At 65.5% G+C, this 56,348-nt stretch carries 56 protein-coding genes, 3 tRNA genes and 2 pseudogenes (2 of these 61 cut by a window edge); 24 read left to right on the top strand and 37 right to left on the bottom strand.

Translation table 11 applies throughout. From position 1 onward, the window contains the following. From G6N35_RS24240 to G6N35_RS24185, 12 genes are all read right to left on the bottom strand, one after another. Positions 1 to 105 carry the 5' portion of an arsenate reductase/protein-tyrosine-phosphatase family protein gene (locus G6N35_RS24240; RefSeq protein ID WP_163806842.1) on the bottom strand. The gene continues 417 nt to the left of window position 1, outside the view, so only the first 105 of its 522 coding nucleotides appear in the window; the start codon lies at positions 103 to 105; its stop codon lies off the left edge, out of view. A gap of 69 nt (positions 106 to 174) precedes the next feature. Then, positions 175 to 885 (bottom strand): 50S ribosomal protein L1, encoded by a 711-nt coding sequence (rplA, locus tag G6N35_RS24235; protein WP_163806840.1) that lies wholly within the window; start codon positions 883 to 885, stop codon positions 175 to 177. 111 nt (positions 886 to 996) lie between these two features. Beyond that, a complete protein-coding gene (rplK, locus tag G6N35_RS24230) occupies positions 997 to 1,425 on the bottom strand; it encodes a 50S ribosomal protein L11 (RefSeq protein ID WP_163806838.1) in 429 nt (142 codons plus the stop codon). Positions 1,426 to 1,479: 54 nt separating this feature from the next. Further along, positions 1,480 to 2,262, bottom strand: a complete 783-nt coding sequence (nusG, locus tag G6N35_RS24225; RefSeq protein ID WP_163806836.1) for a transcription termination/antitermination protein NusG — start codon at positions 2,260 to 2,262, stop codon at positions 1,480 to 1,482. Positions 2,263 to 2,292: 30 nt separating this feature from the next. Then, positions 2,293 to 2,709, bottom strand: a complete 417-nt coding sequence (gene secE / locus G6N35_RS24220) for a preprotein translocase subunit SecE (protein WP_163806834.1) — start codon at positions 2,707 to 2,709, stop codon at positions 2,293 to 2,295. Between the two features lie 90 nt (positions 2,710 to 2,799). Beyond that, positions 2,800 to 2,872: transfer RNA gene (locus G6N35_RS24215), tRNA-Trp, on the bottom strand. 119 nt (positions 2,873 to 2,991) lie between these two features. Next, positions 2,992 to 3,519, bottom strand: coding sequence for a (3R)-hydroxyacyl-ACP dehydratase subunit HadC (gene hadC / locus G6N35_RS24210; RefSeq protein ID WP_163806831.1), 528 nt, complete (start codon positions 3,517 to 3,519; stop codon positions 2,992 to 2,994). 3 nt (positions 3,520 to 3,522) lie between these two features. Beyond that, entirely contained in the window at positions 3,523 to 3,951 is a 429-nt protein-coding gene (gene hadB / locus G6N35_RS24205; protein ID WP_163806829.1) for a (3R)-hydroxyacyl-ACP dehydratase subunit HadB, read from the bottom strand. Further along, positions 3,938 to 4,417, bottom strand: a complete 480-nt coding sequence (hadA, locus tag G6N35_RS24200) for a (3R)-hydroxyacyl-ACP dehydratase subunit HadA (protein ID WP_163806827.1) — start codon at positions 4,415 to 4,417, stop codon at positions 3,938 to 3,940. Before hadA ends, hadB begins: the two co-directional genes overlap by 14 nt. A gap of 53 nt (positions 4,418 to 4,470) precedes the next feature. After that, positions 4,471 to 4,638, bottom strand: coding sequence for a 50S ribosomal protein L33 (rpmG, locus tag G6N35_RS24195; RefSeq protein ID WP_090360058.1), 168 nt, complete (start codon positions 4,636 to 4,638; stop codon positions 4,471 to 4,473). A 39-nt stretch (positions 4,639 to 4,677) separates the two neighbouring features. Beyond that, positions 4,678 to 4,751 (bottom strand) — tRNA-Met (locus tag G6N35_RS24190). A 38-nt stretch (positions 4,752 to 4,789) separates the two neighbouring features. Continuing rightward, positions 4,790 to 4,862, bottom strand: a tRNA-Thr gene (locus G6N35_RS24185). Positions 4,863 to 4,992: 130 nt separating this feature from the next. Between G6N35_RS24185 and G6N35_RS24180 the strand changes: the two genes are divergently transcribed. Then, positions 4,993 to 5,709, top strand: coding sequence for an MBL fold metallo-hydrolase (locus G6N35_RS24180; RefSeq protein ID WP_163806825.1), 717 nt, complete (start codon positions 4,993 to 4,995; stop codon positions 5,707 to 5,709). Positions 5,710 to 5,725: 16 nt separating this feature from the next. On the opposite strand, the gene G6N35_RS24175 is transcribed toward G6N35_RS24180, so the two are convergent. Then, the gene (locus tag G6N35_RS24175; protein WP_163806823.1) at positions 5,726 to 7,057 is read right to left on the bottom strand and encodes a PE-PPE domain-containing protein; all 1,332 of its coding nucleotides are present in this window, start codon (positions 7,055 to 7,057) and stop codon (positions 5,726 to 5,728) included. A gap of 167 nt (positions 7,058 to 7,224) precedes the next feature. Between G6N35_RS24175 and G6N35_RS24170 the strand changes: the two genes are divergently transcribed. Together G6N35_RS24170 and G6N35_RS24165 are read left to right on the top strand one after the other, a co-directional pair. Continuing rightward, positions 7,225 to 7,923, top strand: coding sequence for a crotonase/enoyl-CoA hydratase family protein (locus G6N35_RS24170; RefSeq protein ID WP_163806821.1), 699 nt, complete (start codon positions 7,225 to 7,227; stop codon positions 7,921 to 7,923). A gap of 3 nt (positions 7,924 to 7,926) precedes the next feature. Continuing rightward, entirely contained in the window at positions 7,927 to 8,517 is a 591-nt protein-coding gene (locus G6N35_RS24165) for a TetR/AcrR family transcriptional regulator (RefSeq protein WP_163806820.1), read from the top strand. On the opposite strand, the gene G6N35_RS24160 is transcribed toward G6N35_RS24165, so the two are convergent. Further along, complete coding sequence (locus tag G6N35_RS24160; RefSeq protein ID WP_163806818.1) at positions 8,514 to 8,744, bottom strand: deoxyribodipyrimidine photolyase; 231 nt, start codon at positions 8,742 to 8,744, stop codon at positions 8,514 to 8,516. The genes G6N35_RS24165 and G6N35_RS24160 overlap by 4 nt on opposite strands. A 107-nt stretch (positions 8,745 to 8,851) precedes the next feature. On the opposite strand from G6N35_RS24160, the pseudogene G6N35_RS24155 reads away from it, so the two are divergent. Beyond that, positions 8,852 to 9,589: pseudogene (locus G6N35_RS24155) on the top strand (glucose 1-dehydrogenase). 99 nt (positions 9,590 to 9,688) lie between these two features. Here G6N35_RS24155 and G6N35_RS27450 read toward each other — a convergent pair. Continuing rightward, positions 9,689 to 10,786, bottom strand: a complete 1,098-nt coding sequence (locus G6N35_RS27450; RefSeq protein ID WP_163806815.1) for a hypothetical protein — start codon at positions 10,784 to 10,786, stop codon at positions 9,689 to 9,691. A gap of 1,854 nt (positions 10,787 to 12,640) precedes the next feature. Continuing rightward, positions 12,641 to 12,730 (bottom strand): annotated as a pseudogene (locus G6N35_RS27785) (IniB N-terminal domain-containing protein); the annotation flags it as partial. A gap of 575 nt (positions 12,731 to 13,305) precedes the next feature. Here G6N35_RS27785 and G6N35_RS24140 point away from each other — a divergent pair. Continuing rightward, complete coding sequence (locus G6N35_RS24140; protein ID WP_163806810.1) at positions 13,306 to 14,265, top strand: hypothetical protein; 960 nt, start codon at positions 13,306 to 13,308, stop codon at positions 14,263 to 14,265. A 186-nt stretch (positions 14,266 to 14,451) separates the two neighbouring features. On the opposite strand, the gene G6N35_RS24135 is transcribed toward G6N35_RS24140, so the two are convergent. Then, on the bottom strand, positions 14,452 to 15,726 hold the full coding sequence (locus tag G6N35_RS24135) for a L,D-transpeptidase (RefSeq protein ID WP_163807901.1): 1,275 nt from the start codon (positions 15,724 to 15,726) through the stop codon (positions 14,452 to 14,454). Positions 15,727 to 15,877: 151 nt separating this feature from the next. Further along, positions 15,878 to 17,137 (bottom strand): L,D-transpeptidase, encoded by a 1,260-nt coding sequence (locus G6N35_RS24130; RefSeq protein ID WP_407664580.1) that lies wholly within the window; start codon positions 17,135 to 17,137, stop codon positions 15,878 to 15,880. Between the two features lie 138 nt (positions 17,138 to 17,275). Between G6N35_RS24130 and G6N35_RS24125 the strand changes: the two genes are divergently transcribed. After that, entirely contained in the window at positions 17,276 to 18,124 is an 849-nt protein-coding gene (locus G6N35_RS24125) for an NYN domain-containing protein (RefSeq protein WP_163806807.1), read from the top strand. Here the strand turns inward: G6N35_RS24125 and G6N35_RS24120 are convergent. After that, complete coding sequence (locus G6N35_RS24120; protein ID WP_163806805.1) at positions 18,121 to 18,534, bottom strand: hypothetical protein; 414 nt, start codon at positions 18,532 to 18,534, stop codon at positions 18,121 to 18,123. The two genes, G6N35_RS24125 and G6N35_RS24120, sit on opposite strands and share 4 nt — an antisense overlap. Positions 18,535 to 18,638: 104 nt before the next feature. After that, positions 18,639 to 19,175 (bottom strand): SAM-dependent methyltransferase, encoded by a 537-nt coding sequence (locus G6N35_RS24115; RefSeq protein ID WP_163806803.1) that lies wholly within the window; start codon positions 19,173 to 19,175, stop codon positions 18,639 to 18,641. A gap of 58 nt (positions 19,176 to 19,233) precedes the next feature. Here G6N35_RS24115 and G6N35_RS24110 point away from each other — a divergent pair, with 58 nt between their 5' ends. After that, positions 19,234 to 20,181 (top strand): cyclopropane mycolic acid synthase family methyltransferase, encoded by a 948-nt coding sequence (locus tag G6N35_RS24110; protein WP_163806802.1) that lies wholly within the window; start codon positions 19,234 to 19,236, stop codon positions 20,179 to 20,181. 15 nt (positions 20,182 to 20,196) lie between these two features. Then, positions 20,197 to 21,081, top strand: coding sequence for a cyclopropane mycolic acid synthase family methyltransferase (locus G6N35_RS24105; protein ID WP_163806800.1), 885 nt, complete (start codon positions 20,197 to 20,199; stop codon positions 21,079 to 21,081). Here G6N35_RS24105 and G6N35_RS24100 read toward each other — a convergent pair whose 3' ends face one another. Beyond that, the gene (locus G6N35_RS24100) at positions 21,082 to 22,332 is read right to left on the bottom strand and encodes a KasA/KasB family beta-ketoacyl-ACP synthase (RefSeq protein WP_163806798.1); all 1,251 of its coding nucleotides are present in this window, start codon (positions 22,330 to 22,332) and stop codon (positions 21,082 to 21,084) included. A 98-nt stretch (positions 22,333 to 22,430) separates the two neighbouring features. On the opposite strand from G6N35_RS24100, the gene acuI reads away from it, so the two are divergent. From acuI to G6N35_RS24085, 3 genes are all read left to right on the top strand, one after another. After that, on the top strand, positions 22,431 to 23,444 hold the full coding sequence (gene acuI, locus G6N35_RS24095; RefSeq protein ID WP_220098525.1) for an acrylyl-CoA reductase (NADPH): 1,014 nt from the start codon (positions 22,431 to 22,433) through the stop codon (positions 23,442 to 23,444). A gap of 205 nt (positions 23,445 to 23,649) precedes the next feature. Continuing rightward, the gene (locus G6N35_RS24090; RefSeq protein WP_163806796.1) at positions 23,650 to 24,963 is read left to right on the top strand and encodes a DEAD/DEAH box helicase; all 1,314 of its coding nucleotides are present in this window, start codon (positions 23,650 to 23,652) and stop codon (positions 24,961 to 24,963) included. A 78-nt stretch (positions 24,964 to 25,041) separates the two neighbouring features. Next, positions 25,042 to 25,245: a cold-shock protein gene (locus tag G6N35_RS24085; protein WP_163806794.1), complete on the top strand. Its 204-nt coding sequence runs from the start codon at positions 25,042 to 25,044 to the stop codon at positions 25,243 to 25,245. A gap of 61 nt (positions 25,246 to 25,306) precedes the next feature. Here the strand turns inward: G6N35_RS24085 and G6N35_RS24080 are convergent, their stop codons facing one another. From G6N35_RS24080 to G6N35_RS24075, 3 genes are all read right to left on the bottom strand, one after another. Beyond that, positions 25,307 to 25,816, bottom strand: coding sequence for a DUF5994 family protein (locus G6N35_RS24080; protein WP_163806792.1), 510 nt, complete (start codon positions 25,814 to 25,816; stop codon positions 25,307 to 25,309). Beyond that, complete coding sequence (locus G6N35_RS26990; RefSeq protein ID WP_170313148.1) at positions 25,813 to 25,959, bottom strand: hypothetical protein; 147 nt, start codon at positions 25,957 to 25,959, stop codon at positions 25,813 to 25,815. The genes G6N35_RS24080 and G6N35_RS26990 overlap by 4 nt, the downstream gene beginning before the upstream one ends. 190 nt (positions 25,960 to 26,149) lie before the next feature. Then, a complete protein-coding gene (locus G6N35_RS24075; RefSeq protein ID WP_163806790.1) occupies positions 26,150 to 26,656 on the bottom strand; it encodes a DUF5994 family protein in 507 nt (168 codons plus the stop codon). Positions 26,657 to 27,001: 345 nt separating this feature from the next. Between G6N35_RS24075 and G6N35_RS24070 the strand changes: the two genes are divergently transcribed. Next, a complete protein-coding gene (locus tag G6N35_RS24070) occupies positions 27,002 to 28,132 on the top strand; it encodes a N(5)-(carboxyethyl)ornithine synthase (protein ID WP_163807899.1) in 1,131 nt (376 codons plus the stop codon). A gap of 61 nt (positions 28,133 to 28,193) precedes the next feature. On the opposite strand, the gene G6N35_RS24065 is transcribed toward G6N35_RS24070, so the two are convergent. From G6N35_RS24065 to G6N35_RS27110, 6 genes are all read right to left on the bottom strand, one after another. Beyond that, on the bottom strand, positions 28,194 to 28,997 hold the full coding sequence (locus G6N35_RS24065; protein ID WP_163806787.1) for a transglutaminase-like domain-containing protein: 804 nt from the start codon (positions 28,995 to 28,997) through the stop codon (positions 28,194 to 28,196). Positions 28,998 to 29,024: 27 nt separating this feature from the next. After that, positions 29,025 to 29,147 carry a hypothetical protein gene (locus G6N35_RS27675; protein ID WP_281357044.1) on the bottom strand — a complete coding sequence of 41 codons (123 nt, stop codon included), beginning with the start codon at positions 29,145 to 29,147 and terminating at the stop codon, positions 29,025 to 29,027. A gap of 94 nt (positions 29,148 to 29,241) precedes the next feature. Beyond that, positions 29,242 to 30,717 (bottom strand): glycoside hydrolase family 130 protein, encoded by a 1,476-nt coding sequence (locus G6N35_RS24060; RefSeq protein WP_163806785.1) that lies wholly within the window; start codon positions 30,715 to 30,717, stop codon positions 29,242 to 29,244. Beyond that, complete coding sequence (locus G6N35_RS24055; RefSeq protein WP_163806783.1) at positions 30,714 to 31,736, bottom strand: glycosyltransferase; 1,023 nt, start codon at positions 31,734 to 31,736, stop codon at positions 30,714 to 30,716. Before G6N35_RS24055 ends, G6N35_RS24060 begins: the two co-directional genes overlap by 4 nt. Then, complete coding sequence (locus G6N35_RS24050) at positions 31,733 to 32,857, bottom strand: glycosyltransferase (protein ID WP_163807898.1); 1,125 nt, start codon at positions 32,855 to 32,857, stop codon at positions 31,733 to 31,735. Before G6N35_RS24050 ends, G6N35_RS24055 begins: the two co-directional genes overlap by 4 nt. Positions 32,858 to 33,073: 216 nt before the next feature. Then, positions 33,074 to 33,214 (bottom strand): ANTAR domain-containing protein, encoded by a 141-nt coding sequence (locus G6N35_RS27110; RefSeq protein ID WP_220098524.1) that lies wholly within the window; start codon positions 33,212 to 33,214, stop codon positions 33,074 to 33,076. Between the two features lie 539 nt (positions 33,215 to 33,753). On the opposite strand from G6N35_RS27110, the gene G6N35_RS24040 reads away from it, so the two are divergent. Next, positions 33,754 to 34,206, top strand: coding sequence for a DUF5994 family protein (locus tag G6N35_RS24040; RefSeq protein ID WP_163806781.1), 453 nt, complete (start codon positions 33,754 to 33,756; stop codon positions 34,204 to 34,206). A gap of 34 nt (positions 34,207 to 34,240) precedes the next feature. Here G6N35_RS24040 and G6N35_RS24035 read toward each other — a convergent pair whose 3' ends face one another. The 3 genes from G6N35_RS24035 to G6N35_RS24025 are packed head-to-tail and all read right to left on the bottom strand — an operon-like array spanning position 34,241 to position 36,412. Beyond that, positions 34,241 to 35,404, bottom strand: coding sequence for an NADH-ubiquinone oxidoreductase-F iron-sulfur binding region domain-containing protein (locus tag G6N35_RS24035; RefSeq protein WP_163806779.1), 1,164 nt, complete (start codon positions 35,402 to 35,404; stop codon positions 34,241 to 34,243). Further along, the gene (locus G6N35_RS24030; RefSeq protein ID WP_163806777.1) at positions 35,397 to 35,939 is read right to left on the bottom strand and encodes a ferric reductase-like transmembrane domain-containing protein; all 543 of its coding nucleotides are present in this window, start codon (positions 35,937 to 35,939) and stop codon (positions 35,397 to 35,399) included. Before G6N35_RS24030 ends, G6N35_RS24035 begins: the two co-directional genes overlap by 8 nt. Continuing rightward, complete coding sequence (locus tag G6N35_RS24025) at positions 35,936 to 36,412, bottom strand: hypothetical protein (protein WP_163806775.1); 477 nt, start codon at positions 36,410 to 36,412, stop codon at positions 35,936 to 35,938. The genes G6N35_RS24030 and G6N35_RS24025 overlap by 4 nt, the downstream gene beginning before the upstream one ends. 130 nt (positions 36,413 to 36,542) lie before the next feature. Between G6N35_RS24025 and G6N35_RS24020 the strand changes: the two genes are divergently transcribed. The 3 genes from G6N35_RS24020 to G6N35_RS24010 all read left to right on the top strand — a co-directional run bounded on the left by G6N35_RS24020 (position 36,543) and on the right by G6N35_RS24010 (position 39,725). After that, positions 36,543 to 37,001, top strand: coding sequence for a DUF5709 domain-containing protein (locus tag G6N35_RS24020; protein ID WP_163806773.1), 459 nt, complete (start codon positions 36,543 to 36,545; stop codon positions 36,999 to 37,001). Positions 37,002 to 37,230: 229 nt separating this feature from the next. Beyond that, positions 37,231 to 38,877 carry a fatty acyl-AMP ligase gene (locus G6N35_RS24015; protein WP_163806771.1) on the top strand — a complete coding sequence of 549 codons (1,647 nt, stop codon included), beginning with the start codon at positions 37,231 to 37,233 and terminating at the stop codon, positions 38,875 to 38,877. 29 nt (positions 38,878 to 38,906) lie between these two features. Then, positions 38,907 to 39,725, top strand: a complete 819-nt coding sequence (locus G6N35_RS24010; RefSeq protein ID WP_163806769.1) for a GAF and ANTAR domain-containing protein — start codon at positions 38,907 to 38,909, stop codon at positions 39,723 to 39,725. A gap of 7 nt (positions 39,726 to 39,732) precedes the next feature. Here G6N35_RS24010 and G6N35_RS24005 read toward each other — a convergent pair whose 3' ends face one another. Together G6N35_RS24005 and G6N35_RS24000 are read right to left on the bottom strand one after the other, a co-directional pair. Next, positions 39,733 to 40,488 carry a GAF and ANTAR domain-containing protein gene (locus tag G6N35_RS24005; protein ID WP_163806767.1) on the bottom strand — a complete coding sequence of 252 codons (756 nt, stop codon included), beginning with the start codon at positions 40,486 to 40,488 and terminating at the stop codon, positions 39,733 to 39,735. 48 nt (positions 40,489 to 40,536) lie between these two features. Further along, positions 40,537 to 41,244, bottom strand: coding sequence for a GAF and ANTAR domain-containing protein (locus G6N35_RS24000; protein WP_163806766.1), 708 nt, complete (start codon positions 41,242 to 41,244; stop codon positions 40,537 to 40,539). A 271-nt stretch (positions 41,245 to 41,515) separates the two neighbouring features. Here G6N35_RS24000 and G6N35_RS23995 point away from each other — a divergent pair, with 271 nt between their 5' ends. Continuing rightward, positions 41,516 to 42,628, top strand: a complete 1,113-nt coding sequence (locus G6N35_RS23995) for a fatty acid desaturase family protein (protein ID WP_163807897.1) — start codon at positions 41,516 to 41,518, stop codon at positions 42,626 to 42,628. Positions 42,629 to 42,812: 184 nt separating this feature from the next. Here G6N35_RS23995 and G6N35_RS23990 read toward each other — a convergent pair whose 3' ends face one another. Beyond that, on the bottom strand, positions 42,813 to 43,616 hold the full coding sequence (locus G6N35_RS23990; RefSeq protein ID WP_163806764.1) for a glycoside hydrolase family 16 protein: 804 nt from the start codon (positions 43,614 to 43,616) through the stop codon (positions 42,813 to 42,815). A gap of 97 nt (positions 43,617 to 43,713) precedes the next feature. Between G6N35_RS23990 and G6N35_RS23985 the strand changes: the two genes are divergently transcribed. After that, entirely contained in the window at positions 43,714 to 44,193 is a 480-nt protein-coding gene (locus G6N35_RS23985) for a hypothetical protein (protein WP_163806762.1), read from the top strand. Here G6N35_RS23985 and G6N35_RS23980 read toward each other — a convergent pair. After that, entirely contained in the window at positions 44,190 to 44,837 is a 648-nt protein-coding gene (locus tag G6N35_RS23980; protein WP_163806761.1) for an NUDIX hydrolase, read from the bottom strand. The two genes, G6N35_RS23985 and G6N35_RS23980, sit on opposite strands and share 4 nt — an antisense overlap. Before the next feature lie 87 nt (positions 44,838 to 44,924). Between G6N35_RS23980 and G6N35_RS23975 the strand changes: the two genes are divergently transcribed. The 6 genes from G6N35_RS23975 to G6N35_RS23950 form a co-directional block, all read left to right on the top strand. Beyond that, positions 44,925 to 45,938, top strand: coding sequence for a hypothetical protein (locus G6N35_RS23975; RefSeq protein ID WP_163806759.1), 1,014 nt, complete (start codon positions 44,925 to 44,927; stop codon positions 45,936 to 45,938). Then, positions 45,920 to 46,585 (top strand): nicotinamide riboside transporter PnuC, encoded by a 666-nt coding sequence (pnuC, locus tag G6N35_RS23970; protein WP_246224491.1) that lies wholly within the window; start codon positions 45,920 to 45,922, stop codon positions 46,583 to 46,585. Before G6N35_RS23975 ends, pnuC begins: the two co-directional genes overlap by 19 nt. Continuing rightward, positions 46,582 to 47,670: an AAA family ATPase gene (locus G6N35_RS23965; RefSeq protein ID WP_163806757.1), complete on the top strand. Its 1,089-nt coding sequence runs from the start codon at positions 46,582 to 46,584 to the stop codon at positions 47,668 to 47,670. Before pnuC ends, G6N35_RS23965 begins: the two co-directional genes overlap by 4 nt. 565 nt (positions 47,671 to 48,235) lie before the next feature. After that, positions 48,236 to 53,374, top strand: a complete 5,139-nt coding sequence (locus tag G6N35_RS23960; RefSeq protein ID WP_163806755.1) for a DEAD/DEAH box helicase — start codon at positions 48,236 to 48,238, stop codon at positions 53,372 to 53,374. Beyond that, entirely contained in the window at positions 53,371 to 56,244 is a 2,874-nt protein-coding gene (locus G6N35_RS23955) for a DUF8741 domain-containing protein (protein WP_163806753.1), read from the top strand. Before G6N35_RS23960 ends, G6N35_RS23955 begins: the two co-directional genes overlap by 4 nt. Further along, positions 56,241 to 56,348: the 5' end (the start) of an Eco57I restriction-modification methylase domain-containing protein gene (locus G6N35_RS23950; RefSeq protein ID WP_163806751.1), read on the top strand. The gene runs 3,996 nt beyond the window's last position; 108 of the gene's 4,104 nt are visible here — the first part of the coding sequence; its start codon is at positions 56,241 to 56,243; the stop codon falls past the right edge of the window. Before G6N35_RS23955 ends, G6N35_RS23950 begins: the two co-directional genes overlap by 4 nt.

The following is a 56,348-nucleotide window of genomic DNA, read 5'->3' as shown; positions in this document are numbered from 1 at the left end:
TGCCGTCACGTTCGGCACCCCCATCTGCTGTGCGAACAACACCGCGAGCCGCTCCCCGATCGGTGACCGGCAGATGTTCCCCGTGCAGACGAACAGAATGTGCATAGCGTCGACCTCCTCCCCAAACGACGAATGGCCACCTACCGCAGTAGATGGCCACTCGATCGAAGAGCTCTAGCCCTCTTCGGTGAAGTTACGCGTAACGGCGGGATCCACCGGGATACCCGGGCCCGTGGTCGTCGACACGGTGACCTTCTTCAGGTAGCGCCCCTTCGAGGAGGACGGCTTGGCACGCAGCACCTCGTCGAGCGCGGCACCGTAGTTCTCCACCAGCTTCTTCTCGTCGAACGAGGCCTTGCCGATGATGAAGTGCAGGTTGGCCTGCTTGTCGACGCGGAAGTTGATCTTGCCGCCCTTGATGTCCTGCACAGCCTTGGCCACATCCGGGGTGACGGTGCCGGTCTTGGGGTTCGGCATCAGACCGCGCGGGCCCAGCACGCGGGCGATGCGACCCACCTTGGCCATCTGGTCAGGCGTGGCGATCGCGGCGTCGAAGTCCAGGAAACCGCCCTGGATCTTCTCGATCAGGTCGTCGCTGCCGACCACGTCGGCGCCGGCGGCCAGTGCGGCTTCAGCCTTCTCGCCCACCGCGAACACGGCGACCCGAGCGGTCTTACCGGTGCCGTGCGGCAGGTTGACGGTGCCGCGCACCATCTGGTCGGCCTTGCGGGGGTCGACGCCCAGGCGGATCGCCACCTCGACGGTCGCATCCTGCTTCTTCGACGAGGTCTCCTTGGCGAGCTTGGTCGCCTCGAGCGGGCTGTAGAGCCGGGTCTTGTCGACCTTCTCGGCGGCTTCCTTGTATGCCTTGCTTGTCTTGCTCATTGTTCTTCTCCTAGTTGAGAGTTGTGGTCTTCGATGATTGCTCTTCGCGCGAGCGCTCATCGCCGGGCCGAAGCGGGCCCTCCCACGTTCGGCGCTTCGCGCGCCGAAGTCTTATTCGACCGTGATGCCCATCGAGCGGGCGGTGCCGGCGATGATCTTGGCGGCAGCGTCGATGTCGTTGGCGTTGAGGTCGGCCTTCTTGGTCTCGGCGATCTCGCGCACCTGGTCCCAGGTCACCTTGGCGACCTTGGTCTTGTGCGGCTCGGCCGAACCCTTCGGCACACCGGCGGCCTTCAGCAGCAGCCGAGCGGCGGGCGGGGTCTTCAGTTCGAAGGTGAAGCTGCGATCCTCGTAGACGGTGATCTCAACGGGGATGATGTTCCCGCGCTGGTTCTCCGTCGCAGCGTTGTACGCCTTGCAGAACTCCATGATGTTGACGCCGTGCTGGCCGAGCGCAGGGCCGACCGGCGGGGCGGGGTTGGCCTGCCCGGCCTGGATCTGCAGCTTGATCAGCCCGGCGACCTTCTTCTTGGGGGCCATGGGTGTTCGATTTCCTTACTGTGCTTTTTCTTGGTGGGCGCAACCGCCCGATTACTAGATCTTGGCGACCTGGTTGAAGGTCAGTTCGACGGGCGTCTCGCGGCCGAAGATGGACACCAGCACCTTGAGCTTCTGCTGCTCGGCGTTGACCTCGCTGATCGAGGCCGGCAGTGTGGCGAACGGGCCGTCCATGACGGTGACCGACTCGCCGACCTCGAAGTCGACCAGGATCTCCGGACGTTCCAGCGTGGCTTCCGAGGAGGCCGCCGCCGCGGTCGAGGCCGCCTTGCCCGGCTTCTTGGCCGCGCCCTGGGGCAGCAGGAACTTCACCACGTCGTTGAGCGACAGCGCCGTCGGACGCGAAGTGGCGCCGACGAAGCCGGTGACACCCGGGGTGTTGCGCACCGCGGCCCAGGAATCGTCGGTCAACTCCATGCGAACCAGGATGTAGCCCGGCAGCACCTTGCGGTTGACCTGCTTGCGCTGGCCGTTCTTGATCTCGGTGACCTCTTCGGTGGGCACTTCCACCTGGAAGATGTAGTCGCCGACGTCGAGGTTCTGCACGCGGGTCTCGAGGTTGGCCTTCACCTTGTTCTCGTAACCGGCGTACGAGTGGATGACGTACCAGTCGCCCGGCTTGCTGCGCAGCTCGGCCTTGAGCGCGGCGGCCGGGTCGAGCTCCTCTTCGGCCTCGACCGTCTCACCGGCGGCTGGCGTCGCCTCAACGTCAGGCTCGGCCTCCAGCTCAGGCGTCGCCTCCAACTCAGGTGCCGTCTCCTCGTCGATCACATCAACGAGGGCGTCACCCGTGGGCGTATCGCCTTCGGGGGTTGTCACGGTAGTCAGTCCTCTCTCACAACATCCAGGTCAGCCGAATACCAGCAGCACCAGCTTGGCCAGACCCAGGTCCACGCCGCCGATCAAGGCCACCATGAACGCCAGGAACAGCAGCACCACGGTGGTGTAGCTGACCATCTGCTTGCGGTTCGGCCAGATGACCTTGCGCAGCTCGGCAACCACCTGCTTGAGGTAGTTCCACACGAAGAGGAACGGGTTGCGCGACGGTCCGGTCTTGGCCTTCTTCGACTTCTTGGCCTTCTTGGCCTTCGTGTCCTCGACACCGAGTTCCTCGGCGGTCGATTCGGCTTCTTCCGGCTCGGCCAACGCGGTGGCACCGGCGCGCTGCCGGGTCCGCTTGCCGGTGGGACGCTGGGGGCGAACTACGACCTCGCCACCCAGTCCGTCGGCGCCTGCGGCGTCAGCACTGTCGCGCTCGTCGCTCACCGCATGCTCCTTCGTGTCGAGTTCGTCTGGGCTGAGTACCCCCAGCCCGGTGTGCACCCTCCAGTGTCCACCATTACCTATTCAGTTGAGCAGGGGCGACAGGACTTGAACCTGCAACCTGCGGTTTTGGAGACCGCTGCTCTGCCAGTTGAGCTACGCCCCTCTGCTTGGACCCCCACATGATTCGCGCGCTCCCCGTTCGGTCAAACCCGAACCGACGGACAGCGCGCTTACATGGGAAAACCCCGAGGTCCGAGTGTACAACGGCACAACGAGCAGGTGTTAATCCGCGTCGTTGTCGTGACGGACAGGCTTGCGCATGACCTGCCCCGTCTCGGGGTCCCAGCCCGCCGAGATCGAGTTGTCGCCCTCGTGCCCCATCAGTGTGGTGAACGATTCCATCACCACTTCACCGGTCTTCTCGTCGGTCAGCACGTTGCGGGAGGTGACGATGTCGGCGCCGAATCGCTCGACGACCGAGTCGATGTGCATGGTGCCGCGCAGCTCGTCGCCCTCCATGATCGGACGGTGGAACTTGAAGCGCTGGTCCACCTGCACGATCTGCATGGTCTCGAAGCCGATGTCGACGTTCTGGAAGAAGTGCCGCTGGATCATGACCGCCAGGATCGACATGAAGGTCAGCGGGGCCACGAGCCCGTCGTAGCCGAGTTCCTTGGCCGCCTCGGTGTCGATGCTGGCCGGGTCGCTGGCCTTGATCGACTTGGCGTACTGGCGGATCTGCTCGCGGCCGACGGTGAAGGTGTCCGGGTACTCCCAGACCATGCCGCGGATATCAGTCTTGAGTGCCATGCGTCACGCCAGCTTCGCGACGGCCACTGCCCGGCCGAAGATCTTCTTGCCATCGGTGGTGGCGGTCAGCGCGATCTGCACGGTCTTGGACTCGGCGTCGGCCGACTTCACCTTGCCGGTGAAGACGATGTCGGTGCCGGTGCCGTCGTTGGGGACCGGCACGATCGCGGTGAAGCGCACGTTGAACTCGCTGACCGCACCCGGGTCGCCGACCCAGGAGCTGATGTAGCCGCCACCGAGGCCCATGGTCAGCATGCCGTGGGCAATCGCGGTGTCCAGGCCGACCTGCTTGGCGATCTCGTCGTCCCAGTGGATCGGGTTGAGGTCGCCGGAGACGCCGGCGTAGTTGACCAGGTCCGCCCGGGTGAGGGTGATGACCCGCTCTGGCAGCTCTTCGCCGACCTTGACTGAACTGAACTCACGAAGTGCCATCGTTGAAGCCACTCTCTCCGTTTTCCTCGGTTCGCCCCGCCAGGGTGGTGTAGGCCTCCTGGACCACCGTGCCGTCCTGGTTGGTGACGATGTTCTTGGTAACGATGATGTCGGTACCGTGCGCCTGCCGGATCGAGTCGAGGTAGACGTCGCAGTACAGCTTGTCGCCCGCGGTGACGGGCGCGAAGAACTCCAGCTTCTGGTCGATCTGAACGATCTGCCGGTCAGAGATTCCGATGTTGGCGTGCTCGAAGAAGGCCGTCTGGGCGACGTAGCTGAACACGCTGATGAAGGTCAGCGGCGCCGGCAGGGCGTCATAGCCGAGTTCGGCCGCAGACTCCTCGGAGAAGAACGCCGCGTCGTCGTTCTTCACGGCGCGCGCGTACTCGCGGATCTTCTCGCGCTCCACCGCATAGTGATCGGGATAGCGGTAGTGCGTGCCGACCAGAGTCTGGGACAACGCCACGGGCTAGAACCTACCTAGTAACATCCGCCGGCCGCCTCAGCGGCCGGGCGCAATCAGCGCGACTCTTTGTGCGGCTGATGCGCGCCACAGTTCGGGCAGAACTTCTTCAGCTCCAGCCGATCAGGGTCGTTGCGGCGGTTCTTCTTGGTGATGTAGTTACGGTGCTTGCACACCTCGCAGGCCAAAGTGATCTTCGGCCGGACGTCAGTACTGGAGGCCACGGCTGTTGCCCTCTTTCACGCTCTCGTAGTTCGTTCCTGTAGCGGTGGGGAGGCTCGATCTCCCGACCTCACGATTATGAGTCGTGCGCTCTAACCAGCTGAGCTACACCGCCCCGGACGGGCGCGGGCGGAGCCCCGCTCGCGTCCACCGAGCCCCCTAACGGAATCGAACCGTTGACCTTTTCCTTACCATGGAAACGCTCTGCCGACTGAGCTAAGGGGGCCTGACCCTCGGCGTCGGACGAACCGCGCCGGCTGGGCCTTAAAGAGGGTACAGCCTGCAACTCGGCTCAGCCAAACCGCTCGTCGAGGGGCCAAAGCCGCAGCCCCGTCCCAACGCCATAGGCTGAGGTCATGCCATCGACGGACCGGCTGTACTTCCGCCAACTACTCTCCGGCCGAGACTTCGCGCCCGGGGACATGATCGCGCAGCAGATGCGCAACTTCGCCTATCTGATCGGTGACCGCGAGACCGGCGACACCGTCGTCGTCGACCCGGCGTACGCCGCCGGCGACCTGCTCGACGTTCTCGAGGCCGACGGCATGCATCTGTCGGGAGTGTTGGTCACCCACCACCACCCCGACCACGTCGGCGGCACGATGATGGGTTTCACCCTCAAGGGGCTGGCCGAACTGCTCGAGCGGGTCAGCGTCCCGATCCACGTCAACACCCACGAGGCGCTCTGGGTGTCGCGCACCACCGGCATCCCGCTGAGCGAGCTCACCGCTCACGAGCATCGCGACAAGGTGGCCGTCGGCGCCATCGAGATCGAGTTGCTGCACACCCCGGGCCACACCCCGGGCAGCCAGTGCTTCCTGCTCGACGGCCGACTGGTCGCCGGGGACACCTTGTTCCTGGACGGCTGCGGACGTACCGACTTCCCCGGCGGTGACGTCGACGAGATGTTCCGCAGCCTGCAGCAATTGGCAGACTTGCCCGGCGATCCCACAGTGTTCCCCGGCCATTGGTATTCGGCCGAACCCAGCGCCGCACTGTCCGAGGTCAAGCGATCCAATTACGTCTACCGGGTGTCCAGCCTGGAGCAGTGGCGTTCCTTCATGGGCGGCTGACCGAAGCCGAGTCCGCCTACGCGGCGTTGCGCGCGCTGTGGGCCACCGCCGCGTGGTGCCCGGACGAGGGCGCAGCGGTTTCCGCCGCGCCGCCCGAGCCGCTCTTGGTGATCGACGAGGCGCTGAGTGGCTTCTTCGGCGCCGAGGCAGGCCGGGGACCGGCGGCCGCTGAACCGGACCGGATCGAGGCGGCGACACTGGGCGCCGGTGTGACCGACGGCGTCGCGGCCGCACCGACGGGAACCGTTGCACCCGTTTTGATGTCTTCGATCGCCTGGTTGATGCCCTGCCCGACGGCATTGACGAAGTCACTGGCGACCTCGAACGGGTTGACCCGCGGGATCAACCGAAAAGGCACGTAAACACCAGGATTGGTGGTGCGGTCGTAACCGGTGTCGATGAGGACGCGCAGCGCCGGCGAGAGCAGATCGACAATCGGAGTGGTGATCCGGCCGGTGCCGGTCGCTGCGCCGAACAACACCAGTGGCTGCATGATCGGCAGGATCTTGGTCGGGATCGTCACGTACGTCGTGTCGTTGTAGTACTTGAAGTTCTCCGGATGCTGTAGCGGATCCAGTTGTGCCGCAAGCTCGGCGGCGGTGTAACCATCCGGCAGCGCAGTCGGACTGGTCTTGCCGTTGGGCGCGATATAGGTGGTGTGGATGAAGACCAGGCCCATCAGCGCGTTGATCGTCGCCAACGCGTTGAGCGGATATGCCGGGGCATCTCCGACCGGGTCGTACTCGAAGGCGATATCGGTGACCGGGAAGCCTGTTTGGGTCGGGGTCTGGTCGCCTGTTTCGACATCGAGAATCGGGATGTGGCTGACGGGTCCGAGTCGGGTCCAGATGCCACCGTTGGGCCGGTCCGGATTACCGGCGACGACCACCTCCAGTCGGCTCTTGATCGACGGGTCCAGCGTCAGCAGGTTGGTGATCTCGTTGGACACCACGGCCGCGCCCTGCGAGAAGCCGAAGATGACAACGGGGTCGGTGGTCGAACCCAAGGTGTTGATCAGCGCACTGTTGAGATGACCGACGCCAGTCGCCACCGACTTGTCCCATTTGGGGGCGCTAAGGCCGCCGACCAACGGCCACAACGAGGCCGGATAGGGAATACCGGTGAGAGTGCAGCTCGGGGCCGTGCACGTGGTGCCACCGAGGTAGTAGGTCTGAACGTTTGTCTTGAAGTTGGTGACGGCGTCGGCGTCGGGAGTGCCGGTACCGGGCACGATCAGGGCGGTCGTCGCGGCGAGTGTCACCGCCGACGTGAGCACCGAGATGGCGCCGAGAACGATAGCGCTGAACATCGCCGCGAGGACTGCGGCCACCCGCCGGAAATTTCGCATGCGTCAGATTCTCATACCCCCGCGGATTTCGTCCGGTCGGACAACCACATCGGCTACGACGCCGGTTATCCAACTTCACCGGCACGGCCGAGCTGGATTACACCTTGGCAATCGGAACTTTGTTACGTAACGTCGGCGCGAATTGACGCTGCGACGAAGGAGCACCCATGAGCGGGCCGGTGAGCTATCGCAAGGACGACGCGATCGCCGTGATCACACTCGACGACGGCAAAGTCAACGTGCTCAGCCCGAGCACGCTGCAGGAGATCAACACCGCACTGGACCGGGCCGAGGCCGACGGCGCCGGTGCGGTGGTCCTGGCCGGCAGTGAGCGGGTGTTCAGCGGTGGCTTCGACCTCAAGGTCTTCCGCTCCGGCGACGTCAACGCCTCGATCGCGATGCTGCAGGCCGGTTTCAACCTCTCTCATCGTCTGCTGTCGTTCCCCAAGCCGGTGGTGGCCGCGATCACCGGACATGCGATCGCGATGGGTGCCTTCCTCGCGTGCAGCGTCGACCATCGAATTGCCGCCCACAGCTACAACTTTCAGGCCAACGAGGTGGCGATCGGGATGGTGCTGCCCTACCCGGCTCTGGAGATCATGAAGCTGCGGCTCACGCCGTCGGCATACCAACAGGCTGTCGGGCTGGCCAAGGCGTTCTTCGGCGAGACCGCCCAGGCCGGTGGCTGGGTCGACGAGATCGTGCTGCCCGAACAGGTCCTCCCGCGGGCGCTGGAAGCCGCCACGGAGTTCACCACGCTCAACGCCGGCGCACACCTGGCCAGCAAGCTGCGGGCCCGCCAGGACACCTTGGACGCGATGCGGCACGGCATCGAGACCATCCACTCCGAGTTCGGGCTGTCCTAGTAGGTGCCGAGGGTCAAGCAGCGCACCCCAGAGCTGCGCGACCGGGTGCTCGACGTCGCGGTCCGCACGCTCTGCGACGACGGCATGTCGGGGTTCACCACACGCCGGGTCGCCGAGCGTGCCGGAACGTCGGTGCCCGCGGTGTACGAATTGTTCGGCGACAAGGCGGGTCTGCTGCGCGCCGTGTTCTTCGAGGGGTTCCAGAGACTCGGCCGGCAGTTGGTCGAGCTGCCGGACAGCGATGACCCGATGGCCGACCTGCAGGCGGTCATCCCCGTCTTCCGCCAGTTCTGTCTGGACTACCCGCCGCTGGCCCGGGTGATGTTCAGTCGGCCGTTCCAGAATCTCGACCCGAGGCCCGAGGAGGTCGGCACCGCACCGACGGTTCGGGAGATCTTCGTGGGCAAGGTGCAGCGCTGCCTGCACGCCCGCGTGCTGGTCGGCGATCCGGTGGATATCGCACACGTATTGCTCGCCCTGGCACAGGGTTTGGCGGTCCAAGAAGCCGGCCGGTGGCTGGGCACCACGGCCGACTCGGTCAACCGGCGGTGGGACATCGGGATGCGGGCCGTGCTGGCCGGCTTTGCGAGTTAGGACTTCTTGCTGGGAATGACGATGACGACGATCAGCGTCAGGATGCTGAAGAACAGGCCGAGAATTCCCCAGCCCAACGGATTACGCCCCTTGGTCCCTGCGATCACGGCGCAGACGATGGCCGCAATGACGCTGCCGATGGCGACGAAGATGCCTTTGATGCCGCGCAGGATGAACCCGGCTGCCTGGATATTGTCGCTGGCCGCGAGCACGACGGTGTGCAGCATGTGCGCCTCCTGATTGGTCCGGTGCTGGTCGGGGGTTCCCGCTGGCGGCAGGTTTTACACGGTCGATCCCCCGAATCTGCGCTCCCCCGCCCGGTAGCCTGCCGGGCATGGGACGGGTCTCCGGAAAGGTCGCACTCATCAGCGGGGCGGCCCGGGGCATGGGCGCCTCGCATGCCCGGCTGTTGGCCAGCGAGGGCGCGCAGGTGGTGCTCGGCGACGTCCTGGACGACGAGGGTCGAGCTGTCGCCGACGAACTCGGTGCCGCCTGCCGCTACGTCCACCTCGACGTCACCGACGCAGACCACTGGGCAGCGGCCGTCGACACCGCGCTGAGCGCCTTCGGACAGTTGAACGTGTTGGTCAACAACGCCGGGATCGTCTACCGCCGCACCCTGCGCAACCTCGAACCGTAGCGTTGGCAACGCGTGCTCGACGTCAACCTCACCGGCACCATGCTGGGCATCAAGTCGGTGATCACGCCGATGATCGCGGCCGGCGGCGGGTCGATCATCAACATGTCCTCCATCCAGGGTATGCGGGGCACGCCGGGCAATCACGGTTATGTGGCCAGCAAGTGGGCCATTCGGGGTCTGACCAAGTCGGCGGCATTGGAGTTGGCGGCCAACAACATTCGGGTCAACTCACTGCATCCGGGCATGGTCCGGACCCCGATGACCGCGCACATGCCCGAGGACCTCGTGGCAGCTCCGATGGGCCGGATCGCGGATCCGGTCGAGGTGTCGACGTTCGTGGTGTTCCTGGCCAGCGACGAGTCGTCGTTCGCCACCGGCGCGGAGTTCGTGATGGACGGCGGCTTGATCACCGACGTGCCGCATAGGGTGTGAACCGTTCGGCGCAGCGCCATTAGCCGCAACCATTTTCGGGCCTGAACGCACAAGTCGGTGGGGACCATACGGTCCCCACCGACAGTGTGCGGGTCTGACTCAGAACCCCATGTGATGGTCGAGCTGGTTGTGCGACGACAGATCGGTGGCTGCCTGAGCGTGCGAGGCCGACGGGTCGGTACCGGCATCGAACAGCGAGTGGCTCGAGTAGTCCGCCGCGGTGTGCGACGACTGGTCGAGCGCGGAGTGATCCATCGTCGGAGCCGCCACGTGGGTGGACGAGTCAACGGCGGCGTGCTGATCGACCGTGCTGGCCACGTGGCTGCCGCCCGACGATGCCGACCCGGTGGCCGCCGCGCCACCCTGGGCGCCGGTGATCACCGAGGCGCCATGCGAGCCGGCGGCAACCTCGCCACCGCCCGACGCAGAACCGCCGGTGTTGATGACCGTGCTCTGGCCCGTCGAGCCCAGCTGGGTCTGCGTGCCAGCGCTGGCCCCACCGGTGACGGTGCTGTGTCCTCCGAGGGCGGCGCTGTCCTGACCCAGGATGTCGGCACTGCCGCCGACACTGTTGTGCGCGTTGACGTTTCCACCCAGGCTGGACTGCGCCGACGAGCCGGCCGCTGCCGTCGCCGATCCACCGGCCTGCACCGCACTGTGGGCGCCGAGGGTGGTCGCCTCATGCGTCAGGAAGTCGGCGTTGCCACCGGCCGCCACGTTGGTGTGGCCACCCAGGCTCGCGCCAGCCAGCGGCGTGGACACCTCGGCGTTGGTGTGACCGCCCAGCGCGGCGCCGACATTGGTGTGGGCGCCGAGCGCTCCCCCGGCATTGGCCTGGGTACCGAATCCGGCACCCGTGGCCGCTTGGCCGCCGAATCCGGCACCGGCGTTGGCCTGTGAACCGAATCCGCCGCCGACATTGGCCTGCGAACCGAACCCGGCCCCGAAGTTGGTCTGGCCCGCGATGCTCGACTGTCCACCCAGGGCCGCACCTTCGTTGTGCAGGAAGCTTGCCGCTGCAGTGTTGGTGGCCGCGGCCTGCGTGCTCAGCGCCGCGCCACCCAGCGGGCTGACGATGCCTGCCGAGGTCGCGCTTGTCACTGCGGTGTTGCCCGCGGCGCTCAGACCAGCCGGGCCCAGACCGATCGCGCCGCCGCCGGCGGCTGCCGTTTGGTTGGCGAAGCCGGCACTGCCCAAGGGGCTACTGAAGCTGGCATTCGCGCTGCTGCTGAAGTTGTCCTGGGTGCCGATCCCGGTATTCACGGTCGGTGTTCCGGAATTGGCGTTCAGGGTCACGCGACGATCTGCGTCAACACCGCTGTTGGCCGAGAAACGGCTGCGGTCAACAGCTTCCGCGCCCGCGCCGGCTGCGAAACCCGAGCCGATGTTGGCCCCGGCATTGCCGCCGGCGTTGGCTGCAAGTTCGGCTCCGCCACCGATGTTGGCTCCACCACCGATGTTCGCTCCACCGCCGAGCTGGCCGCCGAGACCGGCGTTGATCCCGCCACCAAGTTCAGCGCCACCGCCGATGTTGCCACCCGCTCCAATGCCGGTGCCGATACCGGTGTTCACGCCTGCGCCCAGGCCAGCATTGAAACCGCCGTTGACTTCGGCACCGCCACCGACACCGAAGCCCGTGCCCAATCCGGTACCGAGCCCAACCTCAGACCCGATTCCGCCCTGGAAACCACCGCCAACCTCAGCGCCGCCACCGACACCCAAGCCCGTGCCAAATCCGCCAGCACCACCAGCGCCAGCACCAACCTCCGTGCCCAGGCCGGCATTGAAACCGCCGTTGACCTCAGCACCGCCACCGACACCGAAGCCCGTGCCCAATCCGGTACCGAGACCAACCTCAGACCCAATACCGCCCTGGAAACCACCACCAACCTCAGCGCCACCACCGACACCCAAGCCAGTACCAAATCCGCCAGCACCACCAGCGCCAGCACCAATCTCCGTGCCCAAGCCGGCATTGAAACCGCCATTAACTTCGGCGCCACCACCGACGCCGAAGCCCGTGCCCAATCCGGTACCGAGCCCAACCTCAGACCCAATGCCACCCTGGAAACCACCGCCAACCTCAGCGCCACCACCGACACCCAAGCCCGTGCCCAATCCGGTACCGAGCCCAACCTCAGACCCAATGCCACCCTGGAAACCACCGCCAACCTCAGCGCCACCACCGACACCCAAGCCCGTGCCAAATCCGCCAGCACCACCAGCGCCAGCACCAATCTCCGTGCCCAAGCCCGCGTTGAAACCGCCATTAACTTCAGCACCGCCACCGACACCCAAACCCGTGCCCAATCCGGTACCGAGCCCAACCTCAGACCCAATACCTCCCTGGAAACCACCACCAACCTCAGCACCGCCACCGACACCGAGACCGGTACCAAAGCCGGTACCGAGCCCAACCTCAGACCCAATGCCCGCCTGGAAACCAGCGCCGATTTCAGCACCGCCACCGACACCGAAACCCGTGCCCAGTCCGGTACCGAGACCAACCTCGCTACCCAGACCAGCCTGGAAACCACCGCCAACCTCAGCGCCACCACCAATACCGAAACCCGTGCCCAGTCCGGTACCGAGACCAACCTCGCTACCCAGACCAGCCTGGAAACCACCGCCAACCTCAGCGCCACCACCAATACCGAAACCCGTGCCCAGTCCGGTACCGAGCCCAACCTCAGACCCAATACCACCCTGGAAACCACCGCCAACCTCAGCGCCACCACCAATACCGACACCGGTGCCCAAGCCAAGCCCGGTCTCCAGGCCCGTCTGCAGGCCACCGCTGAGTGCGGTACCGAGTCCGGCTCCGATTCCCTCGCCGATACCGGCGGCCAAGTCGGTGCCGGCGTCGGCTCCGATCTGCAGGGCCTGATCACCGACCACTGCGGAGTCGGCGACCGGGGCGAACCCGTAGGTGTTCGACACCGCCTGCGCCAGACCGGCCACCGGGTCGGCTCCGGCAAGCTGCAGGCCCGGGATCGCCGATGCGGCGACGGACTGCAGTTGCTCCGGGCTGACGTCGGCCAAGCCCGCGCTGGCCAGGGCGGCGTTCGGGTCCGCGACAAACGTCTGCGCGGCGTTTTCATCTCCGAACAGATCGAGAATGAACTGAAGAAGCGTGTCCATGTCGGAATGCCTTTCATCTACGGGAAACCTGTATCGCCGGCCTCACCCGGTGACTGATAGCCACGCTATGGACAAGCCTGGACCCCCAACATGGGGCGCAGTCCCCTACCGCATAGGGCCCCTACCGGGATAACCCAGCAATGCCGATTAGGGGATTAGGGGATAGCCCGGGCGTCGCCACATGTGAGCAGGAGTTTTGCCGACGACGCCACGATCAGCGCAGCTCAAAGCCAGTTCACAGGTAGGGATGCACGGGGCAGCGACACCGAATCGTGACCCTCAAATTGACATGTAGGGCACTTCCAGCAAAACAGATCCGGCACTCGCAGCGCCGCGAGCGTGCGCCAACTGTCCACAATGACGGCGTGTCGGCGTACTGACACGCACCCTCGCGAAGGCCGACGGGTGGCCTCAGCCGCGGCGGTCCACCCCGTCTGACGGGCCGACCGGCGGCATACACGCCATAAATCACACAGCACTCGAACTGTTCGGGACCATTGGGCGTCAATATCGGCGTCGAGCCAGCACAATGCTGGAGTAGCCAGTGCCGCTCACTGGCTGATCGGGGGTGCCCTGTGACCGCACTCGTCGCGCGACTGTCCGCGGCAATGGCCGCGCTAGTCGTCCTGCTGGGGCTGGTCGCTACTCCCCCGAAAGCCCCTGAAGCGGCCGCCATCGCGACCATCAGCATTGCCGATGTCCAACTTGATGCGGCCGCTGCCGCCACGCCGACCATCAACGACATCATCGAGCTCGCCGCGCTCATCGCCGCAACACCGCTGTGGTATGCGGCACTTCCCATCACGCTGCCGGCCAGCATCGCTCTCGGTGTCGGATTCAGCCTCGTGCTCAATATCATTCGCGGCAACTACAGCGCAGACCTCGTGCTCAGCGCGGTCGTCGGAGCCGGTGTCTTTCTCGTCGGCCCCCCGTTGCTGATCTCGTCGAAACTGTCAGCATTCCTGCCGTCGGCGGCAGCACCTGCCCCAGCTCAGCCTCTGCAGACCGCCGCCGTGCCATCGCTCCAGGCATTGGCTGACGTCGTCAAAGCGGTCGCCGCGGCGGCTTTCTCGTATGCCACGCTTCCCATCACGCTGCCCGCTGCCGTCGTTACCGCCGCCTGGAAGGAGCTGTACACGAATGTGGTGGGCGGTAATCCACACTTCGACATCGGGGCCGCGGTCTTGCGAGCCGTTACCACCCTCATCAGCGCTCCGCTCGATGCGATCTATCAGAGTGTGTCGACGCTGTTCCAGCCCTCCACTCCAGTTGCAGCACAGGCGCAGTCGGCAACCACTGACCCGGTAGCACGTCAGTCAGCCACAGCTGCGCAACGCAGCGTCGCGAGCTCCGGCCGCGCCGCACTGGCCGCCATTCGCACCCATGCCACGCCGGCCGCCGACCTCAGCGGCACGGGTTCGGCGTCCGCCCACCGTGCGGTCCCGCGTTCAGATGCCGAGACGGCGGGCACCCCGGCCAGAAAGACGGCCACCGGAGGCTCGGGCCGCGGCGTCAGGAAGAGCCAAGCCGACTAGCGGCGACGGCAATCACGTCGCCGCCGGTCACCGGCATCACTGTTGCCTAGTCGGACTTCCCACAGCTGCAGTTGTCTCCGCACGTGCAGTTCTTGCACGTACAGTCCGGGTTGCTGCAGGTAGACGACGTTGTCGGTTCACTCATGCACCCGATTCTATACCTACCGGGGGTATCGGAACGACGAATCAGGGCTTGGGCGTCAGAGCGCTGCCCTTGAGCCAGTCGGCCCACGACAGCGACCAGTCACCGTTCTGCCAGATCTGCAGTCGCGGGCCACCGGTGTTGCGCACTTCGACCACATCGCCGGGCTGGGCGAAGTTGTAGAACCACTGGGCGTTGTCGCTATTGAGGTTCAGGCAGCCGTGCGAGGTATTGGTGTTGCCCTGCGCCCACACCGTCTCGTTGAGTTGGTGCAGATAGATGCCATCGGTGCTGATCCTGGTGGCGAACGGGATCTTGAGCTTGTACCCCATCGACGACGCGACGGGCAGGCCATAGGTCGAAGAGTCCATGGTCACCACGTCGGCTTTGTCGATCACGGTGTACACCCCGGGCGGTGTCCAGAACGAGAAAGTCTTGCCTGCAATCACTTCCGTGCCACCGCGGCCCATCGACGTCGGCATGCTGCGCACCAGCTTGCCGTTGTCGAAGACGTTGACCGTCTTGGTGGTGTCGTCAGCGATCGACACATGCGCGTCGCCGATCGTCAGCGTGGCCTTCTCGTTGTTCTGGCCGTAGAGGCCGTCACCGAGCGCCACCCCGAAGAGGTTCGCCGCGACGGTCACCGTGGTGCCGGGGCTGTAGTACTTCTCCGGGCGCCAGTGTGCGGTGGCATCGTCGACCCAGTACCAGGAACCCTTGATCGGCGGGTTGGTCGTCACCACGAGTTGACGTTCGGCCGCCGCCTTGTCGGTGATCGGCTCGTCGAACCGCGCGGAGATGATCGTGCCGATGCCGTAGCGCTGGTCTTCGTGGATGGGCAGACCACCGGGCGTTTCGAGGTAGACCGCGGCCAGGTTGTCCGGTGTCGCGGTGGCGAAGGTGGTGGTGCGCGCCAGTGGCACGCCGCTGGCGCCGAGGCTGGCGACCTGCATGGTGTAGTTGCGCCCGTACTTCAACGGTTCGGTGGGCTGCCATGACGAACCGTCCGCCGAGAGTGCGCCCGCAACGGTGTTGCCGTAGTCGTCGACGAGAGACACATTGGTGAGGCTGCCGGCGACCACTTGCGCCGAAACTCGGCTCAGCGGGCTCAGGTCAGCCGATCCGTTCGCCGGAGCAACGCCCAGCAGCGGCGGTTTCGGGGTCTCGGGCGGGGCCACGGCTGCCGCGGCGGCGGCGGGCGTCTTGCACCCGTCCGGGCATCCGGGCAGGCCCGCGACGTCGCTTCCGAGAACGGCAAGGAGCAATGCGCCCACTACCAGGATCGCCGTGCTTGCACGACCGGGACCGCTCACCGAAATTCACTCCACAGCTGGTCGACGATATGTTGCCGGCGTCACCATTGACGACTGCGATCATAGACGGAAACCCGCCTCGGTTTCGACGCGACGAGACAGGGATCGACGCTGACCTGCAGCAAATACCCATCCCTTAGCCGAGCCATACTCGTCACTAGCGCAGCGCACTGCCCTTGAGCCACTGCGCCCACGGCAGCGTCCAGTCACCGTTTTGCCACACCTGCAGCGGCGGGCCGCCCGTGTTGCGAACCTCCACCACGTCCCCCGGCTGGGAGAAGTCGTAGAACCACTGGGCGTTGTCGCTGTTGAGGTTCAGGCAACCGTGCGAGGTGTTGGTGTTGCCCTGCGCCCACACCGTCGCGTTGAGCTGGTGCAGATAGATGCCGTCAGTACTGATCCGGGTGGCGTACGGGATGGTCTCGCGATAGCCCAGCCGCGAGTTGATCGGCAAGCCGTAGGTGGACGAATCCATGATCACCGGGTTGGCCTTGTCCATCACGGTGTAGACCCCGGGCGGAGTCCAGAACGACAGCGTCTGGCCGTCGATGGTCTCGGTGCCGCCCATTCCCATCGATGTCGGCATGGTGCGCACCAGCTGGCCGTTGTCGTAGACGCTGACCTGCTTGGTGGTGTCGTCGGCGACCGAGACATGCGCCCGGCCGATGGTGAAGGTCGCTGTGCTGTCCTGCTGGCCGTAGAGGCCGTCACCCAGCGGCGCACCGTAGATACCGGCCTTGACTGTGACGGAAGTTCCTGGCGCGTAATACTTTTCGGGGCGCCAGTGCGCATTCTGATCGTCCACCCAGTACCACGAGCCGGTGACCGGCGGCGAGGTGGTGACGCTCAACCGCCGTTCGGCCGCAGCGCGATCACCGATCGGCTCGTCGAAGTGGGCGACCACGATGGCGCCGATGCCCAGCGTCGCACCGTCGAGCGGCCGGCCACCGGGGGCCGTCAGATACACCTGGGTCTGGTTACTGGGCACCAGCGTCTGGAATGTCGAGGTGACCGAGGACGGGACGCCACCGGGTCCCCGAGCGTCCACGGTCAGGGTGTAGCCGCGGCCGTAGCCCAGCGGGACGGTCGGCTTCCAGGTCTTGAAGTCGGGGGTCACCACCCCGGGCACCGACTTACCGGCGTCGTTGACCAGGCTGACGTGGGTGAGCATGCCGGACTGGGCGACGGCGGTGACCGAGGACAGCGGGTCGACGTCGGTGGCGCCGTCGGCCGGGGTGACGGTGACGGCGGCCGGATCCTTCGACGGCGGCGGCAGGGGTACCTGCGCGGCGGCCTCGGTACGGCAGCGCTCCGGGCAGTGCGGCGTCGTCGAGATCACCACGCCGCCCAGTACGGCTAGCACGGCAAAGACGGCGGCGAGCCAGGCACCGCGCGCACGACGACTCAAAGACACCAATCACTCCATTAAAGGGTCGGCCATTCTCGCCGAAGAGCCCCCCGATCGAAGGGCTCCCCAAGCATAGACGGGACAGCCGACAGAAACGTTCTGTGCAATAGCGCGCCGTTCGTCACAACATGGACAAGACTTCAGCACATGACCGAACCCGGTGCGGCCCGCGTCGCGGTGTACCTCGACTTCGACAACATCGTGATCTCGCGTTACGACCAAGTCAACGGCCGCAACTCTTTTCAGCGTGACAAGGCCAAGGGACTGGACCCGGCCAAGCTCGCCCTGGCCCGGGTGGACGTCGGGGCGGTGCTCGATTTCGCGTCGTCGTTCGGGACGGTGGTCCTGACCCGGGCCTACGCCGACTGGTCGGCCGAGGTCAACTCCGAGTACCGCGAGCAGTTGGTGGGCCGAGCCGTCGACCTGGTGCAGCTGTTCCCGGCGGCGGCCTACGGCAAGAACGCCGCCGACATCCGGCTGGCCGTCGACGCCGTGGAGGACATGTTCCGGCTGCCCGACCTGACCCACGTGGTGATCGTCGCCGGCGATTCGGACTACATTCCGCTGGCGCAGCGCTGCAAGAGGTTGGGCCGCTACGTGGTGGGCATCGGGGTGGCCGGGGCGTCGAGCCGCTCGCTGGCCGCGGCGTGCGACGAGTTCGTCATCTACGACGCCCTGCCCGGGGTGCCGGTCTACGAGCCACCGGCCGTCCCGGACAAACCGCGTACCAAACGCACCAGGTCGGCAGAGCCCGAACCCCCCGATCCGCAAGGGGCGGCCACCGCACTGCTCGAGCGGGCACTACAGATCGGCCTGGAGAAGGACGACGTGGAGTGGCTGCACAACTCGACGGTCAAGGCGCAGATGAAGCGAATGGATCCGTCGTTCTCGGAGAAGTCGCTGGGCTTCAAATCGTTCAGCGACTTCTTGCGCTCGCGCTCCGACATCGTCGAACTCGACGAGAGTTCGACGACGCGGATGGTCAAGCTGCGTTAGGCCGTTCGGGTCAGGGTGAACGGTGCGGCGATGCTGCCCGATTTTCCGTCACACACACCCGAGTTGTAGATGCCGGCCCAGCCGGTGAAGGTGGCCGCATCCCATGAATAGGTCATCAGGCCGGGGTGCGCGGCACCGTCGTTGCAGGTGATCGCATCAGGCTGCTCGACCTGCAGGATCCATGAGCCCACCGACCAGAACGCATCACCGGTGAAGGGCTGCTGGCCGGCCATTCCGGTGGAGGCGACGTGGACACAGTGGTCGGTGTCGTCGGCGCAGGGGGTGAGCACCCAGGTGGAGCTGACCCCGCCTGCCTTGAACTCGAAGGTGCCGATGACGTTGGGATCGGCGGCGTGTGCCGGTGCGGCGAACCCCACGGCCAGTGCAGCGACGATCAGGGTTCGCTTCATTGCGTTCCTCCCCTAGTGACGGTCCCGATCCGACGACGATTATGCACGACGACCATCCAGGAACCCTGGAAGTGAAATTAACGGTCGTGCAGTCGAATTCGTCGCTAACGCTTGCCGATCAGCCACGCCTCACCATCGGCCTCCGACGCGCCGATCAGGTCCAGCTCAGCAAAGACTCGTGTCAGCTCACCGGCGGGCACCCGGAACGGCCCGGGCCGGGCACCGACCTCGCTGAGCGCGCTGATCGCCAGCAGCCCGCCCGGGGCCAACCGGTCGAGGATCGCGGTGTCCAGCCGGCGGTCCCGGAACTTGTGGCACAGGATGACGTCCGCGGGCGGCCCCGGCGGCAGACCGTGGTCGAGGTCCACCACCTCGAAACGGGCTCGATCCTCAACGCCATTGCGGGCAGCCAATTCCCGTGCGCGCGCAATGGCGACCGGTGACACGTCGACACCCAGTACCTCGAGGCCGCGCAACGCCAGCCACACCGACGCCGTGCCCTGCCCGCATGCCAGGTCAAGAGCGAATCCTGTGACGGGGAAGGCATTCTCGAATTCAGCGAATACCGTCGGCAGCCCGGTCGGGCCGGGCTCGCGGTCCGCGTACCGGTGGTCCCAGCGAACACGATCTTGGTCGGCCATCAGATGACGGTATCGGGTGATTGAGTCGGCACGGATGCGGGTACGCACACTGCGACCGATGACCCCTGCCCTGAGGACGGCCGTGTCGCAATCCATCCCCCACGCTCAGTCTCAATGGCTGTCGAAATCCGCCTCGCAGACCCGCGGTTCAGACAAGGACGAAGTCCAGTTCCACTACGACATCTCCAACGAGTTCTTCAAGCTCTGGCAAGACCCCACCCAGACCTACAGCTGTGCCTACTTCGAGCACGACGAGATGACGCTGGAAGAAGCGCAGCTGGCCAAGGTCGACCTGGCGCTGGGCAAGCTGGGCCTGCAGCCCGGCATGACGCTGCTCGACATCGGCTGCGGCTGGGGCTCGACGATCATGCGGGCGGTCGAGAAGTACGACGTCAATGTGATCGGTTTGACGCTGTCGGAAAACCAGCGCCGCCACATCGAAGAGCACTGGTTCGCCAACTCGAAAAGCCTGCGGCACAAGGAAGTTCGCCTGCAGCCGTGGGAGGAGTTCGACGGCAAGGTGGATCGGATCGTATCCATCGGCGCCTTCGAGCACTTCGGCTTCAACAAGTACGACGACTACTTCAAGAAGACGTTCAGCTGGCTGCCCGACGACGGGGTGATGCTGCTACACACGATCATCATTCCCGAGGACGAGGAGATCAAGGCCAAGGGACTGCCGCTGACCATGTCCCGGGTGCGGTTCATCAAGTTCATCATGGACGAGATCTACCCCGGTGGCCGTCTGCCCCTGGCGTCGATGGTGCGCAAGCACGCGGTCACCGCGGGGTATGCCGTGACCCGCGAGCAGCATCTGCAGCCGCATTACGCCCGCACGCTCGATACCTGGGCGTCGAACCTGGAGGACACGAAGGACGAGGCCATCGCCATCACCTCCGCGGAGATCTACGAGCGCTTCCACAGGTACCTGACCGGGTGCGCCGATCTGTTCCGTAACGGCTACACCGACGTATGCCAGTTCACCTGCGAAAAGGCAGTCAATTAAGGAGGTCCGTCGCTGATGGCGGAGAGCAGGTCGGGCTCAACCCAATTGCGGCCGGCGTACGAAGACGTCCAGGCCCACTACGACATTTCGAACGACTTCTTCGGGCTGTTCCAGGATCCGTCGCGCACCTACAGCTGCGCGTTCTTCGAACGCGATGACATGACGCTGGAAGAGGCGCAGATCGCGAAGATCGACCTGGCCCTCGATGAGCTGTACCTGAAGCCGGGAATGACGCTGCTGGACATCGGCTGCGGCTGGGGTTCGGCGATGAAGCGGGCGGTACAACGTCACGACGTCGACGCGCTGGGGCTGACGCTGAGCCGCAACCAGTGCGCACTAGGTCAGCAGATCCTCGACGACATGGACTCCCCACGGTCACGGCGGATCCTGTTGCGCGGCTGGGAGGAATTCGACCAGCCGGTGGACCGGATCGTCAGCATCGAGGCGTTCGAGGCGTTCCCGAAGGACCGGTATGCGGCGTTCTTCGAGATGTGTCACCGGATCCTGCCCGAAGACGGCCGGATGGTGCTGCAGACGATCATGGGGCATCCACTCAAGCGCTGGCCCGAGATGGGCATCCCGATCACGATGACCGATCTGAAGTTCATGCGGTTCATCGCCAAGGAGATCTTCCCCGGCGGTGCGGTGCCGTGCGACGACGACGTCGCCGATTTCGCCGGCAGGGCCGGGTTCTCGGTGGAGAGCCTGAACTATCTGACCCCGCATTACGTTCGGACACTGGACATCTGGTCGCAGAAACTGGAGGCCGCCCGCGAGGAGGCGATCGCGGTGACCTCCGAGGAGGTCTACGACCGCTACATGCGCTACCTGATCGGCTGCTCGGACTTCTTCAACCGCGGAGTGTCCGAGGTCGGTCAGTTCACCTTGGTCAAGCAGTAATCAGCCGGCCCCGAAGACCAGGGCGGCGTTGTGACCGCCGAGGCCGAATGAGTTGCTGACCGCATACCGGTAGCTGCCGGGCCGCGGCCGGTCGACCACGACGTCGAGGCCGAGGTCCGGGTCGAGGTCCTTGACGTTGCGGGTCGCGGGAATGATGCCATCGCGCAGGGCCTGCACGGTCAGTACCGCCTCGACCGCGCCGGCGGCCCCGAGCGAATGTCCGAGTGCCGCTTTGGGTGCGTACACCGCGGGGGCGTGGCCGGGCAGCGCCCGCCGAATCGCCTGTGCCTCAGCCTGATCCCCGAATGCGGTGCCGGTAGCGTGAGCGTTGACGTGGTCGATGTCGCCGGGTTGCAGCCCGGCCAGCTCGACGGCGCGGGCGATCGCATCGGCGGCGCGTTCCCCGGACGGGTCGGGGCGCAGGTCGTCATAGCCATCGGAGTTGGTCGCGACTCCCATGAGCCGGGCGATGATCGGGGCGCCTCGCGCCTTGGCGTGTTCCTCGGTTTCGATCAGCATCAGCGCGCCACCTTCGGCCAGCACCATGCCGTCGCGGTGCCGGTCGAACGGCCGGCATGCGCCCGGTGGGTCGTCGTTGTTGGTCGACAACAGGCCAAGCCCGGCGAACGCGGCCACCGGGACGGCCTCGACCCAGGTTTCCACCGCGCCGCAGATGGCGATGTCGGCCTCGCCGAGAACCAGACGCCGCCACCCTTCGGCGATCGCCCCGGCGCCGGAGGCGTCCCCCATCACCGGGGTGATCACGCCGGCTTTGGCTTGTCGCTCGAGCCCGACGGCGGCGGCGGGTGCGTTCGGCATGAACATCTGCACGGCCAGCGGGGACATCGCCCGAAGGCCGCGCTTCTCCCAGTCGCCGTACTGCACGGCGATCTCCTCGGTGGTGCCCAGCGCCAGGCCGATCGACACCGTCAGGCGGTTGGTGTCTACCTCGGGCGCGCCGGCCTCGTCCCACAGCCGCCGCCCCAGGACGGTGGCCATCTTGCCCAGGTAGGACAGCCGGCGCAGTTCCACCCGGTTGAGATGCTCGTCGAAGTCTTCACGCAGCGGACCACCGATGCGCACCGGCGAGTCGTATTCCCGGGTGAACCACTTGTCCAGCGGACGGATGCCGCTGCCGCCTTCGAGCAGCTGCTGCCAAGTGTCCTCGGCATCGCATGCCAGTGCCGTCGTCGAGGTCATCGCGGTCACGACGACGTCGACCAGTCCTGCACCGGTGCATAACGCAGCCATCCCGGCTCACCCCTCCAGTCGCGTCTTTGCCGCGTGGAGTTCCCCGTTCGGTGCGAAAGTACGCCTACCCGGCAGGCGCAGTAGGTTCTGTTGCGAGAATGGGCCCAGGCCACGACGAAGGGACGACGGTGTTCTCGGGAATCTTGATCGACAAGGGCGAATCCGGGCAGACGGTGACCGTCTCCGAACTGGACGAGGCGCAGTTGCCTGACGGTGACGTCACCGTCGACGTGGAATTCTCCACCCTCAACTTCAAGGACGGCCTGGCGATCACCGGTAAGTCGCCGGTGGTACGCAAGTTTCCGATGGTGCCCGGTATCGATCTGGCCGGCGTGGTCACCGACAGCTCCCATGCCGCGTTCTCGGCTGGCGACCGGGTGGTGCTCAACGGCTGGGGCGTCGGCGAGACGCACTGGGGCGGGCTGGCGCAGAAGGCGCGGCTGTCCGGTGACTGGTTGATCCCGTTGCCGTCGGCGTTCGACTCCCGCCAGGCCATGGCCATCGGTACCGCCGGCTACACCGCGAGCCTGTGCGTCGAGGCACTGCTGAAGGCCGGCGTCACCCCGGAGCAGGGCGAGATCCTGGTGACCGGCGCGACCGGCGGGGTGGGCAGCGTCGCGATCGCACTGCTCACGAAGGCCGGGTTCAGCGTGGCCGCGGCGACTGGAAAGGCCACGGAGACAGCGTATTTGGAGAATCTCGGCGCAACAACGGTGATCGATCGCGCGGAGCTCAGCGGGCCGGGTAAACCGCTGCAGAAAGAGCGCTGGGCGGGTGCGGTGGACACCGTCGGCAGCCACACGCTGGCCAACGTGTGCGCGCAGACCCGCTACGGCGGGGCGGTCGCGGCCTGCGGACTGGCCCAGGGCATGGACTTTCCGGCCTCGGTGGCGCCGTTCATCCTGCGCGGGGTGTCGTTGCTGGGTATCGACAGCGTGATGGCGCCCAAGCCGCCCCGGCTGGCGGCCTGGGACCGGCTGGCCCGCGACCTCGACGCGGACGCCCTGGAGTCGATCGTGCGCGAGATTTCGCTGGGAGAGGCCATCGCCGCGGCCGGTGAGTTGATGGACGGCACGGTGCGCGGCCGCATCGTGGTGGACGTCAACCGCTGACATCACAGTGGTGTTTGGGCCCGGCCCTGCTATGCTGATGTCAACGCTGGCGTCGGAACACGCTCGCCAGCACGTCGTGAAACACCTTCACTTCGCCGGCCGCAGGGCCGAGTTCAGCTGATTGTGCTTCTCAAGCACACAGTCTCGCGGCGATCGATTTTGCCCCCCGGCAATCTCGCCACCTCCCCATTGCCTGAAAGGCAGCATGACAACCGAAGCAACATTTGCCGGTCTCGGCGTGCCCGCACCCGTGGTGCGCGCGCTCTCCGACAACGGCATTACCTCCCCGTTCCCGATCCAAGTCTCGACCCTGCCGGACACCCTGGCCGGGCGCGACGTACTGGGTCGCGGCAAGACCGGCAGCGGCAAGACCCTGGCGTTCTCCATCCCGCTGGTCAGCAGGCTGGCCGAAGTCACCCGGCGCTCCGCGCGTCCCGCCGGCCTGGTGCTGGCTCCCACCCGTGAGCTGGCCACCCAGATCACCGCGACGCTGACCCCGCTGGCACAGGCCTATGGACTCAAGGTCACCACCATCTTCGGTGGCGTGCCGCAGAGCAAGCAGGTCAGGGCGCTGCGCGACGGCGCCGATATCGTCGTCGCCTGCCCGGGCCGGCTCGAAGACTTGATGCGCCAGAAGCTGATCAGCCTCGACGCCGTCGAGATCACCGTGATCGACGAGGCCGACCACATGGCCGACCTCGGGTTCCTGCCCGGGGTCACCCGAATCCTGGCCGCCACTCCCGGCGGCGGGCAGCGCCTGCTGTTCTCGGCGACACTGGACAACGGCGTCGACAAGCTGGTCAAGCGCTTCCTGCGCGACGAGGTCACCCACGCGGTGGATTCCGACACCTCACCGGTGGCCGCGATGACCCACCACGTGTTCCATGTCTCCGGCGTGGAAGCCAAGAAGCAATTGGTGCACACCCTGGCTTCCGGCACCGGACGCCGAATCCTGTTCCTGCGCACCAAGCATCACGCCCGCAAGCTGGCCAAGCAGCTGACCGAGGCCGGCATTCCGTCGGTCGACCTGCACGGCAACCTGTCTCAGCCGGCGCGTGACCGTAACCTGGCGGCGTTCACCGCCGGGACGGCGCGGGTGCTGGTGGCCACCGACATCGCTGCGCGCGGTGTGCACGTCGACGACGTCGAACTCGTGGTGCACATCGATCCGCCCGCCGAACACAAGGCCTACCTGCACCGCTCCGGGCGCACCGCCCGGGCCGGACGCGCCGGTGACGTTGTCACCGTCGTGCTGCCCGAACAGCGCCGCGAGACCCAGACGCTGCTGCGCCGCGCCGGTATCGCCGTTGAACCGCAACAGGTTTCGGCCGACTCAGAGTCGGTGCAGGCACTGGTCGGCGAGGTGGCTCCGTACCAGGCCCCGCCTGCGGTCGCCGCGCCTGCGCAGCAGCAGCGGCGTTCCGCTGCGTCCACACAGAGCCGTCCGCGCAATGGCGGGCAGCAGCAGCCCGGCCGTCGGCGCGCTCGTCGGCCCCGCTCCAGGGTTGGGGCGAACTAGATTTCGCACCGGCGGACCCGCCGGGCGAACACTGGATGTCGCAAGTAGGCATCCATCTGAATGAAAGTAGAAAGATAGATGGCACAGGGAACTGTGAAATGGTTCAACGGCGAAAAGGGCTTCGGCTTCATCGCTCCTGACAGTGGCGAGCAGGATCTGTTCGTGCACTACTCCGAGATCCAGGGCAGCGGCTTCAAGTCGCTCGAGGAGAATCAGCGCGTTCAGTTCGAGGTCGGCCAGGGCCCCAAGGGTCCCCAGGCGACTCGGGTGTCCGCGGTCTGATCGGACCACAGACCACACCAAGGGCTGGTACGGCTATGCCGTGCCAGCCCTTGGCATTTGATCAGCTTTGCGGTGTCTCCGCGACCTCATGCAGCGGCGTCTGCGCGGATTGGGTAGCGCTCTGAGACTGTGCGGCCCGCACCACCCGGTCGGCAGCCAGATACTCCGCGTTCTCGTGCTCCGACACCGGAATCGGCATATCGGCGGCTCTACGTAGCACCATCAACCCCAGCGCGGGTGCCGTCATATGCGGTATCACGAGCAACCGGGCGCAGCCATTTCGGCCGACGACGACCATGATTCGCTGCCGGCTGTCGTTCCACCGCATCTTCGCCAACGCAGCGGAGCTGTGGGTGTTCAACATGGGCGCCCCGGAGGTAGCCGACCAGTTGATGCTGATGTCGACGATCTCGCCCAGCGTCGAGTGCAGAGCTTCGATCAGTTCGGGCAACTCGCGGGCCATCGATCCGGTATGCGGCCACCACGCACCGTCGATGTCGGCGCCCAGAGCACGATTGAGGGTCAGGCGTACGGGGCTGGCGGTGCGGCGCGGCCCCCGCAGCCCATTCACGACGAGGCCGGACGCTGTGCGGGGTTCTCGGAGCGGCCTTCCAGATCGGAGAAGACCGGATTCTGAACGGGCTCGCTGTCCTTGTCGTAGGCCGCGGCCTCGACAACCTCAACGGGCTGCGAGAAAAGGTCGGAGTGTTGCATGTGCAGGGTCCTAAGAATTGGCGGGTCGATCCGCGGACGTCTCACGACAACGCATCAGCGCTACTGACGGACCTGCTTTGACACTACACCCGCAGCCTGTGCGGCCCGCCTGACGCGGGCCCGACGGAGCGCCCGATCTGCCATACCGGCGGAGGTTACGGGTGCCGACAAACAAGGCGCGGTCACGGCATCAGACTGCCGACGAATCGGCGGCGAGCGCACCAGGCAGGGCACGCCAGACAACGCTTTCGGCCTTCGCTGCCCGTAGAACGCAGTCGGCTGTCTCTAGGATCGGATTGTTCAGATCGTCGGCAGAGAGGGCCATCGACGCGGCCCGACGCAACACTATCCGGCCCAGAGCGGGGGTAGTCGAGTGGGGCACCACCAATAAGCGCGCTTGGGCGGTGCGGCCCACGGCAAGCACCAAACGTTGCCTGCGGTCATTCCAGCCAAGCATGGACATCGACCCCGAAGAAAGCGGCTTGAGCACAGGTGCCCCCGCGTTCGCGGACCAGTTCAGTGCGATGTCGACGATCTCACCCAGGACCGGCCGGAGAGCGTCAACAAGGGCGGGCAGCTCGCGCGCCAGAAGCCCGGAATGCGGCCACCAGGCACCGTCGATCTCGTCGCCCGGAGACGGGCTTACAGTGACGCGCACAGGACTGGCCAACCTGCGGGCATTACTGCTGAATGTCACGCCGTCACCAAGGTCACGACAAGGACATCGGACCGGAGAAGTTCGTTCATGGGGAGTTCCTCACGCGGGTTGCAGGGCTGATCCCGGACGCATCAGCATAGGAAGACAACCGCTAACTCGAGTCGGAACTCAGGCAACCGTACACCGGGTAGACGTGCCGATGGCCGTACTCCGAGACTTCCCAACAGCACCAAGAGCGTAAGGTTGATCGATCGGGCCCGACCAGGACCCCAAGCCAAGACGGCCCGCATGTCTGAAAACCCGCATCACCCATCATCATCTCACCAGCCCGGTTGTTCGCCCTACTCGGAAACTCCTGGTGGAAAGCCCTTTTCGATGGGCGTCATGGCTCACTCACGCAAGGAGAACGAGTATCGACTGCCGATCCATCCCGCACATGTCGGCAAGATCGATCCTCCACTGCGACAACGGATCTTCTTCGAGGAAGGCTACGGCGAACGATTCGATATCGATGATGACGCGTTGGCCGCCATCATGGGCCGTGTGAGGTCGCGCGAGGAACTGCTGGCCGACTGCGATGTGATCCTGCTACCGAAGGTGCAGGCCGGGGATCTCGCGGACATGAGAGAAGGACAAGTCGTATGGGGCTGGCCACACTGCGTTCAGGACACCGTGCTGACACAGGCGGCCATCGACGGTCGCATGACATTGCTTGCATTCGAAGCGATGAACCACTGGCATGACGACGGCACCTTCGCATTGCATGTCTTCCACAAGAACAACGAACTCGCAGGCTATTGCTCGGTATTGCACGCGCTGGAGCTGGCCGGGTTGACCGGCACCTACGGTCGCCGGCTGCGTGCCGCCGTCATCGGATTCGGTGCGACAGCCCGTGGAGCAGTCACGGCGCTCAATGCGCACGGCGTCGATGACGTCCGAGTGCTGACCAATCGGGAAGTAGCCGCCGTCGCCTCGCCGATCCACTCGACGCAGATCTTCCAGATGCACCAGGACGAGCAGATCCCTCAACGCGTGTGGGCGGATTCCCCTGATGGCCCGGTTCCAATGGCGGAGTTCCTTGCGGCCAACGACATCGTGGTGAACTGCGTTCTCCAGGATCCCTCGGCACCACTGATTTTCGTCAATGCAGACGAACTTGGCGCGTTCGGACCGGGCAGCTTGATTGTCGACGTGTCATGCGACAGCGGCATGGGATTCAGTTGGGCGCGACCGACCTCATTTGTCCAGCCGGTCATCGAAATCGCCTGCGGTGTACACTATTACGCCGTGGACCACAGCCCGTCCTATCTGTGGAACTCGGCGACTTGGGAGATCAGCCAGGCACTGTTGCCTCATATCGCCGCCGTGCTGGGCGGCCCGGCAAGCTGGGATGCATCGTCGACGATCTCGCGGGCCATCGAGATTCGCGACGGTGTCGTCGTGAACCCGGCGATACTCGACTTCCAGCACCGTCGCGAGGCCTACCCGCATCCCGTCGTCGCCGTGGCAGGCTGAGTGATCGCCAGACTCCGCGCGAAGCTCCACTAACCGCAAGCGACCGGATGCGGCCCGTCGATCAGCAGATGGACACCAGCTGATCGATGGAATCGGTGGGCAGCTGGCCGTCGACGACGGCCTTCACTTCCAGCCAGCTCAACGTGATTGCACCCTTGTGGTTGTCCAGGAATGCGGTGTCCGCCGCGTCGCGGCCCGTGGCGATACGCACCAAGGATTGCCGCGGGGCAAGCAGCGTTCCGTCGACCACGCGCCACTGACCATCGACGTACGCTTCGGCCACTGCGTGGAAATCCATGGGATACAAGCCCGGTGCGTACACCGACACGACCCGGGCCGGGACGTTGACCGCTCGCAGCAGAGCGACCACAAGGTGCGCGAAGTCACGACAGACTCCGGCACCTGCCAGCAGGGTGTCGACAGCACCGTCGATCGGATCGCTGGATCCGGGCACGTAACTCAGCCGAGTGCCCACCCATCGCGACACCTTCTCGAGGAGCGCCGACGAGTCGTGGTAGCTACCGAATTCCGTTGCGGCAAAACCATAGAACTTGTCCGCCTCGGCGTAGCGACTAGGCCTCAGATACATCGACAGATCGTGCTCGGTGACCGGTGCGGGGGCCGTCGTACCCACGACGGTCGCTTCATAGTGCACCTTCAGTGTGCCGACGGGAACGTCGAGTTTGTGGATGCGGGAGCCGTGCATTCCGCTGATCTCCAACGGCGTGACAGGCGAACCGTCCAGCACAAAGGACAGCGACTCGCGCACCGAGGTGCCCGGGTGCGGCGCAACAGCGATCTGGAACTCCAACGTCGTCGGCGCGGTGATCTCAACTTCGAGGTCTGCACCCACATCTCGCTTCATACCAGACCATGATCCAGTGGCGGAGGCTCAGCGTCCACCGGGAGGCGGCCGGACGTCTGGATCCATCGATCCACCTTCGGAAACCCAGCTCTCCTTTGCATTGACGAGCTCGGCGTCGGTATCGACGTCGATCACGGGTGGTTCGTTCATGTCCGTCATGTCAACGCTCTCTCTCCGCCCGCGGTAGCAGCGACTCGGTTAACTGCGCGCGCACAGTCCGACCGGGTACTTCTGCCCGGCGTGCTCAAGCCCCCAGCGCCGACAGCAGATCAGGAAGCCGAGCTGTCGCAAATCCGATTGCAGCATCGCCGATTCCGTAGGGCAACAGCAGGGTGTCGGCGTGGACGATCGCCCCACACGAGTAGACGACATTGGGTACGTAACCATCGCACTCCTCTGGCGACGGGCTCAGCAATGGTTCGCGAAGCCGCCCGATGACGCGGGTCGGGTCGTCGAGATCGAGAAGCAAAGCCCCTATGTGGTACGTGCGCATCGGCCCGACACCGTGTGTCAAGACGAGCCAGCCGGACTCGGTCTCGATGGGCGATCCGCAGTTTCCCAGTTGCAAAATCTCCCACCTCTCCGTCGGCTGCTGGCACCGAACCGCCGTGCTCCAGATGTACGGCCGATCCGAGAATGCGATCGCGTTGCACTCTCGGTCGGCCCGAGACAGAGCGGCATAACGCCCGTTGATGCGACGAGGGAACAGTGCGAGTCCCTTGTTGGCTGCGGCGGCTCCGACGACGGGCCGGGACGTGAATGATTGGAAATCAGTAGTTTCCAGCATTTGCTGCGCGATACTCGACCCGTTGTAGGCGGTGTAGGTGGCGTAAAACTTCGCAGCTCCGTCCTCCTCGACGAAACGTACGAAGCGTGCGTCTTCGAGGCCGACGGCCTCCGCGCTTGTCGCCGGCCACAGCACGCGCTCCGACATCGGCACCCGCTTGCGGAACTCGACAGCGTAGTAACGATCGGCGATGGCGCGAATCGTGGCGATGGTGCCCTGCGCGTGCCCGCGGGTGCTGCGGTGGGAGTGCAGCCGGGCAAGTTGCTCGTCGAGATCGGCGCGGGTGAAGCGGTCACCAAGCGCACCGAGAACATAATCGGCCGTCTCCCCCACGTCGTCGAGTCGAGCCAACTCGGCCCCGAACGTCTCGGCGTCGAGAACCGCCGGGCCGACCCAGCCGACCGTCGCGAGCTCCACTGGGCGGTCGATTCGGAGGTTTCCCGTCGAGTCGATCACCCCGGTGCGAAATCCGGTCGAGGACATGTGCCCTTCCCCGATACCCCGCACGCTCATGACGACTCTGAGATCACCGTCGGGCAGCCCCGACTGGTCAGGATGCGCGACGATGCTCGGATTACACAGCGCAGCGCCCTCGACAGCGTACTCGCTGGTGAAAGCTGCTCCGAGCAACAACATCCTCGCCTCGGACAGGCTCTGCCCGGGGCGGAGTCGATCGGCGAGTTCGCGCGCGTGCACACGGAAAGTGGCGGCCAGATCCCGGTGCCGGTGTTCGAACCGGGTGATCACTTCGTCCAACGAAACCAGCACGTCCTCGTCGGTAAGGGCCAGGACACGCTGCAGCACCGCCGCTGCCCGCGAGTCCTCGTGGTCGAAACCCTCCTGACCCGGTACGAAGAAGCGGGTGATCACCCGCGCGGGATTGGCGGCAAGTCGCTGGGTGCCGCGGGTAGCCAACTCAGTGGTGGACGTCATTGCTGCAGAAGCGATACTCGTTGGGCATGCTGCAGGGTCGACAGCACAGCCAACGTCGACTCCGCCCCCTGGTTGCGGTTGACCCCGTCGGGCTGCAGGCCGTCGAAGCCGGCCCCGGTCTCGGGATCCCACATCAGCACGTTGACGTCGTTGGCTCCCTCGAACCAGGCGGCGGCCGCACGGATCACCTCAGGCCATTCGGCGCTGGCATCGACCGCTGCGGCTCGCGAGCACGCGTCGGCGAGCGCCGCAATCTCGATCGGCTGTTGATCGAAGGCTGGCCCGTGCTCCCCCGGTCCCCGACCCGCGACCGGCGTGGGAGACAGGTGACCGTCGGTCGTTTCCACACTGAGCAGCCAGGACAGCAGTGCGAGTCCACGCTGCCAGAGTCTGGGCGCCTCCAGCGCGACGCCGCAGGCGATCATGGCCTCTGCGAACACCGCGTTGGCATAGGTCAGCCGCTGTTCGGGCCAGGGCCATTCCGCGTCGTCGCCGGGTCGGGGAATCGACATCGCATAGTCGGTGGCCAGACTGAGGGCAACGGAGTGGTCAGGGCGCGCCGAGATGACTTCGGCGGCGCCGAGAGCCGCATAGGCCATCGCCCTGGGCCAGGGCGACCTGACCTTGGCCGAGCGTTCGAACTGGATGAGAGCCGACGTGCGCACCCACGGCACGGAGCTGTGAGCGACTGCAGTTCCCAGACCCCATAGGCATCGGCCCCAGCAATCGGCGAGACCAGGCTCGTCGGTCCACTTGCCCGAGCTGTCCATCCGGTTGCGGCAGGCGCCGGTGAGCGACTGAGCATCACCGAGGAATCGCAGCGCAATCCCTGCGATCCGGTTGAGGTCTCCAGGGGGATTCGGTTCACGGGTGGCCACCACCAACACCCGGGCCATGTCGTCGGTGCAGTAACCGTGGCTCGGGTCCGGCTTGTCAAGGATGGCGTGTTCGAAGGTGCCGCGGCTGTCGGTCATGCGGACGAGGTGCTCGAAGGACGGCACAGAGGATTCAGGATTCATAACGCTGCCGATCGCTTGGCACACAACTGATTTGCCACCGCAAGATACTCGGCTGCGACCATCGACCACGCCATGGTCGGCGCAATCGACCGCGCCTTGGCCGACATTGTCCCGGCCAGGCAGGGGTCGGTCAGAACACGACGCAAGGCAGCTGCGAGCGCCACGGAATCGTCTTGATCGACAACAATTCCGGTGCCGTCGCGGAGCAACTCGATTGCGTGCGGAAACTTGGTGGCCACCACTGGACGGCCGTTGGCGATCGCATCGACCAAGACCCCCGAGGTGACCTGCTCGGTGGAGTCATAGGGCAGCACGACCACCGACGCAGATTGGACTAGCGCGCTCAGCGAGTGGGCGTCCCGGTAGGAGCGGTCGAACTGCACACAGTCAGCGACTCCGCCGTCGATCGCCCGGGCGAGGAGCGCTTCGCGGTACGCCTCCCCCTCCGCGGCCAGCACTTTCGGATGGGTGAGCCCGGCGACGATGTAGTGCGGGCAGCCAGGAAGGTCGCGCAGTGAGGCCATCACATCGATGACCCGCTCGATTCCCTTTCCGGGTCCCAACAGCCCCCATGTCAACAGAATCGGTCGTCCCGAGCGCTTCACGTGAGTGCCCGCCCCGACGTGCACGCCGTGGGCGATCGTGGACACCTTCCGGCGGTCGACGGAGTAGCCGCCGACGAGGCGATCGCTGGCCGCTGTCGTCATGACCACGACGTGATCGGCCATCGTCGCGATGGCCTCCAGGACCGATCGCTGATGTGGCGTGGGATTTTTCAGAATTGTGTGAGCGACGACGATCGACGGCACGCGTAGCCCGCCGATCAAGTCGACGACATCCTCGCCGTCGCGGCCGCCGTAGATGCCGTACTCATGCTGAATGACGGCCACATCGCAGGCGTTCAGCAGTGCCGAACACTCAGCTGTCGATGCCGGTGAACCAGTGACCAGTTCCCCCACGACCGCGGTGTGGTCGGTGGGCGAGCCGTCGGCGATCCGCACCACGTCCACGTCGACACCGTTGCCCCGCAGACCATCGGCTAGGGCCGCGCTGAAAGTAGCAAGACCACAGCACGTAGGCGGATACGTACTGATGATGCCGACCCGTTTGACACCCGGAATATGTTGACGTGTCGCAGGATAGAGCAGCGATGGAAGGGGCGAAAGAAAATTCAAGGTGATCCCGTCTTGCGGTCGTCACCGGTGTCCGGCTTGAGCTGATGCTCGTCAAAGTCAGCGGCGTACAGCTGACCCGCCCCGGACTGGCTGGGTTACCAACACAGTCGACACTACACCCCCACTCACGACGTACGGCGGACGCGGGCACGGCGTACCGCCTCATCGACTCATCGACGAGGCTGCGAGCGACATCGCCAACTTGCGCTGCTCGGACTGGCTGATCGAACGGAGCTGATCGAGTGCCTCGTCGGTACTTCGCCCGGTGCGGCCGCGCATCACGCCGACCGCCTGGTCGATCACCGGCCGGCAGACGAGCGCATGCTGGAGCCGGACAGTGAGAGCCAGCGCCCGGGCCAGGTTCCCGCATTGTGCACAGCCACCGCCCGCCACCCCGGCACCGGCGGCGGTCGGTATCGCCCGCGCTGCGGGAATCTGATCGCGGCCCGCGGCGTGGAATTCAGGTGTAGCGTCAGTGGACGGGACCAGTAAACGGCCCCCTGATGAAAGGGGCACCAGTGTCCGACAAATCGCCTCGACAATCAATGTCGAAGAAGTCCGCCAAGTCATTGAAAGAGAAACGAGCCGACAAGCGCGGCAAGGGCGATGGTTCACCGAGCGATCCCGTGCTCAACAACAAGGGTCGCTAACGTTCCCATACGGTCGCAGTTGTTGCCGCACAGGGTATTTCATCCTGCATCATCGATGCATATCGCTCCATCGAGCACTGCCCCACTTGGATCAAGCGTAAGCTGGGCGGTAGCGCCGGCATTTTGCACGTGACCACAGCGTGTTGCCGACGGACATATCGGTCGTCGAACGACCGGAGAACGGAGCGTCTCATGACGCAGTCCCACACCCGACCATCACAAGGTTGGCAACAACCTGCACCCCAGGAGACCCCGCGTCTGCGGCTCAAGTCCAAGGCGCCCTCCACAGGTCTGGTAGACGGAGCCTGGTGGCCGCACAGCACCGATCTCGCGGCCGAGGTTCCCGACCTGCTCGCGGTGCTCTCGGTGCGACTCGGAATCATCAGTGACGTGCTGTACCGGGTGACCGAATGGGTCAAGGCCCCCAACAAAATTCTCGTCGGCAACCGGTCCGTGCGGCTGGCCGGCTACCAACGGCAGCCTGCCCACACCGCCGAGGTAGTCGGGGTCAGCGGCCGCCGGCTGATCCTTCTGGTGGTGCCGCCCGCGACCTCACCCGAGCAGGCTCACGCCGTCATGATGGCGGCCGCGGTTCCAGATGACGCCTCGAGCATCGACGAACTGCTCGCGATGGCGCAGAAGTAGATGATGCGCTGCACGCGTCTGGACTGATCGGCCTTTAGTCGCGCACCACCGCGTCGGCCGCGGTGCAGCGATCGTGATGGTGCAGTTCGATATCGGTGGCGAACGCGCGCAGCGCACTGCGGACAAACCGTGCCGAGCCGTCCGGGTGCCGGCACGATCCGCGGCCGTCGACCAGCCGGGTGATGCGCCGAATCTCCTTCACCACAGCATCATTGGCCCGACCGTAGGCCAGCTCGTCGACCAGCTGCGCCAGCCGAGGCAAGCCATTGCGGCACGGACCGCACTGGCGGGCACTCTCGTCGGCCAGGTAGCCGACGATCTCGGCGGTGCGCGCCAGCCCGCACTCGGTGCGGCCCAGGGCATGGATGATGCCCGCACCCGGGCTGGCTCCGAGCTCTTTGAGTCCGGCCCTCGACAGTCGAGCACCGGCGAAAGAGTCAGCGGGAAGCCAACTTCCGTGATATCCACCGACCAGCACGGCGGACACGCCACGCGGGTCGATCAGGTTGATCAGTGGCGTGCCCGTCGGCACCTCGAGCACGCCCTGGTTGTCGAGCGCGCCGGAGAGCGTGACCAGCATGGTGCCGGGCTCGTCACGGTCCCCCACCGAACGGAACCATTCCGGGCCGTAGCGGGCGATGAGCGCGATGTGGGCCAGCGTCTCGACGTTGTTGACCAGGGTCGGGTTCCCGCGCACCCCGGACACGGCGGCCACCACGATGCGGTCGCGCGGCAGGGCCGGCCCGCCCTCGACGCGGCGAACCACGGCTGACTCCTCACCGGCGACAAACGTATCGGGCGCTTCGATCACCGTCACCCGATTCGGTCTCTCAGCAAGGGCTTTGGTGACCGCGGCGACGGCGGCGGCGTGCACGTAGAGGTACACCTTGTCGGCGTCGATGGCCGCGGCGGCCGCTTCGAGTCCGTCGATCACCAGGTGCGGCGCCTTGGTCAGGAGCAAGGCGTCTTTGCGGCTCAACGGTTCACCCTCGGCGCCGTTGCCGACGATCACCGGCTTGCGTCCGGTGATGGTGGCCATCTTGCGGGCGGTGGGGAATCCCGCGCCGCCACGCCCGGACAGGCCGGCCGCCTCGATCGCCGCGATCAGGTCCGGGCCGACCTCGGGCAGGGGGCCGAAATGCTTGTGGTGCTCGGTGAGTCCGGGGCCGTGTGCGCCCAGCAGCCTGGTGTCACGCATCGGCGTACTCGGTGAAGTTGGAGCGCAACCGCCACACCAGGCTGGCCGCCACGATCAGCGCGCAGCAGCCGGCGAAGGCCAGGAACCAGATCCGGTCGGTATCGGTGCCATTGCCCAGCGCGTGCGCCATCGCGATCGGCCAGAGCAGGTAGGTCACCCAATGGATGATGCGAAAGACTTTGAGCCCCAGACGCTGTCGTAGCAGGCTGGTGAGGATGACGACCACGAGAACATCGAAGGCTACGGTGCCCAACCCTTGCCATAGCGGCCGGTAGGCGCCCAGGAACGGCACGACGAAGTCGATCAGGCGCAGCTTGGCGTAGGGGTCCATGAACAGCAGACCCATGTGCAGCAGCACTAGGAGCGTCGCAGCCAGGGCGACGAAGCGGTGCACGTCAGCGACGGCGAAGCGCGGCAACGCCACCAGTGGACGTCCCGACCGGGTCCCGATGCCCAACGCCACCGAGATCGTCATGAATGCCAGCGCGACGATGCCATTGCCACGGCCCAGCGCCCACAATGCCTCACTGGTCATGAGCCGCGCGAGACCGTCACATGCGGGGAGAAGTTGTTGCCGCCGCCGGAGACCGATCCCCCGCTGGGAATGTGGCTCTTACGGATCGGGAACGCCGACTGCCCTGATGACGACGAGGACGAAGAAGACGACGAGGACGGGGCCTGCTGCTGCACCGGCGCTTGCTGCTGCACCGGCGCCTTCGGCGTGTAGACCGGGGTGTAGGTCTGCATCGGCGCCTGCACCACGGGCGCCGGGGCCGGTGGCGGGGTGTCGACGGGCGGCGGAGGCGGTACGTCCACCGGTGGCGGCGGCGGGGCGACGACGGGAGCCGGGTCGATGACCTCGGGAGCGGGGACCTCGGCCACCGGTGGCGGCTTGTAGGTGTCCGCGTAGGCGAGGGCGGAGGCGCCGGCCACGCCGGCCACGCCGATTCCGGCCAGCGTCCAGGAGGCGACGGCGGCCCGGCGGAATCCGGAGCGAGGTGTCTTCATGGCATCGAGCGTGGCAGTCGATTTTTAGGGCGCTCAAAGAAGTCGCTATGTGCCTGCTAGGCGATGACCAAAGGCCTTAGTTGTTGCTGTGACCGTGGCTTGTGCTGCAGATCGTGCCATTGTGGATGGTGTGAGCACCTGGGATGACACCACGATCGAATCCGGTGAGTACAGCGTCGATGACGACAATCAGCTCCAGCCGGAGGACACCCTGGTCGACCGTGGCGTCGACGACATCCTCGACGAGGGCATTTCCCCGCCGGAGCGGCCGTACGCCAAGACCGTGCTGGACCATCCGGGCAAGGAAACCCTCGACGAGCTGCTGGCCGAGGAGGAGCCCGACCCGCTCTCGCGGATCAACAACGTGCTCGACGAGCTGGACCAGGAGCGTTCCGACGAGGCCGAGCGCGAGGCGGAGTTCCCGGAGGACGACGAGGTAGGGCGGGCCCGCTCGGGTCGGCTGGTGGCCTCGAACCTCGGCTCCGGGGAGGACGACGACGCCGAGCTGTTCGCCTCCGACGTCGGCATCGACGGCGGAGCGGCCTCGGCCGAGGAAGCCGCGATGCACATCATCGGCGACGAGGACTAGACGGCTGACTTCCCCAGCCCATCCGGTGCGGGCGCGGTACGGTCAGCAGGGCTGACGACACAGCCTCACGGAAACGTCACGGTGGCGATCTGAACGCCCCACCGCACCGGTACGCCGGTCCGACGCGAACCGACCACAGTTCTGGCGCCACCGGCGCTTGGCATGGGCAGCATTGCCTGCAGCCACAACAGTGCGGGTCGAGCATCGCGCGGCATGCACGAGGACATCCATGAGCACATTCACCGAGACGATGTACGGAAATGCCCGGTGGAGCAGTAACGGCATGGTCACAGGGGAGCCCGACGCCCCAATACGGCGCAGCTGGGCCGAGATCAACGCGCTAGCCGCCCGGATCGCCGGCGGGCTGGCCCGGGCGGGCATCGGCCACGGCGACGCGGTTGCTGTCCTCGCCGGAGCCCCTGTCGACATCGCACCGACCGCGCAGGCGATCTGGATGCGGGGCGCTTCGGTCACGATGCTGCACCAACCGACCCCGCGGACGGACCTGCAGCGCTGGGCAGCGGAGACTACCGCGGTGATCACGGCGATCAACGCCGCCGCCGTGATCATCTCCGAGCCATTCCTGGCCGCCGTACCGCTTCTCACCCAGGTAGGCATTCGGGTGCTGGTCGTCAACCAACTGGCCCGCACACAACCCGTGCGCCACCCCGTCGACACCGCCGAGGACGACCTCGCTTTCCTACAGCTGACATCCGGCTCGACGGGGTCACCCAAAGCCGTCCACATCACGCATGCGAACGTCGTCGCCAATGCCGAGGCGATGTTCGTCGGGGCCCAGTTCGACACACGATCCGACGTGATCGTGAGCTGGCTACCGTGCTTTCACGATATGGGCATGACAGGTTTTCTGACGGTGCCGATGTACTTCGGCGGGGAGCTGGTCAAGCTCACTCCAATGGACTTCCTGCGCGATAACTTGTTGTGGGTCAAACTGATCGACAAGTACAAGGGCACCATGACCGCGGCCCCCAACTTCGCCTACCGGCTGCTGGCGAAACGACTGCGCCAACTCGACAGTCCGGGCCAGTTCGACCTGTCCTCGCTTCGGTGGGCGCTGTCGGGCTCCGAGCAGGTCGACCCCGCCGACGTCGAGGAACTGTGCGCCGCCGGCGCCCCCTACGGCCTGCGACCGGAGGCTATCGTGCCCGCCTACGGAATGGCCGAGACGACGGTGGCGGCGTCGTTCTCAGCCTGCGGAACAGGGATGGTTGTCGACGAGGTCGACGCCGACCTGTTGGCCGTGCTGCGCCGCGCCGTGCCCGCGGCCCGGCGCCACGTCCGTCGCCTGGTATCCCTCGGTCGTCTGCTCGACGGACTGGAAGCCCGAATTGTCGACGAGGACGGCGCCATTCTCGGCCGCCGCGGTGTCGGCGTCATCCAGGTGCGCGGTAAGTCCGTCACGCTTGGCTACACCACCCTCGCCGGATTCATCCCGGCGCAGGACGACGAGGGCTGGTACGACACCGGAGACCTCGGCTATCTCACCGAGCACGACGAGGTCGTCGTGTGCGGCCGGGTCAAGGACGTCATCATCATGGCCGGACGCAACATCTATCCGACCGACATCGAGCGTGCGGCGTCCCGGGTCGAGGGCGTGCGCCCCGGCTGCGCCGTGGCGGTGCGCCTGGACGCCGGGCAGTCACGCGAATCATTCGCAGTAGCAGTGGAATCCAGGGCTTTCGACGACCCCGAAGAAGTACGTCGAATCGAACATCAGGTGATCCACGAGGTGGTTGTCGAAGTCGAGGTCCGGCCACGGCGGGTGGCGGTACTGGCTCCCGGGGAAATCCCGAAAACACCCTCGGGCAAGTTGCGGCGCGCACACGCTGTATCGCTGGTCAGCGGTGGCGGGTAGATTGAGGATGCTCGTCGAGAGGAGGGTCGATGCCCGATTACGACGCGCAGCCCGGCCGCAGGCCTCCGCCAGAGCCTGAGCTATCCGCCGACCAGCTTCGGTCCGACGAACTCGACCTGAAACTCGGCCTCGACGGTCTGGCCAGAATCGTGCCAGGGGCCTGCACCGTCGACGACTTGCTCAGGCAGGTAGCCCAATTCGCCGTCCAGGCAATCCCCGGTGTCGATGCCGCGGGTGTGACACTGGCGCATCCCGGCGGGGTCGTCGCCGGAGATTCCAAGCCACGCATTCAAACCTGCTCGGTCACTGAAGAATTCGTCCGCGCTATCGACACCCTGCAGTACGAGGAGTTCAACGAGGGGCCCTGTCTCACCTGCATGCACACTCGCCGACCGGCCGCCAGCGGCTCGCTGGGCGGTGACCGCCGGTGGCCGCATTTCGGCGGCCGGGTCGCGCGTATGGGGGTGCGCTCCGTGCTGGCCCTGCCGCTGATCGTCGATGAGCAGGTGATCGGCGCGATCAACTCCTACGCCCACAGCCGGGACGCCTTCACCGAACACGCGGTGACACTCGGCGTCGAGTTCGCCCGTCCCGCTGCGGTATCGGTGTACAACGCACAACTGCTCAACGACGCCTGGCAACACACCGCACGACTGCAGGCGGCACTGAGCAGTCGAGGCGTGATCGACCAGGCGATCGGCATCATCCGCAGCCGATCCGGGGGCACCGAGCGGGAGGCATTCGACCGCCTCGCCCGGATCAGCCAAAACGAGCACATCAAGGTGTCCGAGGTCGCCGACCGAGTGGTCGACGAAGCGGTTCGCCGGGCCAGGGCCCGCCAGCAGTGAGCGACGCTCACTGCTGGGTGCGAGCCAGTTCTGCCATAGCCCGGATAAGCTCCGGCCGGGTATGGCGATCCCTGATCAGCCGGCGCGCCACGTCAGTGAGGTGCTCGCCGCGCGCGCGACTGTAGGTGCGCAGGATCCGGAATGCCTGGTCCACCGAAACGTTGAGCATCTCGCTGAGGAAACCCTTCGCCTGCTCGACGAGGACGCGAGCGGCGAGGGCGGAGCGCAAAGGTGAGACCACCGTCACGGGAGTGGGGGGATGCTCCTGCAGGACCGCCACACAGGCGATGTGGGCCAGCGTTTGGCCGACAAGCCGATCCGCGTCGTTGAGTTCACCGGGCCGGGTGCTGAACAGGCCGAGCGCGCCGAGCACCGAACCGGCTGCCCGCATCGGTACAGCGTGTACGGCCGTAAATCCCGCTTCCACGGCAGCGGGGACGAACTGCGGCCATCGCTGAGAGTATTCGCGCACGTCTGCGACCAACACCGGCTCACCCGTGCGGTAGCACTCGATGCAGGGCCCCTCTTCAGCTTGCAGTTGGAAAAGCTCGAGTTCGCGAGTCTGCTCTGAGGTGGCAGCCAGCAGGTGAAGTCGCTGCAGCGGGTCGGCGAGCAGGAAGCCCGCAGAGGCCACGTCGAGCAATTCGGCACACCGTTCGGTCAACTCGGTGAGCAGGTCGACGACGTCGAAGTCGTCGAGCAGGCTGTCGACCAGCGACACTACCGCGCTCAGCACGCGGGTTTCACGCGAGTTGTCGCTCACCGTGGCAATCCTCCCAGCCTTGGTGTGGATAGGGTTCTTCGCCGCGCATCAGTCGGCGTCCAGTCGCAGGCGGCGGTCCAGGATGTCCCGGGCGACCTCGGTGGCGCTTCGCCCGGTGGCATAGGCATGGGCCCGGATCCGGACCAGAGCCTCGGTAGGGTCCACATCCAACTGTGCCATCAACATCCCGGTGGCCTGGCTTACCTCTGCACGACTCAGCGCATTGAGCTCTGCCCAAGCGCTACTGCCGGGATCGTCGACAGCAGCGTCCAGGTCGGCGGATAACAGATCCAGCACGGGTACGCCGGCCAATTCCGCGGCGACCGCCAGACCCGCGAACTGCTCGCTGGGCAACACTCCAGGCCGCGACCGGAACAGGTCGAGAGCCCCGACACACTCACCGGCAGCCAAGACAGGCATAGCGAACACGCCCCGGATCTGGTGCTCGAGCATCGCCCGACCGTAGGTGGGCCAGCGCGCTTCCCCCGGGTGGCTGAGATCGACGACGAGCACCGGAACCTGCTCAGTCACCGCATCCAGGCAGGGTCCCTCCCCGTAGACGAACTGCAGTTCGTCGTACATCCGAGCCTCCGGCCCACTAGCACCCAACGTAGCGGCATTGGCGCCGTCGAAGACCAGTGAGATCGCGGCCGCGTCGACGTCGAGCAACAGTACGCATGCCTCGCAGAGCCGGTCAGCGGCCTGCACGCCACGCCGGCCGTCGAGCGCCGCGACAAACTGATCCTGGATTGTCACCCGGCGATGCCCGGCGTGGAGATTCCGCCCCAGGGTACGATTCGCGAGTTCATCACTGCAGCCTCCTCTAGTCGGCGTGCGAATACTCCGAATTGTCCAAGACTTCCACTGCCCGTCGCCGCTGCCACGGTACTCTGAAAGAGCTGGCACCACAGCCGGCCCGAGACGGGACCGCCCTTACGCGCGCCGCGAGCATCCGCTCACTGTCGGGCATGCCCTCCAATACCGTTGCGGCCCAATCATGCAACGGACTGCCCCTTGAGGACGTGCCATCGCCATCACCGACGTCGCCGGGTATGCCCACCTGAACCGACGGGACATCGACGCACTCGGTGCCGCGCTCGACGCGATCCGGACCGAGGTCGAGGAATCCCGCGGTTCGCGTGATGCCTCCTACATTCGCAGGACGATCCGGTTCCAGCGAGCCCTGGACGTAGGTTCGCGCTTGCTGATCTTCGGTACTCGCTCGCGGGCCGGCTGGGTGCTGGGTACCGTGTCGCTGGCGTTGGCCAAAAGCATCGAGAACATGGAAATCGCCCACAATGTCGGCCACGGGCAATGGGATTGGATGAACGACCCGGAAATCGACTCCACTACCTGGGAGTGGGACATGGCCGGTTTGAGTTCGCAGTGGCGCTACTCACACAACTATCGCCACCACGTGTTCACCAACGTAGTCGACGTCGACGACGACCTCGGTTTCGGGATCATGCGGATGTCCCGCGACGTCAGCTGGCGGCCGCGTAATCTGGCCCAGCCATTGCGCAACGTGCTGCTGGCCATCATCTTCGAATGGGGCATCGCACTGCACGGTCTGCATTCCGAGCATGAGCGAGCCGACACCGCCGCCGAACGAACAGCGCACACACAGGCGTTGAGAAGCAAGATCGCCCAGCAGGTGGTCAAGGACTACGTTGCCATCCCGGCTCTCAACGGATCTCGCTGGCGACGGGCGCTCACCGCGAATGTCGCGGCCAACGTGCTGCGCAACCTGTGGGCCTATGCGGTGATCTTCTGCGGGCATTTCCCCGACGGTGCCGAGAAATTCACGGTCGGCGCCGTCGAGTGCGAGACCAAGGCTGACTGGTATCTACGGCAGATGCTGGGCAGCGCGAACTTTCGCGCCGGACGAGTGCTGGCCTTCCTCAGCGGCAACCTCTGCTACCAGATCGAGCACCATCTGTTCCCCGATCTGCCGAGCAACCGCTACGCCCAGATCGCACAACGTGTTCAGGCGTTGTGCGCCACATACGGGCTGCCATATACGACCGGTCCGCTGCGTCGTCAGTTCTTCCAGACCCAGCGGACGATCCTCATGCTGGCGCTGCCTGATCGCTCGGCGCCGGCGGAGTCTGACCATCCCGTGAGCGCACAGCGCCGTTGATCGCCGACTTTGTGGCATGCCTTCCACCATCTACTCCTCGGCAGCGTTACGTCGATTGAAGCTGCCGCAGGTTCGCCCAGGCTGCTGGTCGGTCGAGCGTCGGGCGTCCTGAGACCCGCTCGACTGTCGAGGTTGGATACGCGCGCGAAGGCCGATCCGCGTACATACGGCCCACAGTCCGCGGCTACCACACCCGGATGTAGTCGATCAGCATGTTCGCCGGGTAGCTGCCCGGGCCGGGATCACCGCCGCCGGAGCCGGCGACCGCGAGGTCGAACACCGGGAACATCTGATAGCCGGGGTCGTTGAACTGCCAGTCCGGCAGGGTGTGCGCGGGCACGTCGTAATAGGGCGCGGCGCCGTCGACGTAGTCCTTCCAGAACCGCATGCCGGCGTCGTCCCACTGCAGCCGCCAGGTATGCCATCCGCTGTCGACCGTGATTCGCGAGCTGACGTGCTCGCCGCCGTTGAGCTTGGCGTGGATCGCTGTGGCCGGAAGCCACTTTCCGTTGCCGTACCACTCCAGGACGTCCACTTCGCCGCCGTTGACCGGGCTCTCGTTGGACAGGTACCAGGCCGGCCAGCAGCCGGGGGTCAGGCAGTCCAGCTTCATCCGGGTTTCCCAGGTGTGGCCGATGCCGCCGTTCCACTTCCCGAAGATCTTGCCGCTGTAGTAGGTGGGGCCATCCTTGGCGGCGCGGATCACCAGGTTGGAGTTGCCGTCCTGGAACAGGTTTCGGCGGTCGTCGCGGTACTGGCCGACGTTCTCGGGTAGCTCCCAGAACGTCGGGTCCTCCATCGACTCGCGGGCCAGCGCGGTGGTCCACTTCGCCGGGTCGGGCGGTGAGCCGGCGGGGCCGTCGAACTCGTCGTGGAAGAGATAGGTGCCGCTGGCCGGGGCTTGCGGGACCGGCCGGGACGGTGCGGCGGCGGCCTGTGGTGTGCGTGCGGCGGCGGCCAACAGGCCCAGGCCGGTGGTAAGCAGCATCTGGCGACGATCCATCAATCCATGTAAGCCGGACTGGCCGCGGCCGTGCAAGCTGGGCGCCGTGTGCATTGCCTGCCGATCGGCCTACGGTGGAGTGATGGCAGAACAGAGCACAGCGGTCAGTCTGTCCGAACCGCCCGGAGTGGTCATGCGGGTGATGAATCCGGTGCTGAAGTTCGTGTTGCGCACCCCCGCGGGTGGGGCGCTCAAGCAGTTCATGGTGTTGCGGTTCACCGGTCGCAAGTCGGGGCGGCAGTACACGGTGCCGGTGAGCGCGCACCTGCTCGACGGTCAGTTGTATGCCTTGGCGAATGCGACGTGGAAGCTGAACTTCCGCGGCGGCGGTCCGGCCGAGGTGACCCACGGTGGTCGGACGACCGCGATGCGTGGTGAGCTTATCGAGGACCCGGCGGCCGTCGCCGCGCTGTTCCATCGTTGTGCCACTGAGTACGGGCCGAAGAAGGCCGAGCTGATGATGGGCCTGAAGTTCCGCGATCCGCGGGTGCCGACGCTGGACGAGTTCCGCGCGGCAGTGGAGGCCGACAAGCTGGTCGCGATCAGGTTTGCCGCAGCCTAGGGCCGGCGCCTCCGGAACAGTTCGGCCGGGCGGCCGCGGTTGCCGGTGTTGACGGCCATCACGCCGGTTCCCACCACCAGCGGTTCCATGGTTCGACGGAACTTGTCGCGCTGCAGTGCCGTGCCGGCGACGGCCTCGTGGACCTGGCGTAGCTCGCGCATGGTGAACCGGGTGCCCAGCAACCGTTCGGGGTCGGGTTGGTTCTCGTAGCGTTCCCGGATGTCGTTCTTGGCCAGCCGGACGATTTCGGGGTGATCCCAGGCCAGCTCACCGGGCCGGTCGACCGGGGCCAGCCGGGTTGTCGTCGATCCAGTACCCAGGGCGTCGAGCTGTTCGGGCCGCACCACCGCCACGTGGGCGACCGAGAGCACCCAGTCCCGGTCGTCGCGGTCGGGATCGTCGAAGACGTGCAGCTGGCGGGGGCGGATTCCCTCGACGCCGAGCTTATCGCGCAGGCAGCGTTCCACTGCTTGGGCCAGAGTCTCCCCCGCGCGCAGGAACGTCCCGGGCAGCGCCCACTTTCCGATGTCGTCGCGGGCCATCTCGGCGACCAGCAGCCCGCGGCCTTCGTCCCAGGTCAGCAGCGCGGTGTCGACGGCGACGGTGGGCCGGGGATAGTCGTGCAGCTTCCTGTCCGTGGCCATGGTGGAGACCCTACATTAAGCGCATTATTTGCGCTAATTTAGATTTAGTGTGAATATTGCTCTAATTAGACGACGGAGGGCACGGCGATGAACTGGTTCGAGATCCTGACGGGGTTCACCGAGGACAGCTATGCCTCGGTGCAAGATCGGTTGCAGGTCGAGGGCGACGAGCTGGTGTCGACGGTGAACGGCAAGCGCTATGGCATCGGCTCGCTGACGCTGCCGACCCTGGCGGAGCTTCGCGGCCGGGTGAACGCGTCTCGCGGGCAGCGCACGACGGTGAGTGCCCTGGTGGGCGATGCCCGGGCATTGCATTCGGAGAAGGCTTTCGAGGGAGCGCTGTTCCAGGTGGCCTCGCAGTTCAACCTGTTGGAGATGCCGTCGCAGCACGTCACTCCCGAGCATGGCGTCACCGGCTACGAGCACGACCACACTCAGGGGCCGGCGTGCGCATTGGCTGCCGGTGCGGCGACGATCTATCGCAACTATCTGGTGCCGTGCGGTGACGGCGTCGGGCAGACGGCCTCGCGTCAGCTCGATGCACTGGCTGGCTTGGGTGCGGCGTTCGCCGAACGGACGGGCGTGGCGGTCGAGGACTTGTGGGCGATGAGCAACGGGTACGCCCTGTGCACCACCGAGGGGTTGGCCGCGATCAGCGGGGTGTTGCGTGGGGCGGACGACGAGCTGTTCGACGAGCTGCGGGGGCAGTTGGCGATCGGGCTGCACCGGGATGTGCAGGTGATCGATGTCTGTGAGGAGCGGCGGCTGGTGTCGCAGGCGTTCTGCTCGGCGTTGCCGATCGGCTATTCGCATCTGGGGCAGCGGGAGTGGGAGCCGTTCGCGCGGCTGGTGCTCGAGGCCACCTATGAGGCGACGCTGCTGGCCGGGGCCGAGCAGGCTGTCGGCGGCGGGTCGAACATCGTGCTACTGACGCGCGTGGGCGGCGGGGTGTTTCGCAACGATGACGGGTGGATCGATCAGGCGATCGAGCGGGCGCTGGGTGTGGTCGCGGACGTGGGTTTGGATGTGCGGATCGTCGGGCATCGCGAGGTCTCCCCCGCGGTGCGCGGCATCATCCACCGGTGGAACGGAGGGCAGTGATGGACTGGCTGGCGGGCATCGTGGCGCCACTCAATGCGGTGGCGTTCACGTTGTGGGGTGATCCGGTGAGCTGGGCCGAGCTGTTCGGGTTCCTCACCGGCGGGGCCTGCGTTGCGTTGACGGTGCGCCGCAGTGTGGCGAATTTCCCTGTCGGGATTGCGAACTCGGCGTTCTTTCTGGTGTTGTTCGCCTCCGCGCAGTTGTGGGCGGATTCGACGCTGCAAGTGCTCTACATCGTCTTGGGTTTCGTGGGGTGGTGGCAGTGGCTGTACGGCGACAGTGGTCGCACACCACTTCACGTGCGGGCAGCTGGCGGCCGCCATCTGATGTGGTGTGTGGTGGCGGTGGGGATAGGGACTTCGGTGCTGTATCCGATTCTGGTGTCGGTGCATGATTCGGCGCCGTTCCTGGATGCGCTGACCACCAGCCTGTCGCTGGTGGCGCAGTGGCTGCTCAACGGAAAGTGGATTCAGAGCTGGTACTTCTGGATCGCGGCCGATGTGATCTATGTGCCGCTGTACTTCAGCCGCGGGCTGAACCTCACTGCGGTGGTGTACATGCTGTTCCTGGCGCTGTGCGTGGCGGGGCTGCGGGCATGGTCGCGGGAGCGTTGTTCTCTGCGCGAATCAGTCAGGGTGTCACCATGACTCGATATCGGCATGGGCTGATGCTGGGCAAGTTCTATCCACCACACGTCGGCCACCATGCGGGCATTCGTGAGGGTGCAGCGCAGTGTGAGCGGTTCACGGTGTTGGTCATGACGTCGGCGGTGGAGACTGTGCCGCTGGCGGACCGGGTGGCGTGGATGTGGGCCGAGCACGCGGGCGAGCCAGGGGTTCGGGTGATCGGGGTGCGCTGCGATGCGCCGGTGGACGTGACCGATGAGCGGGTGTGGGCCGCCCAGGTCGCGGTGATCTCGGCGGCCTTGCGAGTGGGCGGTGAGCCGGCGGTCGATGCGGTCTTCTCCGGTGAGTCGTATGGCGCTGAACTGGCGCGTTGGCTGGGAGCTGCGGACGTTCGGTCCGGCACCCGTCTCACTTCCGGCACAGCGGTGCGGCGGGACCTGGCCGGACGATGGGGTGATCTGGCGCCGGCGACGAAGGCGGGGTTGACGACGCGGGTGGTGGTGGTCGGGGCCGAATCCACCGGGACGACAACCGTTGCGGGGCTGTTGGCGGAGCACTACCGGGCGCGGGGTGGCGTCTGGGCTTCGACACAGTGCGTTGACGAATACGGGCGGGAGTACACCCAGCTGAAGTGGGAGCGCTCACCGGGGATTGCGCTGGACGAGTTGGTCTGGACCGCTGACGATTTCGATGCAATTGCGGTGGAGCAGACCCGGCGGGAGGAGGCAGCGGCGGCGGCTGGCTCGCCGGTGTTGATCTGCGATACCGATGCGTTCGCGACGGCGATCTGGGAGCGCCGCTACCTCGGTGCTGCGGCGCGGACAGGGCAGCCGTGGACGCAGGTGCCGCCCCGGGCGGTGTATCTGGTGACCGACCACGAGGGCGTGCCGTGGCACGACGACGGCATGCGGGAAGGTGACCTGGCGGTTCGGGCGGCAATGACAAGGTGGTTCATCGACGCGCTGACCGAGGCCGGGCAGTCATGGGTGCTGTTGACGGGCAGCCTGTCTGAACGGGTCTCGATGGCGATTAGGACCGTTGATCCGTTAGTGGAGATGCGGGCGCGGTTCGGGGAGCCGCTGCGGGGGCCGGGGTTTGAGGGGTAGTCGGTGACGGCGTTCCATCCCGACTTCCCCTGCCGCTGCCAGGGTCAGCCACTTCGCCCCAGCAGGGGAAAACGCTGCCCAGCACCCAGGAGCGTCCTACCCTCTGGCGATGGCACGCATTCGATCATTGACTCGCGACACCAAGCCCGCTAGGGCCCCCGAAACCAGCGTTGATTGCCTTTACACAGCTGTTACTACCAAGGATGGTGAATGCCGTCTTCGATTTGCCACTTTGGGTTCTGACGGTCGGAAATCGGGGCCGAAGCCGAGTCAAATTATCGAATTGGACGAACAGATGGCGCGCGAATTTGTACAGGCGATAATCAGACAATTCCCAGCAGCGCGCCCTTAGCGGACTCGACGCACCCTGGTGGTTAACTAGAAACTGCAAGGTCTTAGGCGAATCTGCGCCGCCACACGTCTCGCGGGCCACACGGGTAAGCAAGTTCCACGTTCGATCACCCGTCCGATGTCGGACCCCGCCAGTATGGTCATATTGTCACGAGGGTTAGTAGACGATGCCAAGGGGCAATCGTTGCTGCCGCGCACCATCTAGGAGGAAGTCATGGACGCGTTTGGGGTCCTCAAGGAGGTCCTGGACGACTACGAGAACTTCGTCAAGGGCTTCCTGGAGATCAAGGACGACCAGATTCGTGCCAAGGTCGAGGCCGAGATCGCCGAAGGTCTGCTGTGGCCAGAACCGTGGCTTGCCCTCAACCCGGCATTCGAGTCCGGAGGAACGGCAAGCGGGCTTGCGGACCGGGGTGTCCTCGATCCGAAAGCGGTCGAGATCTTCGGGGCTCAAGACGGCACCAACATCTCGTTCCACCGCCACCAAGCGGACGCCTTCGAGATCGCCAACCGCCGCGAGTCCTACGTTCTAACCACGGGTACCGGCTCGGGTAAATCGATGTCTTACATCGTGCCGATCGTCGACCGAGTACTGCGCGAGGGCACAGGCCAGGGTGTGCGAGCCATCATCGTCTATCCGATGAATGCCCTGGCAAACAGCCAGCGCAATGAGTTGGAGAAGTTCCTCGGCAAGACGAACCCCAAGGTCAGCTTCGCTCGATATACGGGGCAAGAGAACAGGGAGGAACGCGAGCAGACCCTCGCCTCGCCCCCGGACATCCTGCTGACCAATTACGTCATGTTGGAGTTGATGCTGACCCGCCCCAAAGAGCGGGAGAAGCTCATCAACAGCGCGGCAAATCTGTCGTTTCTTGTGCTAGACGAACTGCACACCTATCGCGGTCGCCAGGGTGCCGACGTCGCAATGCTCGTCCGCCGCCTCCGGGGCGCGGTCAGCTCCAACGCAGTGCAGTGCATAGGAACCAGCGCCACACTTGCCGGTCCAGGCACCAAGGCCGAGCAACGCCAGCAAGTCGCCGAGTTGGCAACGAGGATCTTCGGCGTTGACATTCCCGCGGCCAACATAGTCGGGGAAACACTGCGACGAGCAACCACCGGCGACCTAAACCCGACCGCGCTGACCGCACGTCTACAAACAGACGCGCCGAAGGACTCGGGCGAGCTTAGGTCAGACCCTCTGGCGGTCTGGACCGAACAGCACTTCGGTTTGGACACCGACGATGAAGGCAAGCTCGCGCGGCGGCCGCCGTCGAAGCTTAAAGACGCCGCCGCGAAGCTCCACGAGGAGACGGGTGTCGACGAGACAGTCTGCCGAGAGAAGCTCCAGGAACTGCTGCTCGCTGGGTCGAGGGCCCGCGACCCGCAGGGCCGTTCACTGTTCGCATTCAAGCTGCATCAGTTCATCGGCAAGGGTGACACCGTCTACACCACTCTCGAGCCGCCCGCAAAGAGATACCTGACCACCCAGTACCAACGCAGCGCGCCGAACCGGCCAGCGGGGCAGCCGCTGTTCCCGCTGGCGTTCTGCCGCGAGTGTGGCCAAGAGTTTCTCGTCGTGAATCTTGAGCGCGGCGGAGAGAGCTTCAGCCCGCGCATTCCGAACTCCGATCTCGTCGAACACCCCGAAGCTGACGGCCTGTTGCTTCTGACCGAGCAGCCCTGGCCCGATCCACAGGATCCTGCGTTGCTCGATCTCGTCCCCGAGGATTGGGTGGTGGCAGGCGGGGGCGGTCAGGTGCTGGACAAAGCCCGAATCCCGAAGCTGCCGAATTCACTTCGTGTTGATGAATTCGGGACGATCACCGACGACGGCATGCCCGTCGCTTTCTTCGAGCGACTCGAATTCTGCCCCTCGTGCAAAACGACTTACGAAAGTGCCCGCCAGTCCCAGTTCTCCCGAGTCGCAAGCCTCGGTACCGAAGGCCGCGCAAGTGCGGTGACAGTGCTGTCGCAGTCGATTGTCAGATCGCTGCGCCGGGAGCCCGAACTCGACAGCGAAGCGCGAAAGTTTCTGGCGTTCAGTGATAACCGCCAGGATGCCAGCCTCCAGGCCGGCCACTTCAACGACTTCATCCTGGTCGGGCTCATCCGCTCGGCCTTGTACCGGGCGGCCCTCGACTACCAAGAGCAAAATCCCGGGGAACCCCTCACCGACGAGAACCTTGGACCCGAAGTGGTCAAGGCGCTCAGCGGCAATAGCCTCAAGTACTTCGCCCGCGACGAAGAAACAGCCGACGAGCACATCCCACGCAAGAAAATCGCCCGCGCGCTGCGCGATGTTGTCACATACCGGCTGTGGGCCGACCTCAAGCGAGGCTGGCGGATCACAATGCCCAACCTGGAACAAACCGGCCAACTACGCCTGTCTTACGACGGCGTCGATGAACTCGCCACCAACGACGACAAATGGACCAGCTGCGGCGAACCCTTGGCGAGCGCCACAGCCGAGACCCGACGTGAAGTGATGCAGGTGTTGCTCGACGAACTACGTCGAAACCTCTGCATCGACACCGAATTCCTCACCGACGAGAAGTTCGACGCTGTCCGGCGGGCCAGCCGAGAATGGCTGAAAGACCCGTGGGCCATCTCCGATGACGCCGGCACCTACAGCGGCCTCGCCTACTCCGGCGGCCGACCCAAAGGAGTGGCCGGAATTGGCTCCGATCTCTATCTGTCAGGGCTAGGCGCATACGGACGGTGGCTTCGCCGACCCAACCGATTCCCCGGCTTCGAGCACGCTTTGAAGACAAAGGACGCCGACGCGCTGATCGAGAATCTGATGGATGTGATGGCCGCCGCCGGGATCCTCGTGCGCATCCCGGTTCCGCGACGTCCGACCGGCTACCAGCTGCGAGCCGACCTCATTGCCTGGCATCCCGGCAGCGGGGAGCATCGCGCACCGGACCGCATCCGCAGCAATCAAACCAAAGGCCGGGTCAACCCGTACTTCCGCGCACTGTATGCAGAGATCGCGAAGTCGCTGGTCGGCCTGGAGGCCCGTGAACACACCGCGCAGGTCGAGCCGGCCAAACGCCAGAAGCGTGAAGAAGAGTTCAGCGAAGCCCGGCTACCCGTGCTGTACTGCTCCCCCACCATGGAACTTGGCGTCGACATCAAGAGCCTCAATGTTGTTGGCATGCGGAATGTTCCGCCCACACCGGCCAACTATGCGCAGCGGTCGGGACGGGCCGGCAGGTCAGGTCAACCCGCCATTGCCCTGACTTATTGCGCCACCGGAAATGCGCACGACGCCTACTACTTCCGACGCAGTCAAGACATGGTGGCGGGAGCGGTTGCACCGCCAAGGCTGGAGTTGGGCAACCAGGATCTCGTGCGCGCACACGCCCACTCAATCTGGCTCGTCAAATGCGGACTCGACCTCAAGGCCAGCATGGTCGACCTCCTGGAAATCGACCAGCCTGGCCAACCGCTGCGCCCCGAGGTGCTCGCCACAATCAACTCTCCATCGAGTCGAAGCGCTGCCATCGCCGCGATTACAGACGTGCTCACAGCGACCACCGAGGTCACCTCGGCGCCGTGGTGGACGGACACGTGGATCGCCGATACCGTCGAACAAGCACCCGCCCGGTTCAACCGTGCTGCAGACCGGTGGCGCGGGCTGTACAACGAAGCCCAAACGGAGTTGGACCAAGCCAATACGACATTGAAGACCATCGGTGCGTCCGAGAGTTCGAAACAACGGGCCCGCGGCCGCATTTCGGAGGCACGTGCCGCCCTTGACCTCCTCAAGGGGCAAGTCGACGACGTCCTTCAAGGCGATTTCTACACCTACCGCTACTTCGCATCCGAAGGCTTCCTGCCCGGCTATTCGTTTCCGCGGCTGCCCCTGTCGGCGTTCATCCCCGCCGAACGACGCACCCGCAGCGGTGGTGAAGGCGATTTCATCCAGCGACCCCGATTCATGGCGATCAGCGAGTTCGGGCCAGGCGCCTTCATCTACCACGAAGGCGCACGCTACGAAGTGAACCGTGTGAGCCTGCCCGCTCGCGACGACGGCACGGGTGTCCACATCACAGAGATCAAACGGTGCAGCGCCTGTGGGTACCTGCATGAGTCGACAGATCCTGATCTCTGCCAGCACTGCGGAGCACCGTTCGCACCCGAAGCCACAATGGGCAATCTGATGCGACTGTTGTCGGTAAAGACCCGCCGTCGCGACAGGATTAGCGCCGACGAAGAGGAACGCCAGCGCGCCGGACACGAGATCGTAACCACTATTCGCTTTGTGCCACACGGAGTTCGAGCTGGACAACTCACCAGCACCATTACGGAGGACGGCGCCGAACTCGGCACCATGACCTATGGCGACACCGCGCTCATCCGGCGGATGAACGTTGGTTTGCGCCGCCGCAAGGACAAGGACGTCCGCGGTTATGTCCTCGACACGGTGGAAGGCCGCTGGTGCAAGGAGGCTGACCTTGCCAAGAATGTGCACGGCGAGGCCCCGCGGTATCAGCGAGTGATCCCCCATGTCGAGGACCATCGCAACGCGCTGCTCATGCACTTGGACCCTTCCATTGGAAAAGACCAGCGGATGGCAGCTATGTACGCGCTCAAGCGCGGCATCGAGGCCGTCTACCAGTTGGAAGGCTCCGAACTGGCAGTGGAAGCTCTGCCCAGCAACACCGGTGACCACGCCTGGTCGCGCCTGCTGTTCTTCGAAGCCGCTGAGGGTGGCGCCGGCGTGCTACGACGACTCGCCACCGAAGACGGCCAACTGAGTCAGGTCGCCCGAAAAGCCTTGGAGATACTGCACTTCGATGCAGACACCGGTGCTGATATCAAACACGCGCCGCACGCGACCGAAGTCTGCGCACAGGCCTGCTACGACTGCCTGCTGTCCTACAGCAACCAATGGGATCATCAACATCTGGATCGCCACAACGTCCTCGACCTACTTCAGCGACTCGCCACATCCACGGTGGCGGTAGGTGCCGGCGGAGAGGATCGAGTCGCCCAACTCGAACGGCTCATCAAAGCCTGCGACAGCGAACTGGAAAAGCAATTCCTCACTCTGCTTGAACAGCACGGCTACCGGCTGCCTGATGACGCTCAACGGATTGTCGACGGCTACTACGTGCGACCAGATTTCGCCTACTACACGGACGGGATGAATGTCGCGATCTTCATCGACGGCCCCGTCCATGACAGCGCACACCAGCAGGAGAAGGACGAACAGGCACGCATGAAGCTCGAGGACGAGGCTGGCTGGCTAGTGCTGCGCTTTCACCACAATGATGCGAACGCCAACTGGCTCAACATAATCTCCGCCTACAGCGGCATCTTCGGCGAAGCGAAGAGCCACGCATGACAACCATCGACTATCCCGCAGGCAGCTTAGTCAACGCCCGCGGCCGAGACTGGCTGGTGCTACCTGGCTCCCCCGACGGCACGCTCCTCGTCCGCCCGCTCGGTGGCCACGAGCACGAGACCACCGTGCTGCTACCCGAGATCGACAACTTCGCGGCAGCCACCTTCGAACCCCCGACCGTCGACGACCGTGGTGACGCAAGTCGAGCACGCCTGCTCCGCGACGCCCTCCGCCTGTCTTTCCGCGCCAGCGGCGGCCCATTCCGCTCATTCGCACGGCTAGCCGTCACACCGCGCAACTACCAACTTGTTCCGCTGATGATGGCAGCCAACCAGGACGTCACCCGGCTGTTGATCGCTGACGGTGTCGGCGTCGGCAAGACCGTCGAGGCCGGCCTGATCGCGGCGGAGCTGCTCGCCACCGGCGAGGCCCAGCGGCTCGCCGTTTTGTGTTCGCCCCAGCTCGCGCCACAATGGCAAAGCGAGCTGCGGCACAAGTTCGGAATCGACGCGCAACTGCTCCTGCCATCCACCGTCAACCGGCTGATGCGCAGCGTCCCGTTCGGCTCTAACGTCTACCAGCATCATCGATATCTGGTGATCTCCACCGATTTCATCAAGCAAAAGTCGCGCCGCGACGAGTTCGCCTTGCACTGCCCCGAATTAGTAATCGTCGATGAGGCGCACACGTGTGTGGCGCCGGCGGGCGTGGGCAAGTCTTCGCAAGCTCACCTGAGGTATGCACTGCTGCGCAAGCTTGCCGACGATCCCAGCCGCCACCTCCTACTACTGACCGCCACCCCGCACAGCGGCGACGACACGGCGTGGCAGTCACTAATCGGCCTGCTCGACAATCGCCTGGGGGACCTGCCCGCCGACCTGTCGGGGCGTGACCGCGAAGAGGACCGCAAGCTGCTCGCACGATTCATGGTCCAGCGCCAACGCGCCGACATCCGCGAATACCTGGATGAGGACACTCCTTTCCCCGATCGTGAAACCACCGAGACGGCATACAAGCTCACCGCCGCATACCGACAGCTCTTTGACGACGTCATGGAGTACGTGCGAGAGCAAGTCTCTGACCCGAAGCTCTCCGCGGTGCGGCAGCGCGTCCGGTGGTGGTCGGCAATAGCATTGCTTCGCTGCCTGGCCTCCAGCCCGGCTGCGGCAGAGCAAACGCTTCTCAATCGTTCAGCAGTGGCCGACACCACTGACGAAGATGAGGCCGAGGTCGACGCCTATGCCGAACCTCGCGTGCTCGACACCGATTTGGACGACACATTGGAAGCCCAGGACGTCGCCGTCGGCGCGGACACCGGCGGCTCCGATGAGCCCGACACCAAAGCGCGAAAGCGGCTGCGCGAGTTGGCTGCCGCAGCGGCGGCTTTGAAGGGTCCTCGCTCGGACGCCAAGCTGAAGCGCCTCATCCCACTGCTCAAGGAGCTCATCGATCGGCGCTATCACCCCATCGTGTTTTGCCGCTATATCCCTACCGCCGACTATCTCGCCGAGCACCTAGGTTCGGCTCTGTCGAAGGTCAAAGACCTCAAGATCGACGCGGTAACCGGAACTCTCCCGCCGGAGGAACGCGAAACCCGCGTGAACACCCTCAGTGCCCACGACGGCCCCCGTCTGCTCATTGCAACCGACTGTCTCTCCGAGGGCATCAACCTGCAAGACGGCTTCACCGCGGTCGTCCACTACGACCTCGCCTGGAACCCCACCCGGCACGAGCAACGCGAAGGACGCGTCGACCGATTCGGGCAGCAAGCTCCGACCGTGCGCACCGTGACCTACTACGGCGAGGACAACGGCATCGACGGGATCGTGCTACAGGTCCTCATCCGACGCCACGAGAACATCAAACGCAGCATCGGCGTCTCGGTGCCGATCCCCGTCGATTCCACCACCGTGATGAAAGCCATCTGGGAGTCACTGCTGCTCCGGGGCAAGGATGCCGAGCAGCTCACCTTCGACTTCGCCGACGCCACCTCCAAGTCGCTGGCTGAACAGGTCGACGTCGAATGGACCAACGCTGCCGAACGGGAGAAGGCGTCGCGTTCCAGGTTCCGGCAGGCCGGCCTCAAACCCGACACCGTCGAACACGCGCTCACCGAAGTCCGCCGCGCCCTCGGCGGCCCCGCCGACGTCGAAACCTTCACCCGGACTGCACTATCCCTAATGGACGCTGCGATTAGTGACAACGATGACGGGTTCACCGCGATCGTGGACACCCTCCCCGCCGCGGTGCGCGACCAGCTCCCGCCCACCAAGGGCGGGCGGCTGCACTTCCACCGCTCGCTCCCGGTACCGACGGGGCACAGCGTGCTCACCCGCACCGACGCCACGGTCGACGCGCTGTCCCGGTACGTCCTCGACGCCGCACTCGATTCCCGGCTCGACCCCGCGGCACGGCCCGCCCGCCGCGCCGGAGTCATGCGCACCCAAGGAGTGAGCAAGGTGACGACGTTGCTCATGGTGCGGCACCGGCTGGAGATCAGCATCCCCGGCTCGGCCACGACCGTCACCCAGGTCGCCGAGGAAGCCAAATTTCTCGCCTTCACTGCGACCGGTGACGACCTGCAGTGGTTGCCGCAGGCCGACGTCGACGCGCTGCTGACCGCAAAGCCCTCGGGCAACGTCGACGATGCTTTAGCCCGAATGCAACTGGGCCGCGCGCTCGGCCGTCTACCCACGCTCGGCAAACACCTCACCGAGACCGGTAAACATGCGGCAAAAGACCTCGTATCTGAGCATCAGGCGGTACGAAGCGCCTCCAAAGCCGGCGGCCGCGCACCCACGGTGAAATTCCTGCCGCCCGCCGATGTCCTCGGCATCTACGTGTTCCTCCCCGAAGCGGGTGCCCGATGACCGCGCTAAACCTCTTCAAGGCCGTTCGCACCATCGGCACCGCGCTACCCGCCGAGGCCATCCCGCGCGCGAACGAACTGCGGATGCCCGGCCAAACCGCCGAG

This window comes from Mycolicibacterium anyangense, from assembly GCF_010731855.1.
Taxonomy (GTDB): domain Bacteria; phylum Actinomycetota; class Actinomycetes; order Mycobacteriales; family Mycobacteriaceae; genus Mycobacterium; species Mycobacterium anyangense.
This window is presented reverse-complemented; position numbering and strand designations above follow the sequence as displayed.

Bases quoted from the DNA above. Each gene is read 5' to 3' on its own strand.
- G6N35_RS24115 (WP_163806803.1), bottom strand. From the start codon at position 19,175: ATGGCCGACCAAGATCGTGTTCGCTGGGACCACCGGTACGCGGACCGC.
- hadC (WP_163806831.1), bottom strand. From the start codon at position 3,519: ATGGCACTCAAGACTGATATCCGCGGCATGGTCTGGGAGTACCCGGAC.
- G6N35_RS27675 (WP_281357044.1), bottom strand. From the start codon at position 29,147: ATGAACGAACCACCCGTGATCGACGTCGATACCGACGCCGAGCTCGTC.
- G6N35_RS24055 (WP_163806783.1), bottom strand. From the start codon at position 31,736: ATGAATCCTGAATCCTCTGTGCCGTCCTTCGAGCACCTCGTCCGCATG.
- G6N35_RS24170 (WP_163806821.1), top strand. From the start codon at position 7,225: ATGAGCGGGCCGGTGAGCTATCGCAAGGACGACGCGATCGCCGTGATC.
- rplA (WP_163806840.1), bottom strand. From the start codon at position 885: ATGAGCAAGACAAGCAAGGCATACAAGGAAGCCGCCGAGAAGGTCGAC.
- hadB (WP_163806829.1), bottom strand. From the start codon at position 3,951: ATGGCACTTCGTGAGTTCAGTTCAGTCAAGGTCGGCGAAGAGCTGCCA.
- G6N35_RS24060 (WP_163806785.1), bottom strand. From the start codon at position 30,717: ATGACGTCCACCACTGAGTTGGCTACCCGCGGCACCCAGCGACTTGCC.
- G6N35_RS24035 (WP_163806779.1), bottom strand. From the start codon at position 35,404: ATGCGTGACACCAGGCTGCTGGGCGCACACGGCCCCGGACTCACCGAG.
- G6N35_RS24090 (WP_163806796.1), top strand. From the start codon at position 23,650: ATGACAACCGAAGCAACATTTGCCGGTCTCGGCGTGCCCGCACCCGTG.
- G6N35_RS23980 (WP_163806761.1), bottom strand. From the start codon at position 44,837: ATGGCCACGGACAGGAAGCTGCACGACTATCCCCGGCCCACCGTCGCC.
- G6N35_RS24085 (WP_163806794.1), top strand. From the start codon at position 25,042: ATGGCACAGGGAACTGTGAAATGGTTCAACGGCGAAAAGGGCTTCGGC.
- G6N35_RS24025 (WP_163806775.1), bottom strand. From the start codon at position 36,412: ATGAAGACACCTCGCTCCGGATTCCGCCGGGCCGCCGTCGCCTCCTGG.
- G6N35_RS24105 (WP_163806800.1), top strand. From the start codon at position 20,197: ATGGCGGAGAGCAGGTCGGGCTCAACCCAATTGCGGCCGGCGTACGAA.
- G6N35_RS23955 (WP_163806753.1), top strand. From the start codon at position 53,371: ATGACAACCATCGACTATCCCGCAGGCAGCTTAGTCAACGCCCGCGGC.
- G6N35_RS24180 (WP_163806825.1), top strand. From the start codon at position 4,993: ATGCCATCGACGGACCGGCTGTACTTCCGCCAACTACTCTCCGGCCGA.
- G6N35_RS24100 (WP_163806798.1), bottom strand. From the start codon at position 22,332: ATGGCTGCGTTATGCACCGGTGCAGGACTGGTCGACGTCGTCGTGACC.
- G6N35_RS24110 (WP_163806802.1), top strand. From the start codon at position 19,234: ATGACCCCTGCCCTGAGGACGGCCGTGTCGCAATCCATCCCCCACGCT.
- G6N35_RS23985 (WP_163806762.1), top strand. From the start codon at position 43,714: ATGGCAGAACAGAGCACAGCGGTCAGTCTGTCCGAACCGCCCGGAGTG.
- rplK (WP_163806838.1), bottom strand. From the start codon at position 1,425: ATGGCCCCCAAGAAGAAGGTCGCCGGGCTGATCAAGCTGCAGATCCAG.
- G6N35_RS23965 (WP_163806757.1), top strand. From the start codon at position 46,582: ATGACTCGATATCGGCATGGGCTGATGCTGGGCAAGTTCTATCCACCA.
- G6N35_RS23990 (WP_163806764.1), bottom strand. From the start codon at position 43,616: ATGCTGCTTACCACCGGCCTGGGCCTGTTGGCCGCCGCCGCACGCACA.
- G6N35_RS24030 (WP_163806777.1), bottom strand. From the start codon at position 35,939: ATGACCAGTGAGGCATTGTGGGCGCTGGGCCGTGGCAATGGCATCGTC.
- G6N35_RS26990 (WP_170313148.1), bottom strand. From the start codon at position 25,959: ATGCAACACTCCGACCTTTTCTCGCAGCCCGTTGAGGTTGTCGAGGCC.
- G6N35_RS24175 (WP_163806823.1), bottom strand. From the start codon at position 7,057: ATGCGAAATTTCCGGCGGGTGGCCGCAGTCCTCGCGGCGATGTTCAGC.
- G6N35_RS24040 (WP_163806781.1), top strand. From the start codon at position 33,754: ATGACGCAGTCCCACACCCGACCATCACAAGGTTGGCAACAACCTGCA.
- G6N35_RS24010 (WP_163806769.1), top strand. From the start codon at position 38,907: ATGCCCGATTACGACGCGCAGCCCGGCCGCAGGCCTCCGCCAGAGCCT.
- G6N35_RS24070 (WP_163807899.1), top strand. From the start codon at position 27,002: ATGGCTCACTCACGCAAGGAGAACGAGTATCGACTGCCGATCCATCCC.
- G6N35_RS23960 (WP_163806755.1), top strand. From the start codon at position 48,236: ATGGACGCGTTTGGGGTCCTCAAGGAGGTCCTGGACGACTACGAGAAC.
- G6N35_RS24015 (WP_163806771.1), top strand. From the start codon at position 37,231: ATGAGCACATTCACCGAGACGATGTACGGAAATGCCCGGTGGAGCAGT.
- acuI (WP_220098525.1), top strand. From the start codon at position 22,431: ATGGGCCCAGGCCACGACGAAGGGACGACGGTGTTCTCGGGAATCTTG.
- G6N35_RS23975 (WP_163806759.1), top strand. From the start codon at position 44,925: ATGAACTGGTTCGAGATCCTGACGGGGTTCACCGAGGACAGCTATGCC.
- G6N35_RS24125 (WP_163806807.1), top strand. From the start codon at position 17,276: ATGACCGAACCCGGTGCGGCCCGCGTCGCGGTGTACCTCGACTTCGAC.
- G6N35_RS24160 (WP_163806818.1), bottom strand. From the start codon at position 8,744: ATGCTGCACACCGTCGTGCTCGCGGCCAGCGACAATATCCAGGCAGCC.
- G6N35_RS24065 (WP_163806787.1), bottom strand. From the start codon at position 28,997: ATGAAGCGAGATGTGGGTGCAGACCTCGAAGTTGAGATCACCGCGCCG.
- G6N35_RS24120 (WP_163806805.1), bottom strand. From the start codon at position 18,534: ATGAAGCGAACCCTGATCGTCGCTGCACTGGCCGTGGGGTTCGCCGCA.